The organism is Kitasatospora sp. MBT66 (assembly GCF_000710405.2).
GTDB classification, from domain to species: domain Bacteria; phylum Actinomycetota; class Actinomycetes; order Streptomycetales; family Streptomycetaceae; genus Kitasatospora; species Kitasatospora purpeofusca.
The window spans coordinates 229,216-277,573 of sequence record NZ_JAIY01000016.1; the positions used below are offsets into that span (position 1 = coordinate 229,216).

39 protein-coding genes and 2 pseudogenes are annotated in these 48,358 nt (G+C 73.8%); 15 read left to right on the forward strand and 26 right to left on the reverse strand.

Annotated elements, in window-relative coordinates:
- Positions 1 to 717, reverse strand: a pseudogene (locus BI06_RS54215) (hypothetical protein); the annotation flags it as partial.
- 580 nt (positions 718 to 1,297) lie between these two features.
- On the opposite strand from BI06_RS54215, the gene BI06_RS47250 reads away from it, so the two are divergent.
- The 3 genes from BI06_RS47250 (at position 1,298) to BI06_RS36960 (ending at position 3,380) form a co-directional block, all read left to right on the forward strand.
- Positions 1,298 to 1,882: a sigma-70 family RNA polymerase sigma factor gene (locus BI06_RS47250; RefSeq protein ID WP_233290442.1), complete on the forward strand. Its 585-nt coding sequence runs from the start codon at positions 1,298 to 1,300 to the stop codon at positions 1,880 to 1,882.
- On the forward strand, positions 1,879 to 2,622 hold the full coding sequence (locus BI06_RS36955; RefSeq protein ID WP_030398648.1) for an anti-sigma factor domain-containing protein: 744 nt from the start codon (positions 1,879 to 1,881) through the stop codon (positions 2,620 to 2,622). Before BI06_RS47250 ends, BI06_RS36955 begins: the two co-directional genes overlap by 4 nt.
- A gap of 104 nt (positions 2,623 to 2,726) precedes the next feature.
- The gene (locus BI06_RS36960; protein ID WP_030398649.1) at positions 2,727 to 3,380 is read left to right on the forward strand and encodes a carbonic anhydrase; all 654 of its coding nucleotides are present in this window, start codon (positions 2,727 to 2,729) and stop codon (positions 3,378 to 3,380) included.
- A 78-nt stretch (positions 3,381 to 3,458) separates the two neighbouring features.
- Here BI06_RS36960 and BI06_RS36965 read toward each other — a convergent pair whose 3' ends face one another.
- The 4 genes from BI06_RS36965 to BI06_RS36980 form a co-directional block, all read right to left on the reverse strand.
- Complete coding sequence (locus BI06_RS36965) at positions 3,459 to 4,295, reverse strand: ferritin-like domain-containing protein (protein WP_233290443.1); 837 nt, start codon at positions 4,293 to 4,295, stop codon at positions 3,459 to 3,461.
- A complete protein-coding gene (locus BI06_RS36970) occupies positions 4,292 to 5,098 on the reverse strand; it encodes a ferritin-like domain-containing protein (protein ID WP_030398651.1) in 807 nt (268 codons plus the stop codon). Before BI06_RS36970 ends, BI06_RS36965 begins: the two co-directional genes overlap by 4 nt.
- A gap of 171 nt (positions 5,099 to 5,269) precedes the next feature.
- Positions 5,270 to 6,304 (reverse strand): zinc-binding dehydrogenase, encoded by a 1,035-nt coding sequence (locus BI06_RS36975; RefSeq protein WP_051742715.1) that lies wholly within the window; start codon positions 6,302 to 6,304, stop codon positions 5,270 to 5,272.
- Between the two features lie 84 nt (positions 6,305 to 6,388).
- A complete protein-coding gene (locus BI06_RS36980; RefSeq protein WP_043475662.1) occupies positions 6,389 to 6,973 on the reverse strand; it encodes a TetR/AcrR family transcriptional regulator in 585 nt (194 codons plus the stop codon).
- A gap of 171 nt (positions 6,974 to 7,144) precedes the next feature.
- Between BI06_RS36980 and BI06_RS36985 the strand changes: the two genes are divergently transcribed.
- Positions 7,145 to 7,444, forward strand: a complete 300-nt coding sequence (locus BI06_RS36985; protein ID WP_043476290.1) for a hypothetical protein — start codon at positions 7,145 to 7,147, stop codon at positions 7,442 to 7,444.
- 57 nt (positions 7,445 to 7,501) lie between these two features.
- Here BI06_RS36985 and BI06_RS36990 read toward each other — a convergent pair whose 3' ends face one another.
- The 12 genes from BI06_RS36990 to BI06_RS37045 all read right to left on the reverse strand — a co-directional run bounded on the left by BI06_RS36990 (position 7,502) and on the right by BI06_RS37045 (position 27,206).
- Entirely contained in the window at positions 7,502 to 7,882 is a 381-nt protein-coding gene (locus BI06_RS36990) for a CBS domain-containing protein (protein WP_030398655.1), read from the reverse strand.
- A gap of 91 nt (positions 7,883 to 7,973) precedes the next feature.
- Positions 7,974 to 9,527 carry a DEAD/DEAH box helicase gene (locus BI06_RS36995; RefSeq protein WP_043475665.1) on the reverse strand — a complete coding sequence of 518 codons (1,554 nt, stop codon included), beginning with the start codon at positions 9,525 to 9,527 and terminating at the stop codon, positions 7,974 to 7,976.
- 367 nt (positions 9,528 to 9,894) lie between these two features.
- The gene (locus BI06_RS37000; protein ID WP_030918248.1) at positions 9,895 to 10,098 is read right to left on the reverse strand and encodes a cold-shock protein; all 204 of its coding nucleotides are present in this window, start codon (positions 10,096 to 10,098) and stop codon (positions 9,895 to 9,897) included.
- A 484-nt stretch (positions 10,099 to 10,582) separates the two neighbouring features.
- Entirely contained in the window at positions 10,583 to 10,768 is a 186-nt protein-coding gene (locus BI06_RS37005) for a hypothetical protein (protein ID WP_149030600.1), read from the reverse strand.
- 352 nt (positions 10,769 to 11,120) lie between these two features.
- Complete coding sequence (locus BI06_RS37010; protein ID WP_043475676.1) at positions 11,121 to 11,942, reverse strand: SDR family NAD(P)-dependent oxidoreductase; 822 nt, start codon at positions 11,940 to 11,942, stop codon at positions 11,121 to 11,123.
- Positions 11,943 to 12,496: 554 nt separating this feature from the next.
- Positions 12,497 to 13,153 (reverse strand): hypothetical protein, encoded by a 657-nt coding sequence (locus BI06_RS37015; protein WP_043475681.1) that lies wholly within the window; start codon positions 13,151 to 13,153, stop codon positions 12,497 to 12,499.
- A gap of 224 nt (positions 13,154 to 13,377) precedes the next feature.
- Complete coding sequence (locus BI06_RS37020) at positions 13,378 to 14,031, reverse strand: GAP family protein (protein WP_043475683.1); 654 nt, start codon at positions 14,029 to 14,031, stop codon at positions 13,378 to 13,380.
- Between the two features lie 188 nt (positions 14,032 to 14,219).
- Positions 14,220 to 14,486 (reverse strand): hypothetical protein, encoded by a 267-nt coding sequence (locus BI06_RS37025; protein WP_051742716.1) that lies wholly within the window; start codon positions 14,484 to 14,486, stop codon positions 14,220 to 14,222.
- Between the two features lie 288 nt (positions 14,487 to 14,774).
- Positions 14,775 to 15,188, reverse strand: coding sequence for a VOC family protein (locus BI06_RS37030; protein ID WP_043475686.1), 414 nt, complete (start codon positions 15,186 to 15,188; stop codon positions 14,775 to 14,777).
- A gap of 146 nt (positions 15,189 to 15,334) precedes the next feature.
- Complete coding sequence (locus BI06_RS37035) at positions 15,335 to 21,022, reverse strand: non-ribosomal peptide synthetase/MFS transporter (protein ID WP_051742717.1); 5,688 nt, start codon at positions 21,020 to 21,022, stop codon at positions 15,335 to 15,337.
- Entirely contained in the window at positions 21,019 to 26,364 is a 5,346-nt protein-coding gene (locus tag BI06_RS37040) for a non-ribosomal peptide synthetase (protein ID WP_158516509.1), read from the reverse strand. Before BI06_RS37040 ends, BI06_RS37035 begins: the two co-directional genes overlap by 4 nt.
- Positions 26,365 to 26,723: 359 nt before the next feature.
- Entirely contained in the window at positions 26,724 to 27,206 is a 483-nt protein-coding gene (locus BI06_RS37045) for a MerR family transcriptional regulator (protein WP_043475691.1), read from the reverse strand.
- A gap of 223 nt (positions 27,207 to 27,429) precedes the next feature.
- Between BI06_RS37045 and BI06_RS37050 the strand changes: the two genes are divergently transcribed.
- Positions 27,430 to 28,572, forward strand: a complete 1,143-nt coding sequence (locus BI06_RS37050) for an MFS transporter (protein WP_051742718.1) — start codon at positions 27,430 to 27,432, stop codon at positions 28,570 to 28,572.
- Positions 28,573 to 28,606: 34 nt separating this feature from the next.
- On the opposite strand, the gene BI06_RS37055 is transcribed toward BI06_RS37050, so the two are convergent.
- From BI06_RS37055 to BI06_RS37075, 5 genes are all read right to left on the reverse strand, one after another.
- Positions 28,607 to 30,055 carry an MFS transporter gene (locus BI06_RS37055; protein ID WP_043476297.1) on the reverse strand — a complete coding sequence of 483 codons (1,449 nt, stop codon included), beginning with the start codon at positions 30,053 to 30,055 and terminating at the stop codon, positions 28,607 to 28,609.
- A 26-nt stretch (positions 30,056 to 30,081) separates the two neighbouring features.
- On the reverse strand, positions 30,082 to 30,540 hold the full coding sequence (locus BI06_RS37060; protein ID WP_233290445.1) for a MarR family winged helix-turn-helix transcriptional regulator: 459 nt from the start codon (positions 30,538 to 30,540) through the stop codon (positions 30,082 to 30,084).
- A gap of 181 nt (positions 30,541 to 30,721) precedes the next feature.
- Positions 30,722 to 32,008: a phytase gene (locus tag BI06_RS37065; protein ID WP_043475693.1), complete on the reverse strand. Its 1,287-nt coding sequence runs from the start codon at positions 32,006 to 32,008 to the stop codon at positions 30,722 to 30,724.
- 216 nt (positions 32,009 to 32,224) lie between these two features.
- Positions 32,225 to 32,914, reverse strand: a complete 690-nt coding sequence (locus tag BI06_RS37070) for a response regulator transcription factor (protein WP_043475695.1) — start codon at positions 32,912 to 32,914, stop codon at positions 32,225 to 32,227.
- Positions 32,911 to 34,074 (reverse strand): sensor histidine kinase, encoded by a 1,164-nt coding sequence (locus tag BI06_RS37075; protein ID WP_051742719.1) that lies wholly within the window; start codon positions 34,072 to 34,074, stop codon positions 32,911 to 32,913. Before BI06_RS37075 ends, BI06_RS37070 begins: the two co-directional genes overlap by 4 nt.
- Positions 34,075 to 34,241: 167 nt before the next feature.
- Here BI06_RS37075 and BI06_RS37080 point away from each other — a divergent pair, with 167 nt between their 5' ends.
- The 10 genes from BI06_RS37080 (at position 34,242) to BI06_RS37125 (ending at position 45,602) form a co-directional block, all read left to right on the forward strand.
- Positions 34,242 to 35,432, forward strand: a complete 1,191-nt coding sequence (locus BI06_RS37080; protein ID WP_043475697.1) for a lipase — start codon at positions 34,242 to 34,244, stop codon at positions 35,430 to 35,432.
- Positions 35,433 to 35,665: 233 nt separating this feature from the next.
- Complete coding sequence (locus BI06_RS37085) at positions 35,666 to 37,450, forward strand: ABC transporter ATP-binding protein (RefSeq protein WP_233290446.1); 1,785 nt, start codon at positions 35,666 to 35,668, stop codon at positions 37,448 to 37,450.
- Entirely contained in the window at positions 37,447 to 39,207 is a 1,761-nt protein-coding gene (locus tag BI06_RS37090) for an ABC transporter ATP-binding protein (RefSeq protein ID WP_043475701.1), read from the forward strand. Before BI06_RS37085 ends, BI06_RS37090 begins: the two co-directional genes overlap by 4 nt.
- Positions 39,208 to 39,645: 438 nt before the next feature.
- Positions 39,646 to 40,413, forward strand: coding sequence for a class I SAM-dependent methyltransferase (locus BI06_RS37095; protein ID WP_051742720.1), 768 nt, complete (start codon positions 39,646 to 39,648; stop codon positions 40,411 to 40,413).
- On the forward strand, positions 40,410 to 41,597 hold the full coding sequence (locus BI06_RS37100; protein ID WP_043475703.1) for a hypothetical protein: 1,188 nt from the start codon (positions 40,410 to 40,412) through the stop codon (positions 41,595 to 41,597). The genes BI06_RS37095 and BI06_RS37100 overlap by 4 nt, the downstream gene beginning before the upstream one ends.
- Before the next feature lie 33 nt (positions 41,598 to 41,630).
- Positions 41,631 to 41,990: a hypothetical protein gene (locus BI06_RS37105; RefSeq protein ID WP_043475705.1), complete on the forward strand. Its 360-nt coding sequence runs from the start codon at positions 41,631 to 41,633 to the stop codon at positions 41,988 to 41,990.
- Between the two features lie 5 nt (positions 41,991 to 41,995).
- Positions 41,996 to 42,544: a pyridoxamine 5'-phosphate oxidase family protein gene (locus BI06_RS37110; protein ID WP_051742721.1), complete on the forward strand. Its 549-nt coding sequence runs from the start codon at positions 41,996 to 41,998 to the stop codon at positions 42,542 to 42,544.
- Positions 42,545 to 43,063: 519 nt separating this feature from the next.
- Complete coding sequence (locus BI06_RS37115) at positions 43,064 to 44,098, forward strand: hypothetical protein (protein WP_051742722.1); 1,035 nt, start codon at positions 43,064 to 43,066, stop codon at positions 44,096 to 44,098.
- Positions 44,099 to 44,431: 333 nt separating this feature from the next.
- On the forward strand, positions 44,432 to 44,953 hold the full coding sequence (locus tag BI06_RS37120) for a TerD family protein (protein WP_043475707.1): 522 nt from the start codon (positions 44,432 to 44,434) through the stop codon (positions 44,951 to 44,953).
- 208 nt (positions 44,954 to 45,161) lie between these two features.
- Entirely contained in the window at positions 45,162 to 45,602 is a 441-nt protein-coding gene (locus BI06_RS37125) for a GNAT family N-acetyltransferase (protein ID WP_369826353.1), read from the forward strand.
- Positions 45,603 to 46,223: 621 nt separating this feature from the next.
- Here BI06_RS37125 and BI06_RS37130 read toward each other — a convergent pair.
- From BI06_RS37130 to BI06_RS52980, 4 genes and pseudogenes are all read right to left on the reverse strand, one after another.
- Entirely contained in the window at positions 46,224 to 47,186 is a 963-nt protein-coding gene (locus tag BI06_RS37130) for a pirin family protein (RefSeq protein ID WP_043475708.1), read from the reverse strand.
- Positions 47,179 to 47,664, reverse strand: a complete 486-nt coding sequence (locus BI06_RS37135) for an OsmC family protein (RefSeq protein ID WP_199523417.1) — start codon at positions 47,662 to 47,664, stop codon at positions 47,179 to 47,181. Before BI06_RS37135 ends, BI06_RS37130 begins: the two co-directional genes overlap by 8 nt.
- Positions 47,661 to 47,969, reverse strand: a complete 309-nt coding sequence (locus tag BI06_RS37140) for a GNAT family N-acetyltransferase (protein WP_030392992.1) — start codon at positions 47,967 to 47,969, stop codon at positions 47,661 to 47,663. Before BI06_RS37140 ends, BI06_RS37135 begins: the two co-directional genes overlap by 4 nt.
- Before the next feature lie 122 nt (positions 47,970 to 48,091).
- A pseudogene (locus BI06_RS52980) lies at positions 48,092 to 48,358 on the reverse strand (hypothetical protein); the annotation flags it as partial.

The window sequence follows — 48,358 nt, forward strand, 5'->3', positions numbered from 1 at the left end:
GGTGGCGACGGCGGTGTGGCCGGGGACGGTGGAGATGCTGTTCTGCACGCCCTCACCGGTGTTGAGGGTCCGGACCGCACCGGTGCTGGTGTCGACCGTGCCGATGGTTCCGCCGCCGGTGGCGAACCACACCCGGCCGTTCCAGCCGGGGCTGAGGCCGACGATGTTGTCCCCGGCCGGAACGGCCGCCCCGAGCGGGGTCGACTGGTCGACCGTCAACTTCCAACCGTCGGCGGTGAGGTGGTGGCCTATTCGCAGCAGGTTGTTGCCGCCGTCCACGAGCACCAGGGCGTCGGTGTTGTCGAGGTAGGCGTAGACCCCGCCGAACAGACTGCCCTTGGGCAGCGCCAGCGAGGCGAGGTCGGCGCCGGTCCCGGGGTCGAGCAGGTGCACGGTCGGGGTCTGCCCGAAGATCGTGGTGCAGAGGACCACCGGGCGGCGGTCGCTGCCGATCACCACGGTCGGGCAGGCCGAAGCGAGCGCCGTACGGCTCCAGTTGACGGCGCCGCTGCCGGGACCGGGGTAGGGCGTGGTGTCGCTGGACGCGCTGTCGCCGTGCATCGTCGCGGTACCGTTCGCGGCGGTGGCGGGGTTCGGCGGCGGCAGCGGCCCGAAGGTGCCGTCGGCGGCCCGGGCGGCGGTGGCGGGGGTGCAGAGAACCGCCGCGGCGGCGAGGGTCAGTGCGGTACGGACGGCGCGTTGGGTGCGCGGGCGCATGGAGGATCCCGTTCCTGGGGTCGAGGGGGAAGGGGAACCCGGTGGCCGTGCCGTCCCGCTCGTGCGCGGCACGCGGGCGCACCGCACGCGTACTTACGTATGTGTGCGGGGGTGCGGGTGCGTGCGTGCGTACGGATGGGAACGGGGCCGATCGGCTCGGGTTCCGTGGCGGCCGGCCTCGTGCGGCGTGCGGCGGACGAGGTGTCGGCGGAGTGCGGGCCCGTCAGGCGACGTGGCGACAACCCGTGGTGGTGGCACGACCATGGTCGACATGGCGGCGGCTCACGAGCAGGGTCATGCCAGGGACTGTAACCGAGCCCGCGGCCGGGGACGAGTACCCGGCCACTCTGCGAGACGACTGCTCGGACGTCCGAGTTTTCGGGTCCCGGCTCCCGCGTTCCGGGTTCCGGGTTGCAGGTTCCGGGTTCCGGGGCCAATCCGCCGGCCCGTCGGCCGCGAATGGCGATCGAGCGCTTTCCCACCGGACCCAGGAGGTCTTCATGCACAGCTGCCGACCCGGCGGCAGGCCACGGCAGTCGATCGCGGCCACGGGTGCCGCCGGCGGCGGGGGGACGGGCCGGTGAACGCCGTCGTGTACCTCTCGGGTCCTCGGTACCGGGGCCCGGATCTGAAGGAACTGGTCGCCAGGACGGCGCTCGGCGACCAGGAGGCGTTCTCCCGGCTGTACGACGCGGTGGCCGGACCGATGCTGGGCCTGGTCCGGCGGGTGCTGCGGGATCCGGCGCAGTCCGAGGAGGTCGCCCAGGAGGTCATGTTCGAGCTGTGGCGCACGGCCGCCCGGTACGAGCCCGAGCGCGGTGAGGTGATGGCGTGGGTGCTGACGATGGCCCACCGGCGGGCGGTGGACCGGGTGCGGACGGCGCAGGCGGCCGCCGACCGGGAGCAGAAGGTGGCCGCGCGGTCGCACGCGCCCGCGTTCGACGAGGTCGCCGAGCAGGTCGAGGGCCGGCTGGAGCGCGAGCAGGTCCGCCGGTGCCTCGACTCGCTGACCGGGCTCCAACGCGAGTCGGTCACCCTGGCGTACTACCGGGGGTACACCTACCCCGAGGTCGCCGAGGTGCTGGGCACCCCGCTCGGCACCGTCAAGACCCGGATGCGGGACGGTCTGATCCGCCTGCGCGACTGCTTGGGGGTTGGTTCATGAACGCGGCACCCGACCTGCACACCCTCTCCGGTGCGTACGCCCTGCACGCCCTGCCCCAGGAGGAGCGGGCCGCGTTCGAGCGCCACCTCGCCCGGTGCCCCGCCTGTGCGCAGGAGGTCGCCGAGTTCGAGGTGACCGCGGCCCGGCTCGGGGCGGCCGAGTCGGTGGAGCCGGCTCCCGCGCTCAAGGCACGGGTACTGGCCGGCCTCGGGGAGATCCGCCAGCTCCCGCCCCTGACCGCGCCCGCCGGCCGGTCCCGCCGCGCGTCACGACCGGCGCCGCGATGGCCACTGACGGCGGTGGCCGCCTGCCTGGCGCTGGCGACGGCCCTGGGCGCCCTCGCCGTCCAGCAGCACGACCGGGCCGAGCGGGCCGAGGCCCGGGCGGGCCGCGAGGGCGAGCAGCAGGCGGCCGTCACCGGCCTGCTCACCGCCCCGGACGCGCGCACCTCCACCGCGGCCTCCGGCGCTGCCGTCGGCACGGTGGTCTGGTCGGCCGGTCGGGGGCAGGCGGCGTTCCTCGTCACCGGCATGCCCGTCCTGCCGCCGGGGCGGACGTACCAGCTCTGGTTCAGCGACGGCGGCACGATGCGCCCGGCCGGCCTGCTGCCCGCGGGCGACGGGCAGCTGCTGCTCACCGGCCGCGTGGGCGGCGCCGTCGGGGTCGGTGTGACGGAGGAGCCCTCCGGCGGCTCGGCCAGTCCCACCGGCCTGCCCCTTATGCTGCTGCCGCTGACCTGAGCCGCCCGCCCGACGCCTCGGGGGAACCCGGGCGGCCGGGCGTCCACGACCCGGTGGGCGGTACCGCCCACGCCGCGCGAACGGGGACGTCATAGTCTGCGGCCATGACCGACACACAGGCTCTGACCCCCCGGGAAGCCCTCGAGACGCTGCTGGCCGGCAATCACCGGTTCGTCACGGGCATACCCGAGCACCCGAACCAGGACGCCGCCCGCCGGACCGAGACCGCACCCGCCCAGGCACCCTTCGCGGTGCTGTTCGGCTGCTCCGACTCCCGCCTCGCCGCCGAGATCATCTTCGACCAGGGGCTCGGTGACATGTTCGTGGTGCGCACCGCGGGCCATGTCACGGGGCCGGAGGTGCTCGGCAGCATCGAGTACGGGGTCAGTGTGCTCGGCGCCCCCCTGGTGGTGGTGCTGGGCCACGACTCCTGCGGGGCCGTCGCCGCCACCCGGGCCGCCGTCGCGGACGGCACCACGGCGCCCGGCTACGTGCGGGACGTCGTCGAACGGGTGACCCCGAGCGTGCTGGCCGCCAACGCCGCCGGGCACACCGAGGACGCGGACTTCATCGCCGAGCACGTCCGGCACACCGTCGACCTGCTGCTGGAGCGCTCCCGCTGCCTCTCCGAGGCGGTCGCCGAGGGCAGCACCGCCGTGGTCGGCCTCACCTACCGCCTGGCCGACGGCACCGCGCGCCTGGTCGCGGGCCGCGAGGTGGACGTGGCGGCCGGCGCGGCGGTCGTCGACCCGGAGTGAGACGCGGAGGTGCGGGCCCGGGTGCGAGGGACTCGACATCCCGCACCCGGGCCCGCACCGGTCTTCGGACGACCCTGCTCAGACGGTGAGCAGGCTGGGACTGGCCGCCTTGTCGACGGGCAGGAAGTCGTCGGGGACGGGGTACTGGCCCAGTACGTAGTGGAGGATCGCGGCGTGCATCGCCTCGACGGGGGCGATGGTGGCGGCGGTGGCGATCCCGCCGGGGCTGGTCACGTTGTAGGTCGCGAACAGATAGGTCTGGGCGGCCTGGTCCTCCAGCGACAGCGCGAGCTTCGCGACGGTGGCGACGTCCGTGGCCGCGCCCAGGGCCTGGAGGGTGGCCGGCTGGTTGGACAGCGGCACATCCGTGATGGCGGGCTTGCCGGCGCCGGTCAGGACGGAGTTCCAGGCCTTGGCGTGGTCGGCGTGCTGGCCCATCGCGGTGGTGATGAAGGTCGCGACCGCCGGGGGGACGGTGCCGAGCCGGCCCGCCTTCGCGGCGTCCAGGGCGGCCTGGTAGGCGCCCACGGCCTGGTTCTCCAGCGCGGTGGCCAGCGCGACGACCTTCAGGTCACCGGTGTACTGCCCGGAGGCGGAGGCGGAGCCGGACGGCGAACCGGAGGCCGAGCCGGACGGCGAGCCCGGGGCCGGCTCCGGCGAGCCGCCGGACCCGCTGCTGGAGCAGGCGGCCAGGGTCAGCGCGGCGGCCGCGCCACCGGCGCCGAGCAGGAACCGGCGCCGGCCCGGGTCGCGCGGCCCGCCGGCCGCACGGGCCCGGACCTCCTCCGCCAGGTCCAGGGCCCCGGCCCGCATGGCCGGCAGCGTCTCCTGGTGCGCCTCGTGCATCTCGCGCGTCAGGCCCGCGAGTTCGCGCTCACTGATGGGGAGCGCCCAGCCGCCCTCGGTGGTCGTCACTTCACGGCCCCTTCACTGATCGGGGAAGCGTTGTCGGTGTGGTAGAAGGCGTCGGGGAAGCCGACGCTGCCGGCCGCCGCGGGCAGCTTGGACGGGTCGACCGGGATGGTGACCAGGTCCGCGGCGTTGCCCGCCAGCAGCGCCTGCACCGCCAGCAGGGTGGCACGGTGCTGGGCCTCCACCGGGGCCACCGAGGCGAAGAGCCTGCGCAGGTCGGCGTTGCTCACCTGGGACACGTTCTTGGTGTAGGTCTGCGCCGCCACGTCCTCCAGGGTGATGGCCAGCTTCACCACGTCCGCCGGGCCCTTGATGCTCGGCAGCGCCTGGTCGACCACGGCCTTGTACTTGGGGTCCGGGCCGTTCTGGGGCTGGCCGCCGGCCTGGGTGGCGGCGGCGTTGAACGCCTGGGCGTGGGCCTCGTGCTGCTGGGTGGTCTTCGCGATGAACGCGGCCACCGTCTTGTTGCCGTCCTTGATGAACGGCAGGCCGGCGGCGGTCCGGTAGACGCTCACCGCCAGGTTCTCGATCGAGGCGGCGGTCTGCAGCGCCATGATGTCGTCGGCCGTGGACCCCGACGGCGAGGGGCTGTCGGCGAAGGCCCGGCGCCCGCCGAGGAGCGCGACCGTCCCGACCGCCGCGGCGAGCGCCCCGCCGCGCTCCCACCACCGGCGCCGGACCGGCTCGACCGCCTGTCCGAAGTCGGCCAGAGCGCTCCGCGTGATCCGCGAGGCGTCGCTGTTCAGGTCCTGCGACTGCTCGGTGAGTTCCACCAGCAGCCGGGTGTCGATGTGCTCTGGAGGCATCGTGCTCCTGTCCCGGCCGGGAGCCCGCCGCTCGCGGGCTCGTACGTGAGGCCTTCGGCGTCATCGACGGCCCGGCTTGCCCGCCACCCCGTCATTCACCCGAACGGGTGACGGAGTCGGGCCCGGTGACGGGGCCGGGCCCGTCACCGGGCCGGTCCGGTGCCGCCGGCCCTACGAGCCGCGAACGCCGTCCGCCCCGCGCGCGCCGACGGGTCGGCCGACGGGTCGGTCGAGCGTGACGACCATCTTCCCCAGGGCCCGGCCCGCCTCCATCACCCGGTGGGCCTCGACGATCTCGTCGAAGCCGAAGACCCGGACGGGGCGGGCCTTCAGGACGCCGGCCTCGGCCTGGGCGCAGATCGCGTCCAGCGGAACCTCCGAGAGCGGGAAGGCCCGGCTGCCCAGGACGAAGGCACTGCCGAAGAAGCTGAGCCGGACACCACTGGGCAGGTCGGCTATCGGGTCGAAGTCCGCCACCGGCGCGAATCCGCCGAGGAAGCCGGCCTGGCAGACCCGACCGCGCGGCCCGACCGCGGCGAGCGAGTCGCGCAGCACGGTGTTGCCCACCAGGTCGAGCAGCGCGTCGACGACCAGGCCCCGCCGCTCGACCTCCGCCGCCAGGCGGCCGTCGTCGACCAGGACTCCGGTGGCCCCGAGCCCCTCCAGCAGGGGCGCGTGCGCCGGGTTGCGGGTCGTGGCGAGCACCCTCGCCCCGTGCTGGACACCGAGGTTGACCGCGGCCTGCCCGAGCGCCGAGGTCGCGCCCCGGACCAGCAGGGTCTCCCCGGCCCGGAGGGCGAGGTTCCCGTGCAGGGCGCTGTACGCGGTGGCGTACACCTCGGGCACCGCGGCCAGATCGGCCCAGGGCAGCCGCGTGTCCACGGCCACGACATTCGTCGCCGGGACGGTGACCAGCTCCGCGTAACTGCCGTTGCGGGTCCGCCCCATGCCGCCGAGGATCGCCACCACCCTGGTGCCGGGCGGGAGTTCGCCGGACGGGTCGTCCTCGACCAGGCCGGCGCACTCGATCCCCGGCACGGCGGCCACCTGGCCCCAGGCGCCGCTGCGCATGTACGCCTCGGCGTGGTTGAGGCCGAACGCCCTGACCCTGATGAGGATCTCGCCGGGCGCGGCCACCGGGTCGGGCAGTTCGGTGACGGTGAGCACCTCGGGGCCGCCGTGGGTGGAGATGACAATGGCCTTCATGTCCGAACCTCGTTCTTGAGTAGTCATTCAAGTATTGGGCCGAGAAAAGGGGCCGCCGCGTACGGCAGCCCTTTTGACGGGTCGTCAGGCGAGTGCGAGGAAGGCGTTGTCGACGATCGCCCGCAGGACCGCCTCGTCGGGATCGGCCTTGCCGACGACCATGAGCCCCTGGCAGGTCGCGACCAGCAGCTTGGCACTGCCACCCGCGTCCAGCGAGGCCCGGACCTCGCCCCGGCGGACGGCGTTCTCCAGGGCGTGGGTCATGCACCGCTCCAGGCGCGCCAGGTGGCCGCGCACGACGGCCGCCGCCTCGTCGTCCTCGGCGGCCTTCTCGATCGCCGTGTTGACCAGGAGGCAGCCCTGGCGCCCTTCGGGGCTGAGCAGGTCGCGCACCAGCCCGTCGAAGTAGCCGCGGACCTCCGCCACCGACGCGCCGGGCGAGTCCAGCTCGCCCAGCTTCTGCGGCACGACCAGCTTCGAGTAGCGCTCCAGCGACTTCACGAAGAGCGCGTGCTTGCCCCCCGGGAACGCGCTGTAGATGCTGCCGGGCTTGACGCCCGTGGCCTTCACCAGGTCCTCGATGGAGGTGGCCCGGTACCCGCGCTCCCAGAACCGCCGCATCGCCTGGTCGAGCACGGCGTCGGGGTCGAACTCACGGGGTCTGGGCATGGCAGGAACATACATGAGCGACCATTCAAGAACAAGGCCGCCGCAGGCTCCCAGCCCCGTGTCCCTGCCCCGAACGGGTGACAGTATGCGGTCGGCGACGTTCTGCGGTCTCCTGGAGAGGAGGCGCCTCCGGGCCGCCGGCGGCGCACGCGACGGGAGCGGGTGTTCGCGATGGCCGAGGTCTTGTCGATGCGGTGGGCCGGGGTCACGCCCGAGCAGTACGACGCCACGCGGGTGGCGGTGGGCTGGGAGGAGCGCGCTCCGGAGGGCGCCCTGATGCACGTGGCCTGGTTCGAGCCCGGCGCGCTGCGCGTGGTCGACGTGTGGACCTCGCGCGCCGCCTTCGAGCAGTTCTTCACCGAGCGACTCGCGGCCGCGGTCCGGGAGGCCGGCATCACCGGCGAACCGGAGACCGAGTTCCTGCCGCTCCACCGCCGCTTCATCGCCCCGGGCGTCACCGGCGCCGCCTGACGGCGGCAGGTCGTTCGGATCGCGCCGGGCGGGCCGACGCGATCCGAACGACGTGTTCTAGAGGTCGAACAGACCGACGGCGTGGCCGTCGTGGTCCACCACCGGCCACACGGCGAGGCCCCGGGCGCGCATGGCGGCCGCCGCCGTGGCGGCGGGCTGGTCGGCGGTGGCGAACGGGCCGCGGTCGAAGGCGATGTCGCGGACCGGGATCCGCTCGGAGATCCGGGAGCGGACCTCGAACGGCGCGAGGTGCGCGCGGGACAGCAGCCCCGCGCAGCAGCCGTCGTCGTCGCGGACCAGGACGTGGTCGGCGCCGGAACTGCTCAGGATGTCGATCGCCACGTCGACCATGACGTCGTCGCTGATCTGGAGCTCGGGGCGGCGCATGAGGTCGCCGACCGTGGCGGTGGTCGCGGGGCGTTCGAGGGTGAGCGTCATGGGCGGACTCCAGGGGGTCGGTTCCGGCGGGGCGGTGCACAGGGATCGGGGCAGGGACGGACACCGCGAGCGGCGTACCGGGCCTGCGTCCCTACGCGGACGCGGTGGCGCGCCTGGGCGCCCGGCGGCGGCCCGCGGAACCCGCACCGGTACCGCCGCCGCTACCGGCACCGCCGACGGGGCGGGCGGGGCGGCTACGGCGGTTGCGGCTCGTGGAGGTGCCGCGGCGGGGGCGTTCGACGACGGGGGCCTCGATCACGGTGGGGATGCCGGTGGGCACCCGGGCACCGGTGATCCGGGCCAGCTCCTCGTCACCGGCGCTGACGCGGGTCGTGACCGGGGTGATGGCGGCGGTGGCCATCATCCGGGCCATGCCGCGGCGCTGGCTGGGCAGGACCAGGGTGACGACGGTGCCGGACTGCCCGGCCCGGGCGGTGCGGCCGCCGCGGTGCAGGTAGTCCTTGTGGTCGCTCGGCGGGTCCAGGTTGACGACCAGGTCGAGCCCGTCGACGTGGATGCCGCGGGCGGCGACGTTGGTCGCAATGAGCGCGGTGACCTGGCCGTTGCGGAACTGCTCCAGGGTCCGGTTGCGCTGCGGCTGGGACTTGCCGCCGTGCAGGGCGGCGGCCTTCACGCCGTTGGCGAGCAGGTCGTCCACCAGGCGGTCGGCGCCGTCCTTGGTGTCGATGAACATGATCACCCCGCCGTCGCGGGAGGCGATGTGCGCGATCGTGGCGTTCTTGTCGAAGTTCTGCACCTGCAGCACATGGTGCTCCATCGTGCTGACCGCACCCGCCGACGGGTCCACCGAGTGCGTCACCGGGTCCTTCAGGAACCGCCGCACCAGCCGGTCCACGTTGCGGTCCAGGGTCGCCGAGAACAGCATCGTCTGACAGCCCTCGGCCACCTGCTCCAGCAGCTCGGTGACCTGCGGCAGGAAGCCCATGTCGGCCATCTGGTCGGCCTCGTCGAGCACCGTGATGCCGACCCCGTCCAACTGGCAGTCGCCGCGCCGGATCAGGTCCTTGAGCCGGCCGGGAGTGGCCACCACGACCTCCGCACCCCGGTTCAGCGTCTGCGCCTGCCGGCCGATCGACATCCCGCCGACGACCGTGGCCATCCGCAACCGCAGCGCGTGGGCGAACGGCGTCAGCGCCTCGGTCACCTGCTGCGCCAGCTCCCGGGTGGGCACCAGCACCAGCGCCAGCGGGCGGCGCGGTTCGGCCTTCTGCCCGGCGGTCCTGGCCAGCAGCGCGAGGCCGAACGCGATGGTCTTGCCGGAGCCGGTACGGCCCCGGCCGAGGACGTCCCGGCCGGCCAGCGAGTTCGGCAGCGTGGCGGCCTGGATCGGGAACGGGGCGGTCACGCCCTGGCGGGTCAGCACCGCGAGCAGTGCCTTCGGCATCTCCAGCTCGTCGAACGCCTCGACGGCCGGCAGCGACGGCGTGGTGCTCACCGGCATCGCGAACTCCCCCTGCAGGGAGGAGCCCTGGCGGGAGCGGCCACCGGAGGGCCGGTCGCCGTAGAAGGAACCGCCGCCGGAGCGGGATCCGTAGGAGCCGCCGGAGGAGCCGCCCGAGGAGCGACGGGCGCCCCCGGAACGGGAGTCGGTGTTGCGGTACGGGGAACGAGTGGAACGGTTCATGCGAAACCTTCCTTGGACGGCGCGTCGCAAGGGGGCTCCGCAGCGCAGAGCGCAGGCAGGAGGCCGCGAGGAACGGGCCGAAAGTGTGGAGAGCGGAGCGTGGACGGTGAAACCGTGCGGCACGTCACCTGCAGTCGGCGCCCGCCGCCGGAGGCGGGGCGCGGAACCTCGAACCGTGAGCTGTCACGGCGGGGCGCCGATCCGGACGCGGCGCTGTGCGTCTCGCGTGGGGATGGCAGCCGGTGGCGGAGCCAGGGGCCGGAACGGCCCGTGATGCGCGTCGTGGCGCAATGCCGAGGAGCCCGGACCGGACATGATGTACGCGGTTCGGGCCCCTCGCTACCAGGCGGGTGCCGTGGCAGAAAAACTACAGCGGACGAATGTTCTCGGCCTGCGGGCCCTTCTGGCCCTGCGTGACGTCGAACTCGACCTTCTGGCCCTCGAGCAGCTCGCGGAAGCCGTTGGCGTTGATGTTCGAGTAGTGGGCGAAGACGTCCGGGCCGCCACCCTCCTGCTCGATGAAGCCGAAGCCCTTTTCCGCGTTGAACCACTTCACAGTGCCATTAGCCATAAAGAAATCTCCTTCAAAGGGGACTTTCCGGAACGTGCACAGTGCGCGCTCCGAGTCACCGCGATGAGCACCCACCCGGGGAAGAGCCGGGAAACAAAAATGCGCCTGCCGATCATCAGCAGGCGCACACAAAGTTCATGGGAACCACTACTGCAACTAAGACGACTGTAGCAGGCCCGGGCCCGTCGCGGACGGATATTTCGCCGCGGGTTCGGCGGCACCCCCGCCCGGGGAGCCGTCGGCACACCTGGTGGGCGGCCGGACCAGGGGGTGGGAGCGGTGGTTCCGCCAGTGAAATCGCGACCCGCCCGCGGCACATTTTCCGAAGCCCCGGTCTGAAATTCGGACAGTACGACCCTGTGCTGCCCGGCACCGGGTCGTACGGCGGACGGCATTGTTTTCCACCGGAACCGTCCACCGGTCGAGGTCCGCGACGGGAACGGCGGCCCGGGGGCGGAGAGCGGGGCGGAAGAGCGCACGCCCGTCAGGCGAACTCCCGCAGCCTGCGCCGGACTCCGAGCACGGCGAGGGCGAGCGCGGCCGCCAGGAGCGCACTGCCGACGGCCGCCGCGGTGGCATCCAGGTCGCCGTCGGTGGCCGCCACCGCACGGTCCATCGCGTCCTGGTCGACCGCCTGGCCGTGCGGTCTCCAGTGACGGGGGGCGCGCACCGCGGGTGCCGGACCGGACGGTTCCGGGCCCGCCACCCCCGGCGAACCCGTTTCCACCACAACCGATCCGCCCGACGTGGCCGTTGGCATCGCCGCGCGCCCCCCTCCCCTGTTTTCACTGGCCGCCGAACGGCCCCGGAGGAACCGCCGGGGCTGGGATTCGGCACGGTTCGCCGCCGGAGTCGTGGACTCCGGCGGCGGACCGTTTCCTCGTTGCTGACGCTACGGCCGGCGGATGTGCTCCCGGCCGGTTCTGACGTCCTCTTGACGGCCCGCCCCGCGATCTTGACGCGTTCTTGGCGCCGCGGCCGCGGTCCCGGCGGGGTGCCGGTGGCGTCCTGGAGCGGACGGTTCAGGCGGCCTTGGCGACCAGTTGGTCGGCGAGCTTGGCGAGGCGCTTCTGCGAGCGCTCCTCCTGCACGACGGCCGCCGTCGGGGCGAGCTCGCCGCCGTCGTAGTACTCGCCGTTGACCAGCTCGGTGGAGGGCAGGCAGAGCCGGACCACGGCCGCCGCGCCCTCGGCCGCCGGTGCGCCGACCCGCCCGTACAGCGGGAGCAGCGCGGTGTCGCACAGCCCCGGATTGAGGCTGACGGCGGTGATGCCGGAGCCGGCCGGGGCCATGTCGGCGGTGGCCATGGTCAGGGCGAGCTGGGACTGCGCGTAGGCGGCGACCCGGGAGTACCGCTTCACCCGGTGCGGGTCGGTCCAGTTCATCGAGGCGGTGCGGTGGAGGGAGGAGGAGACGTTGACGATCCGGGCGTCCCCGGCGGCGGAGAGCGGGGCGCGCAGGAGTTCGGCGAGCAGGTGCGCGGCGAGGAAGTTGACCTGGAGCGAGACCTCGTTGCCGTCGTCGGTGAGGGTGCAGCGCTCGGGGGCCATCGCGGCGGCGTTGTTGACCAGCAGGTCCAGTGCCGGGTAGTGCTTCACCACCGTGCCGGCGAGCACGGCGACCTCCGAGAGGCGGGTGAAGTCGGCTGCCAGCTCCACGAGTCGGTCCCGTCGGGCGCCGGCGGCGACCAGCCGCTCCACGGCGTCCTCGGCCTCGGCGGTGGTACGGGCGTGGACCAGCACGGTGGCGCCGAGGCCCGCCAGCAGGCGGGCGCTCTCCCAGCCGATGCCGGAGGAGGCGCCGGTGACGAGAACGGTACGAGCGGACAGAACAGTGTCGGACATGACCCATCCAAGGGTGGCGGGCACCGCCGGGGTGCCGGTCGGCGTGACGGGTCACGCCCCCGGGGGCCGGCGGTGCGGAGAAGGTGGAACGGTGGGAGAACACGTCCGCCTCCCCGCGCACGGCGGCGGGGAGGCGGACGTCCTTGAGCGGCACACGCCGGTGGCCGAGCGGGGAGGCAGGAACCTACCGGACGGTGGCGACCGCGACAGCGACGACGCGCGACCGCGGATGCGGCGGGCGGTCGTGGTGGCGTGTCGAGCGGTTCATGTCCACCATCCAACGCGACCCCGTTGCTCCCCGGCAAGCCCCGCCAGCCGCTCTGACGCGGCCCTGACGGCTCCCTGACGGGTCTTTGACAGCCGGTCGGATCCATGCCGGACCCGCAGCCGGAACCTCAGCCGGGCACGCACGGACCGACGGAGCGTCAGGTGGCCGCGTCGGAGTGGTGCGCTCCGGCGGGCGGCTGCCGGTGGAGACCGGGCCGCCGGTCGGCCGGATCACGGGCGACGGCACCGACGACGCCTCCGCCCGGCCCGGTCGCGGCCCCGCGCGCTCAGTACCGCTGGGCCTGGGCGACCCGGGGCACCAGCGCCTTGTCACGGTCGAGCGGGCTGAAGGCCGTGGGGGTGGCCTTCGCTCCCGGGGCGAGGTCCTTGACCCCCAGGAACGTGGTGTCCACCACCTGGTCGCCGTCCAGGAACTCGACCTTGATCGCGTAGGACGCCGTCGAGGACGTGCTGTTCACCACCGTCACCAGCGCGGCGTTGATGCCCGCGGTCTGCGCCTTGGGCAGACCGGTGATCGTGATGTCCGACAGGGCGTTGCCGGTGCCCTGCGTCCCGGCCAGCACCGACTGCGCCTCGGCCCGGCCGGCGGCCAGCTGGGCCGAGACGGACGCCTCGAACGAGGCGGCCGCCGCCGACCGCGAGACCTCGGCCGCAGAGGCGGCGGCGGACGCCGCGGAGGCGGCAGCCGACGCCGATTCCAGCAGCGAGGACTTGGCGGAGGCCACCGAGGAGGGCAGCTCCCCGGAGAAGGAGCTCGCGTCCGGCGAGAACGGGCGTGAGGACGCCGTGGACGGCGCGGTGGACGACGAGGAAGCGCAGCCGGCGGCGACCAGCACCGCACCGGCGAGCGCGATCGCGGCGAGGCCGACCCGGCGGTTCGGCCCGCCGGACGCCCGCTCCCGCGCATGGAGGAAACGCTGCATGGGGGATCCGCCTCCGGCTCACGGTCGGGCCACCACCGGCCCGATCCTGCTCCCCACCAGCCTCGGCCCGGTGGGGCGCGACCGCCAGCCGGCCTGGTACGTGCAGGTGGCCGGGCCGGGGCCTGGCCCGGTCGCCACGGTCCCGGCGGTCACAGTCCCGGCCGTCACGGTCCCAGCGGTCGCAGGCCTGGTGGTCACAGGCCTGGCGGTCACAGGCCCGGTGGTCACAGGCCCGATGTCCCGTCGAGCACCAGAAGGACGCCGATCACCGCCAGGACCACGGCCGTCACGGCGCTGTTGTGGAGTTCGAGCCACCGCCTCGCCCGGCCCAGCGGGGTGAGGACGCGCTCCCCCGCGACGAGGTGGAGCAGCAGCGGGAGCGCGACGGTCGCGGCCGACACCGCGGTGAACACCGCCACGGCGGCCACGGTCCGCGCGGCCCCGAGTTCGGCGGCGCCGATCGTCAGCCCGGCGGCCGCCGACAGCAGGACCACCTTCGGATTGACCCCCGACAGGAGCGCTCCCAGTCGCAGGGCCTTGGCGGGCGTGGCATCCGTGAGCGTCGTCATCCACCCCGGGGTGCCCTTCGCCGGACCGGAGCGCCACTGCCGCACGGCAACCAGGAGGAGCACCGTGCCGAGACCGGTCTTGGTCCAGGACGCCCAGGTCGGCGTCTCCTCGTGGGCCTCGATGTACACCGCGAGCGCGGCGAGGGCGGACGCGACCGCGAGGATCCCGGCCACCCAGCCGGCCAGGAACATCCCGGCGGCAGCCCGGGGCCGGGGTGTGAAGAGCAGGAAGATCGCCGGGACGACGGGGACCGGTGACAGGGCGATGCCCAGCGCGAGCGGGACGACCTCGGCGATCACGGCGTCCACGGGGCTTCCCTTCTCCCGGCCCCGGCGCCCCGACGATCACGGACGGGCCGGACGAGCCGGACGGGCCGGGACCACCGGACACCTCAGGAGCGCAGGGCATCTCGGGAGCGCACAGGCGTGCCACCCGCGGTGCCGGGTTCCCTGCTACGAACCTACCCGCGCCACCGTCCCGCCGCCGCCCGCGCGGCTCAGTGCTCGGACTCCCAGCGGGCTTCGAGCCGCCGGGTGCCGTCCGGAGCCGCGACCGTCCGCCAGGTCGCGCTCAGCCCGCCGCCCCGGCGAGCGGCACCGGCCGGCCCCGAGGCGGACGCGCCGCCCACGGCCTGGAGGACGCTGCTGTCGAGCGGGCTGTCGGCGAGCCTGCGGACGACCGCCGCCAGGGTCGCCCCCGCGGACTCCCGTGCACGGGTGCCCGAGTGGAGCGGCCGGCGCTGGAAGACGCTGAGAACGGTCACGTGGACCTCACCTCCGGTGGGACATCCTTCGCCTCAACAGCTCGAACATCCCGAGGCTAGACCGGGCCGGACGCCCACCGACCGGCTCCTGACGCTTCCTTGATTCCGCCGGGCCGTTACTGACGGCCCGCTGACGCCGCCGAAGGAAACCGGTAGGACCGGTTCTTGACGCTTCGTCAATCCCCTGATTTCACCCAGCGGTCATCTCGGCGCGGAGTGCCACCGCGCCCGGGACGGTGCGGCGCGCGCCGCACCGTCCCGGGCGAACTGCAGAGCGAGGGACCGCGACTACTCCGCGTAGGGCTGGTCGGCCCCCGGGGCGCTGTAGCCGAGGCTCCAGATGTAGCCGTCCGGGTCGGCGAAGCTGGCGCCGTACCCGCCCCACGGCAGGGCGCCGGCGGGCTTGAGTATCGTGGCGCCGGCCTTCGCGGCCTCCGCGGCGATCTCGTCCACGCGCTCCTGGCTGCGGACGACATAGGTCAGGACCAGACCGCTGAAGCCACTGCCCTCGGCATCCGTGCTCACCTGGTCGGCCAGGCCCTTGCGGTCGTAGAAGCCGACCGGCGAGGCGCCGTCGGACTCGAAGAACACCGAGACGCCGAAGTCGTTCTTGATCTTCCAGCCGAGGCCCTCGACGTAGAACTGCTTGGCCCGGTCCAGGTCCTGGACACCGAGGAGGATCGAGCTGACGTGCGCTTTCATGCCGTGCTCCTTGCGTTCCGAATGTGGACGTGCCGAACAACCGGACCGGAGCCCGGCCTTCCGATCGGCGCGCGATCGGCACTCTAGACGTGTACGAGCCGCTTAACCAGGCCATGGCCATTGTCGGATTCGCACTTGATCACCGGTCAATCCGCACGAAGGGAGCGGCTGGAGGAACCTGACAACCCGTCAGTCGGAGCGCCGCCGGTGAGGGCCAGGTCGGCCGCGGCCTGGAGGGCGTCGAGGTCCTCGGCGATCTCCGCGCCGGCGACGGCGTCCGGCAGCTCGTCCTCCATGTAGCGCAGCGGGCGGTAGGACAGGCCCAGGGCCGCCCAGACGATCAGCAGCGCCCCGCAGGTGACCAGGAGCAGACCGGTGCCCCGGCCGGGCCCGGTACCGAGGACCCGGCCCACGGTTGCGGCCAGTGCTCCTCCCCGGTCCAGCAGGCCGGAGAAGCGTTCGGCGAGGGGCGGGGCGGTGAGGAAGGCCAGCGGGGTCATGGCGACGGCGAGCATCTGGTTGGTGGCGAGCACCCGGCCCTGGAGCTCCGGGCCGACCTTGAGCTGGATGATCGCCAGCCAGTGCGCGTTGAGGATGCTCATGGACGCCCACCAGACCAGTGCGCCGACGGCCGCCAGCGTCACCGACGGGCGCAGGCCGACCAGGACGACGCCCAGACCGACGCCGCCCACGAACCCCACCATGCCGGTCGCCCGCCGCGCGGTGCCGCCCCAGAGCGCCACGAGCAGGCTGCCCGCCACGGCCCCCGCGCCGCCGACGGCGGTGACCACGCCCACCGCGGTGGTGCCGCTGAAGGAAAGCACGCTCGGGACCGTCAGCGTCACCGCGAGCGTGCCCAGGTAGTTCTCCACCATGAAGAACACGATCATGACCAGCAGCGGACGGCGCCGGGCCAGGAACCGCCAGCCGCCGACGACGGTCCGGGCGAAGGACTCCTCCCGCCGGCGGAACAGCCGGTCGGGGAAGCGCACCCGCAGCAGCGCGGCCAGGCCGACCAGGAACGACGCGACGTCCACGGCCACCACCCAGGGCAGGCCGACCAGCCCGATCAGCGCGCCGCCGGCCAGCGGGGCGATCAGCGTCCCCAGACCGGCGCCGAGGTTGGCCAGCCCGTTGGCCTGCACCAGGTACGGCTTGGGCACGAGCTGGGCGACGGCCGCCAGGTAGGCCGGTCGCCGGAACGCCGTCACCAGCGACATGACGCCCACGATCAGACCGACCTGCCAGAGCGCCAGGCTGTCGCTCCACAGCGCGGCGACCAGGGACACGGTGGCGGTCGCGGAGACGGCGTCGCAGGCGAGCATCACCCGGCGGCGGTCGATCCGGTCCGCCACCGCGCCGCCCAGCGGCCCGGCGACGATCGCCGGAAGCATCGCGAGCATGCTGATCAGCGCGTAGTCGAGGACCCGGCCGCTGCGCTGGTAGGCCCAGACGCCGAGGGCGAACGAGGTCAGCGCGCTGCCGATCAGGGAGACCGTCTGGCCCGCGGCGACGAGGTAGAAGTCCCTGAGGTCCCGCCGCGCCCTCCCGCCGACGACCGTGACGTCCGCGATCGGCTCCGGCAGCAGGCCGCCGGCCCAGGCTCCGAGCCGCTCGCCGACCAGCGCGGCGAGCTGGGCGGCCTGGTGCTTGAGGAAGTAGTGGCCCGCTCGGGGGAGGGTGGCCAGCTCCACCCGGTCGGCGAAGGCCCCCCACTCCTCGAACCGCTCCTCGTAGAGCTCCGTGGACCGGTCGCGTTCGCCGATCAGGCAGAGCACCGGGGCCCGCAGCCGGCGGGCGTCGGGCCTGGTCAGCTCGCCGGTGAACCAGCCCTGGGCCTGGTCCACGTCGTGGCGCAGCGCGCGCAGCATGGTGCGCTGCGCCGCGTCGGCGGCTTCGCCGTGAGCCGCGCTGTTGCCGTTGCCGTCGCCGGTCCCGTCGCCGTCGTCGTCGATGCCGCCGAGGGTGCGCAGGAAGTCCCGGTAGGCCCGGTCCGACGTCCAGCGGGTGGCCGGGAACTTGCCGCGCAGCCAGGTCGACAGCCGCCCCGGCAGCCGCGCGCCGGGGAAGCTGCCGCCGACCAGCAGGCCCGTCACCGGGACGCCCTCGGCCTCCAGGCGCAGCGCCAGTTCGGTGGCCGCGGCCGAGCCGACGCAGTGGCCGTACACCACCACCGGGCCGGGGCCTGCTGCCGAGGCCGGTCCGGCCGGACCGGCCGGACCGGTCAGCTCGGTCAGCTCGGCGACCACCCGGTCGACCAGTACGGTCAGCGGGAGCAGCGGCTCGTCCGGGCGTGCCGGATCGTGTCCCGGCAGTTCCACGGCCAGCACGGCCGCGCCGGGCATCGCCGTCGCCAGGTCCGTGGCGAGCGGGCCGTAGGCGGCCGCCGAGCCGCCGCCGTAGGGGACGCAGACCACGGTGACGGTCGGCACCCGGCCGGGCGGCGGACCCGCCAGCCGGTGCAGCAGGCGGCGCTCGCCGTCGGGCCCGCCCGCCTCGGCCGCGTCGAGGAACGCGGCCAGCTCGCGGACCGTCGGCCGGGTGAACAGGTCGATCACCCGCAGCGTCGGGTCGATGGCCCGGACCGCGCGCACCGCCCGGAAGGAGTCGCCGCCCAGGGCGAAGAAGTCGTCGTCGACACCGATGCCGACACCGGTGCCGACACCGGCGCCGGGACTGTCGGCCGCGCCCGGTTCGAGGACCTGTGCCCAGGCCCGGGCGACGCGCAGTTCGGTCGGCGTGCTCGGGGCGACGCACTCGGCACTCGCCGCCGGCTCGGGTGCGGGCAGGGCCGACCTGTCCACCTTCCCGTTGGGGTTGAGCGGCAGCGCGGGGAGCACGACGATCGCCGACGGCACCATGTAGTCGGGCAGCCGCCCGCGCAGGGCCGTGCGCACGCGGGCGACGTCCACGGCGGACTCCGGCACCGCAGGGGTCACCCAGGCCGCGAGCCGTCCGGCGTGGGCCTCGCCGACCGGCAGCACCACCGCCTCCGCGAGCTCCGGCAGGTCCCGCAGCGCCGTGGCCACCTCGCCCGGCTCCACCCGGAAGCCGCGGATCTTGACCTGGTCGTCGACCCGCCCGAGGAACTCGAACAGTCCGGCCTCGGTCAGCCGGACCCGGTCCCCGGAGCGGTAGCACCGCGCGCTGCCGGTCACCGGATCGGGGACGAAGCGCTCGTCGGTCAGATCGGGGCGGCCGAAGTAGCCGCGCGCCACGCTCGGCCCGCCGATCCACAGCTCACCGGGCACCCCGGCGGGCAGCGGCCGGCCGTCGGGGTCGACCACCCAGCAGTCCACGTCCGCCAGCGGCCGACCGATCGGGACCGTTCCCGAACGCCGGCCCGGCGGGGTCTCCTCCACGGCGCAGCCGAGCACGGACACCGTGGTCTCGGTGGGGCCGTAGTGCACCTGGACGGCCAGCTCGGGCCGCGCGGTCCGGATTCTGGCCACCAGGTCCCACGAGCAGGCCTCGCCCGCGAGGACGAGCAGCTTGCGCGGCAGCACACGGCCGAGGTCACCGTGGGCGGCGAGCAGTTCCAGATGGCTCGGCACCATTTTCACCGCGTCCACCGGGTGCGACTCCAGGTACTCCCCGTACGCCTCCGGGTCGGTCGCCACCTCTCGGTCCACCAGGTGCACCGTGCCGCCGGTGGCCAGCGCCCCGAACAGGTTGGTCAGGCCGAGGTCCGCCGCGTGGGTCGACACCAGGGCGAACGAGCCTCCCGCGACGTCGCACCCGGCCAGTCGCTCCGCCACCGCGTGCAGGTAGTGGGTGATCTGCCGGTGCTCGACCGTGACGCCCTTGGGGCGGCCGGTCGAGCCCGAGGTGAAGATCAGGTAGGCCGGTGCGGCCGGATCGACGGGCGCACCGGGTGCTCCGTCGGGTTGTTCCGCGGCTCCCTCCGGAGCGGACGGATCGTCGATGACCAGCAGCTCCGGAGCGGCTCCGGCCAGGTCCGAGCCGCCGCGCCCCGCGAACTCCCGCTCCGCCAGGACGATCCGTGCGCCCGCCGTCGTCAGGATGTCGGCCAGCCGGTCGTCCGGGTAGGCCGGGTCGAGCGGCAGGTAGGTGGCACCGGCCTTGAGGGTGGCGAGCAGGGCGACCACGAGCGGGGTCCGGCGATCGGCCAGGACGGCGACCGGGTCGTGCGGTCGGACTCCGGCCGCGAGCAGCCGGTACGCGAGCCGGTCGGCCCGCCGGTCCAGCTGTCCGTAGCTGAGTTCGCCGTCGGGGCCCACGACCGCCGTCGCGTCGGGCCGCTCGGCCGCCCAGCGTTCGACCAGGCCGTGCAGCGGCCGGGTGAGGTCGAACTCCCGGCGCGGCCCGGACAGCAGCGGTCCGTCCACCGGTTCCAGGGCCACCTCGCGCACGGGGCGGTCCAGATCGGCGAGCACGCCGTCCAGCAGGACCGCGTACCACTCGGTGATCCGCCGCGCGGTGTGCCGGTCGAAGAGGTCGGTGCGGTAGATCAGCGACCCCTCGTAGGTGTCGCCGGTGGCGTGGGTGCGGCCCGGGGTGTCGGCGTCGCCCGGTCCGTCCGGCGAGGTGGCCGTGAACGCCAGGTTCAGGTCGAACTTGGCCGTTGTCGCCGGCGGTGCGAAGACCCTCGCCGCCAGGCCCGGGAAGCGCGGCGCCACCGCCGGGGTGTCGATCACATTGAGGAGGACCTGGAAGATCGGCGTGGTGGAGAGGTCGCGGGCCGGACGCAGCCGGTCCACGATCCGCTCGAACGGGACCTCGGTGCGGGCGAAGGCCTCCAGCGCCACGTCGCGCACCCGGTGCAGCAGCTCCCGGCCGCTCGGCCCGCCCGAGAGGTCGGTCCGCACGGTCAGTGTGTTGACGAAGAAGCCGATCGTGCGCTCGGTGTCGGGATGCCGTCGTCCCGCCTCGGGCACGCCGACCGGTACGTCGTCGACGCCCGAGAGCCGGGCCAGCAGTTCCTGCCAGACCGCGAGCAGCACCATGAACGGCGTGCAGCCGACCTCGGCGGCCCGCCCGCGCACCTTGGCGGTCAGGGCGGGGGGCAGGACCACCGGCAGTTCCGCGCCCGTCCGGTCCGCGACCGCCGGGCGGGGCCGGTCGGTGGGCAGGTCGAGGACCGGCTCCAGACCGGACAGCGTACGGACCCACCAGCTCAGGTCGGCCTCGGCGCGCTCCCCTTCCTCCGGGCGCCGGGAGAGCCAGTGCGCGTAGTCCGCGTACTGGACCGGCGGCGGCGCGGGAGGCTCGGCCAGCCCGAGCCGGGCCGAGTAGAGCGCCGCCAGTTCCGCCACCGCCACCGTCCTCGACCAGGCGTCGAAGGCGATGTGGTGGACGATCAGGGCCAGCACGTGTTCCTCGGTGCCGAGCCGGAGCAGCGTCGCCCGCACGGGCGGTTCCACGGCCAGGTCGAACGGCCTGCGCAGGTCCTCCCGGAGGCGGCGGTCGAGCGACTCCCGCCCGCCCGGCCCGGTCAGATCGGCCTCGGCCAGCGGCACCGCGTCCGCCGGGCCGACCACGGTCGTCGGTTCGCCGTCGGTCTCGACGACCAGGCTCCGCAGGACCTGGTGCCGTTCGGCGAGGTCCCGCACCGCCCCCAGCAGCGCGGCGCGGTCCAGCGGTCCGTGCAGGTGCAGTGCGACCGGGATCTGGTAGGCGGTGCTCCCCGGGTCCAGCTGGGTGAGGAACCACAGCCGTGCCTGTGCGGCGGACAGCGGTGCCGGGGCGTCCCCGTCCGGCCGGGCGGGTATCGCCGGGGTGCTGCGGGCGGCGGTGCGGCGGGCCGAGGCCAGCCGGGCGCGCAGGGCGTCGGCGAGCTGGGGGTCCCGCCGCTCGGCGGACACCTCGGTCATGCGGCACCGCCGGCGGGGTGGGAGGCCGCGTGGGAGGCGGGGGTGGCGAGGTCGGGCGAGTCGGCAGGATCCGGCGATGCGGCGGGACCGGGCGATGCGACGAGGTCGGCCAGCAGCAGCGCCTCCAGCCCGGCGGCGAAGTCGGCCAGGACCGGGTGCTCGAACAGCAGCCGCACCGGCACGGCCAGGTCCAGCGCCGCGATCAGCCGGCCCACGACCCGGGTGGCCGCCAGCGAGTGCCCGCCGAGCGCGAAGAAGTCGTCGTGGGCGCCGACCTCGGCGACACCGAGCACGGCCTCCCACACCTCGGCCGCCAGCAGTTCGGCGTCGGTGCGCGGGGCGATCCGGTCGCGGCCGGACGCGCGACCGGACTCACCACCGTTGGATTCACGGCCGGGCGCGGGGAGGGCGCCCCGGTCGACCTTGCCCGAGGCCGTCAGGGGCAGGGCGTCGAGCACGACCCACCGCCGGGGCACCATGTGGTCCGGGACGCGGGCGCGCAGGCGCTCCTCGACCCCGGTCGCACTGACGGCGGTCGCCGCCGAGGGGCCCACCGCGAGATAGCCGACCAGGTGGGCGTCCGATCCGTCGCCGCGGACCACGACGGCCGCGTCCACCACCGCCGGGTCGGTGCGCAGGGCGGTCTCGATCTCGCCGAGTTCGACCCGGTGGCCGCGCAGCTTCACCTGCTGGTCGCGGCGGCCCCGGAATTCGAGGGTGCCTCCCCCGGCCTCCGGCCAGGGGGACGCCGACGGCCGCCAGCGGGCCAGATCGCCGGTCCGGTAGCGCCTGCCGCCGGGTGCGAGCGGATCCGTGGCGAACGGATCCGCGGCGAACGGATCCGGCCGGAACGACGCCTCGGTCGCGTCGGGCCGGTTGCGGTAGCCCCTGGCGACGCCCGCACCGCCGATCCACAGCTCCCCGGTCACTCCCGGCGGCACCAACCGGCCCATGGCGTCCAGCACATAGGCCGTCTCCCCGGCCAGCGGGCGGCCGATCGGCACCGCCCCGCCGACGGGGGGCCGCACCCGTGCCACGGTCGAGTAGACCGTGCTCTCGGTGGGCCCGTAGGCGTTCCACAACTCGCCTGTCCGTGCCAGGAGTTCACCGGCCAGCTCGGGGTCCAGCAGCTCGCCGATGCTGACCACGCGCACCCCCGGTGCCGACCACTGGGCGGCGACCAGCATCCGGAGCGTCGTCGGCGTGGCGGTCATCAGCGTCACCCCGGCCCGCTCGACGAACCGCGCGACGGCGTACCCGTCCACCGCGGCCTCGCGGTCCAGCATCACCAGCCGGAGCCCGCAGGCCAGGCCGACCCAGAGTTCGAACCCGAACACGTCGAAGGCCGGTGAGGTGAGCCCCAGCATCACGTCCTCGGGCCGGACGCCCGGCGTGATCCGCATCGCGGCCACGAAGGCCGCCAGGTTCGCGTGGGTGACCTCCACGCCCTTGGGCAGGCCGGTCGAACCGGAGGTGTACAGCACGTAGGCCAGCCCCTCGGGGGCAAGCTCGGGCAGCGCCAGCGGCCCCGCGGGTGCACTTTGCAAAGTGCCCAGCGCACTTTGCAAAGTGTTCGGGGACTTTGCAAAGTGCACCCACACCGGCCCGGGGCCGCCCGGGCCGCCCAGATCGAGGAGGCCGGCACCGACCGCCTCGGCCAGTTCGCCGGCGAGCGCGAGGGTGTCCCCGGCGGCGACGACCACGGTCGCCCCGGAGTCGGCGAGTTGGGCGCGCAGCCGTTCGACGGGCTGGTCCGGCTCCAGGGGGACGTACGCCGCACCGGCGCGCAGGACGCCGAGCAGGGCCGCGGGGAGGTAGCGGTCGCGGGGAAGGCAGACCCCGACGGTGAACGACCCCACCGGTTCCGCCCCGGGCTCGAACGCCGTTGCCGTCGCGGGCGCGGGCGCCGTCGCAGGCGCGGTCACCGTCGCGGTTGCCGTCGCGGTTGCCGTCGATGCCGCGAGCAGGGCCTCGGCCACCCGCCGGGACCGTTCGGCCAGTTCCCCGTAACCGAGTTCGCCGGCCGAGTCGGAGACGGCCACGGCGGTCGGCCGCCGGGCGGCCTGTTCGAGCACGGCCGCCACCACGGTCCGCGGACCGTCGGCCGGCAGCGGCACTCCGGTGCCCGCGGCGAGCAGTTCGGCCCGCTCCGCCGCGCTCACCAACTCCAGGGCCGACAGCGGAAGGTCCGGATCGGCTGCCGCTGCGCCCAGGATCCGGAGCAGCCGGTCGGCGAACGCCTCGGCGTCGGCCGGGCCGAACCGGTCCGCGTCGTACGCGATCCGCAGTTCGGGCCCCTGCACCGTCTCGTTGACGAACACGGTCAGCGGTGCCTGGGTCCCGCCGCCGGTCGCCTCGCCGAGCAGTTCCAGCCGGACGCCGTCGTGCTCCACCGCCACCGGGAGGCCGGCCGGCTGGAGCGAGAGCACCACCGGGGTGCCTATCGTCCCCCGGGGGTGCTCGATGCCGGCGGCCTCGAAGGCCTCCTGCACGGTGAACCCCGAGTGGTCCATGACACGGGCGGTGGTGGCGGCGGCGCGGCCGACGGTGCTCCGGAAGGACTCCCCCTCCGCCAGCCGCAGCCTGACCGGGCTGATCCCGACCAGTGGCCCGACGACCGCCTCCAGTTCGGGGTGCGCCCGGTGCGCCACGGCCGCGCCGAGCACGACGTCGGACCGGCCGGTCAGGCCGGCGACCAGTACGCCGAGCGCGGTCAGGAAGGTGGCGAACGGGGTGGATCCGCAGTCGGCCGCGAGCTTGCGCAGCGCGGCCGCCGTCCCCGCGTCGAGGGGACGGGCCAGCCGTTCGCCGCCGGGCCTGCCGGGGCCCGCAGACTCGGCAGGGAGAAGGTCGTGCGGCGGGACGGCGTCCGCCAACTCCCGTGCCCAGAAGGCCCGCAGCTCCTCGACCCGCTCGGGTCCGGCGGCGAGCGCGCGTTCGTGCAGCGCGAGGTCGCCGACCTGGACGGGCGGCGGCGCGAGCTCCGAACCGTCGTCCGAGCCGTCCTCCGAGCGGTCGTCCGCCCTTCCGGCCAGGCCGGCTGCCAGCTCCGACATCAGCACGCCGATCGACCAGCCGTCGAACGCCACATGGTCGGTCACGACGACCAGTTCGGCGTCGTCCTCGTCGAGCCGGAGCAGCGCGGCCCGCAGCAGCGGTGTCTCGGTGGCGAGGTCGAAGACGTGGCTCGCGGCCGCGCGCGTCAGCTCGGCGGCCTGCTTCACCTGCTCCGCCCCGGACACACCCCTGAGATCGTGCTCCTCGAACGGCACCGGGGCCGGCGGCCGGACCGAGGCGACCGGCTCCTCGTCCACCGCCCGACCGGAGGCATCCCTCCCGGCACCGACCGCCCCCGCACCGTCCGCCCCGGCACCGGCCACCGCAGCACCGGGCAGCACGACGCTGCGCAGCACCTCGTGCCGCTCGACCACCGCGTCCAACGCGGCCCGCAGCCGCGCCGTGCCCGGCAGTCCGCGCAGGCGCAGCCGGAAGGCGATGGTGGTGGCACGCTCGCCGGAACCGATCTGCCGCAGCAGCCACATCCCCTGCTGCGCGGCCGTCAGCGGGTAGCTGTCCCGCCCGGGGTGACGGACCAGCGCGGGCGCGTTGCCCGAGCCGTCGGCCGACCCGTCCCGCAGCAGCGTGGCGAGGCCGGCGACGGTGGGCGCGGCGAGGAAGTCCGTCAGCGACACGGCCGTGCCGAAGTCGCGGCCCAGCACGGCGCAGACCCGGGCGGCCGCCAGCGAGTGCCCGCCGAGCGCCCCGAATTCGTCGTGGATGCCGACCTCGGCCGGACCGAGACCGAGGACACCGGCGACGGTCTCCGCGATCCGCTGCTCGGTGCCGGTGCGCGGGGCGGTGTACTCGGTGTCGACCGCGCGGCCGAACTCCAGCGCCGCCAGCGCGGCACGGTCGGTCTTGCCGGTCGGTCCGGCGGGCAGCCGGTCGAGGACTGCGATCCGGGAGGGGACCAGGTGCTCCGGCAGCCTGTCCCGCAGCCAGTCCCGGAGTCGGGCCTCGGTGAGGGTCCGGTCGGCCGACTCCGCGTAGGCCAGGAGCAGTCGGGTGCCGTCCCCGTCGGCCGGCGCCAGCGCCACGGCGTGCCGGACGGCCGGGTGCCCGGCGAGTGTCGCCTCGACCTCGCCCAGCTCGATCCGGAAGCCGCGGACCTTCACCTGGTCGTCGATCCGCCCGGCGAAGTGGTGGAGCCCGTCGACCCGCCGCACCAGGTCGCCGGTCCGGTAGTGCCGGACTCCGGCGGCGTCCGTGACGAACCGTTCGGCCGTCAGCTCCGGCCTGCCCAGATAGCCGCGGCCGACCAGCGGGCCGGACACCCAGAGTTCCCCGGTCTCGCCGTCGCCCAGCGGGTTCCCGGCGGCGTCGCGGACCGACAGCCCGCTGCCCGCGTAGGGCGATCCGATCGGCGGTTCCGCCCGCCCGGTCGCGGGCACCTCGTGGGTCGCGCAGCTCACGGTGCACTCGGTCGGGCCGTAGCTCTGGACGACCCGTCGCACACCGGCGTTGGCGTGGATCCGGTCCGCCAGGGCCCGGGTGAGCGGTTCGCCGCCCGCCCGGACGGTGCGCACGCCCGGCGGCAGCGGCTCGCGTACGAGGGCGGCCAGCGCGGACGGCGTCCCGTAGACCGTGGTGACCAGGTCGCGTGCGGGGAGGGCGGACAGGGCGAGCAGGTTCTCGGCCAGGATCACCGTCCCGCCGCGGAGCAGCGGGAGGAACAGCTGCGTCACCGAGGGGTCGAAGCAGACCGAGGTCGCGGCCAGCATGCCGCGGAGTTCGTCGGCCGAGTACACGGACGACTCCCATTGCAGCAGGGCCGCGACGTTGCGGTGCTCGACCACCACTCCCTTGGGCTGTCCGGTCGTGCCGGAGGTGTACATCACGTACGCGGCGTCCGTCGGCGCGCCGTCGGCGGCAAGGTCGAGGTCGAGGTCGGCCCGCTGATCCGCACCCCGGCCCACCGTCCCGACGTCCAACACCTCGACGCCGGTGGCCCGGAGGACGTCGCCGCGGCGCCGGAGGACGGCCGCCGAGGAGACCAGGCACTCGATCCCGGCGTCCGCGGCGATGAACTCCGACCGGCTCGCCGGGTACGCCGGATCCAGCGGCACATACGCCGCACCGGCCTTCCAGACCCCCAGCAGCGCGGGGACCAGCCACTCGTCCCGCTCCAGGCACACACCCACCAGCGAACCCCGCCCGACCCCCAGCCGGCGCAGCTCGCGGGCCACCGCACCGGCCCGCCGGTGGAGTTCCGCGTACGTGAGCCGGACCGCCCCCGCGATCACGGCGATCCCGTCCGGAACCCGTCCTGCCGTCTCCTCCATCGCCCGATGAACCAGGCCGATCCCGAACGTGCCCGCCGACGCCATTGTCGATCCCCCTCTGAACCTGCCATGACACCGGAACAGGCCCTGTCGGGCGTCCCGGTGCAATCGAAACGGCGAGCGCTGGTCAGCTCTCGCCGTCGCTGCTGCGCGCACGGTCGAGCACCCCGAGAAGGCTCAGCCCGGAGCCGTTCAGGGGCGGGCTCCCAGCGGCGCGCCCACCGTACTGGCCCGCCTCCGGCGGGGTCCAGGGTTGTGATCGTCAGGAACATGCCGTGGGTACGACGGCCTGTGGGAGCGGCACAGGCGGAGCCCTCCCCCGGCCGGGCGTCGGCCTGATTTCCCGTTGGCTTCCCTCCTCACCGGCGGCCGGCCGCCGGGCGTGGCTGCGGCTCGTCGGCGTGCCCGGGCAGGAAGTCGTCGGTGAACTCCGTGCCGGTGAGGGCGGCGTCGACCCGGGCGCGGATGTAGGCGCCGGTCATCGGGCAGTCCAGTGGGCGGTCGGTGCGGCAGTCCAGCATGTGCTCCAGCACGGCGGCGGCCCGGGTGAGTCTGCGGATGCGTGCCAGCATCTCGTCCCGCTGCCCGGCGATCAGGGCGCGCCGGTCCTCGACGCGCTCGCTCTCCATCACGGCGGCGGTGTCGGCGATCGGCATCATGCCGTCGTCGTGCCAGAGTTGGGCGTACGCGAGCTGCTGCAGACCGGCGTGGTCGTAGTAGCGCACCCGCCCGCGCCGGGCGGCGGGGCGGACCAGGCCGCGCTCCTCGTAGTAGCGCAGGGCGGGCACGGAGAGGCCGAACGCCTCGGCCACCGCACTGATCGAGAACAGCTGCTGCTCCATCGTCCCTCCGCACCGGGTCCGGGGATTTGCACGGGACTTGCGCTCAAGCGCGCTTGAGCGTGAAAGGTAAGGGCATCCTAACGTCCACCTCGAAGGGCAGGACAGTCCCGTGCCGGTCTCCTCCTCCGCCGGAACCCCTACCGGAACAACCACCGGAACGCCCCCCGGAACAACGGCCAGGACACCCGCCTGGACACCCGCGCCGCCCGCCCCCGCGGCGGGCGTGCTGCTCGTCGTCGGCTTCGTGCTGCTGAGCCTGAACACCCGGGTCGCGTTCGGGCAGATCGGGCCGCTCGCCCCGGTCGCCCACTTCGGCTCCGCCGCGGTGACCGTACTGGGCCTGCTGCCGCCGCTGTGCATGGGCCTGTTCGCGCCGCTCGCCCCGCTGGTGCGGCGCCGGCTCGGCGAGGAGCGCGGCCTGCTGTGGGCCAGCGTCGTCCTGGTCGCCGGCGCGGTCCTGCGCATGCTCGGGATGCCGGGCCTGTACGCCGGCACCGTCGTCGTCAGCCTCGCCACCGCGGTGATCAACGTGCTGGTGCCGGTCTTCGTCCGGACCCGCTTCTCCCACCGGCACGTCGGCACCATGATGGGCGTCTACGCGCTGTCCATGGGCGTCGGCTCGGCGATCGTCGCGGCCCTGGTCGCACCCGTCGCCCAGGCGTCCGGCGGCTCCTGGCAGCTCGCGATCGGCATCGCCGTCGTGCCGGCCGTGCTCGCGGCGGCGGGAATCGCACCGCAGGCCCGGGTCCACCGGCCCCGGCCCGCGCCCCCGACGGCCGCCGCTGCGGCCGTACCGCGTCCGCACGTGGCCCGCACCGGGCTGGCGTGGAGCCTGACGGCCTTCTTCGGCATCCAGACCCTCGCGTTCTACACGGCGCTCGCCTGGCTCCCCTCCGTACTCATCGCCTCCGGCACCGGCCGGACCGCCGCCGGAACCTGCCAGGCGGTGCTCATCCTGGGCGTGGCCGTGGGCGGTTTCCTCGCCCCCGTCCTCGCCGCGCCCCGCGCCGACCAGCGCCCGCACATCCTGGGCACCGTCCTGGTCTGCGCCGCCGGGTTCACCGGACTCATGCTCGCGCCGAGCGGACTCCCGGCGCTGTGGGCGGCCGTGCTCGGCATCGGCCTGGGCGCCGGCCAGGCCCTCCCGGGCGTGCTCTACGCCCGCCGGGGCGCCGACCACGACCACGTCGCCGCCCTGTCGACCATGGCCCAGACCTGCGGCTACCTCATCGCCGCCACCGGCCCCGCTCTCGCCGCCGCCCTCCACGGCGCGACCGGCTCCTGGACCGTCCCGCTCGCGGCGGTCACCGCAACCCTGCTGCTCGGCGCCGCACTGAGCAGCAGGGCGGGCCACGACCCCCGCTGACGGCGGGGCACGGGCGGTCGGCCGGCTTCGGTCCTCAGCCTCCGGTTCGGCTCGACCGGCCCGGGCCCCGCACACCGACCGCACCGGTCCCGGGCCCGGGTGGGCGTCGACGGGCGAGGGCGAGGGCGACCGCCGTCGTGATCGCCATCGCGGCGACGCCGACCAGCGCCGCGGTCGTATAGGCGTCGTCGTCCGGGAAGAGGCGGCCGGTGGCGGTGCCGACGGCCAGGACGAGACCTCCGACGGCGCTGCCCAGGGAGTACCCGACGCTGCGGACGACGTAGTTGAAGCTCATGGCGCTCGACGTCTCACTCCTGGGGGTGACGGCCAGGATGACGCCGGGCACGGCGGCCGAGAAGCAGCCGACGCCGAAGCCCAGCACGCCCATGGCCGTGAGCAGTTCGGCCAGGTCGGACCGGGCGGTGGCGAACAGGACGAACCCGCAGCCGACCACGGCGGCGCTGCCGGCCAGCAGCAGGGGGCCGTCGACCCGTTCCCGGACCCGCGGCGTGAGCCTGCCGGCGACGAACCCCAGCACGGAGAACGGGACGAGGACCAGCCCCGCCACGAAGGTGGTCAGTCCGAAGCCGTAGCCGGCGCTGCTCGGCGTCTGCGCGTAGCGGGTGATGAGCGTGAGCAGGAGGTACATGCCGCACCCGCCGACGAACATGGCGAGGTTCGCCCCGGCGACCGCCGGATGCCGTACCGCGCGGACGTCGACCAGGGGCGTCCCGGTCCGCAGTTCGGAGACGGTCCAGGCGCGGAGCAGGAGTACGGCGGCGACGGCCAGGGCCACCGCCACGGCGAGGTGCCGGCTCCACAGGCTCCGCTCGCCGGCCAGGAACAGGACCAGCAGCAGTCCGCCCGCCAGGAGGAGCGCACCGGCCACGTTGACGTGGGCGGAGCGGCCCTCGGGAGTCGCCGGCACGGAGCGCCACGTGGTCACGAGGGCGACGGCCGTGACGAACAGGCCGAGGCCGTAGGCGGCCCGCAGTCCGCCGAACTCGGCGAGCAGCGCGGCCAGCGGGTAGCCGACGCCGGCTCCGACGATGGAGACCACCGAGATCAGGGCGATCGTGGCCGCGCTGCGCTCCTCGGGGAGGTGGTCGCGGGCCACGCCCATCATCAGCGCCGTGAGGCCGAGTCCGACGCCTTGGGCCGCCCTGCCCACGAGCAGCCAGGCGAACGGCAGCGGCAGCACGGTGAGCGCGCTGCCGGCGACGACGATCGCCAGCGTGGTGAGAATCGTGGCCCGCCGGTGCGGACCGGCCCCGAGCCGGCCGAGGACGGGTGTGGCGACGGCGCCGCTGAGCAGGGCGATGGTGAGCGTCCACTGGGCGCTGTCGAGGGAGACGTGGAACGTGGTCGCCACGCTGGTGATGAGCGGCGTGCCGAGGCTGCCGACCGCCGCCACGACCAGGGCGATGAACACCAGGGCGGGGACCAGCAGACGTGTCCCGGAACGTATCGGGGCAGCGCTCACGGGCCGGCCGTGGGCCCGGGCGGCGGTCACCGGTCCGACTCCTCTCGGGCGTGGCCTTCGAGCTCCGCCAGGTGCAGCAGCGCCGGAAGGGCCGCCGTCAGGGCCTCGACCTCGTCGCCGGTGAGTTCGTCGACCAACCGCGCGTACGCGTCGACCCCCGCCCGGCGTCGTGTCCGGACGTACGAGGCGCCGGCCTCGGTCAGGCACACCAGCGTGACCCGTTTGTCGGACGGATCGCCCTTCCGCTCGACCAGCCCGGATTCCTCCATCACCCGGACCAGGACGGTCATCGCGGGCTGGGTGACGCCCTCGGCCGCCGCCAGATCGGTGATCCGCCGCGGGCCGGTCCTGTCCAGGGTGGCCAGGGTGGCGGCGGACGTCAGGCTCATGTCGCGGGGAAGGCGTCTCACGGCCCTGGTGGCCAGACCGTAGAGGGCTGACCCGATGGCATCGGAAGCGCTGTGCGCGGCGTCTCGGCGACTCATGCCCAAAGCATAGCGAGTTTATATGAATCCTTTATGCATCTCCCGATCGGGGCTGCTGTGAACGTCCTGCCTCGGCGCAGCCGGCGCACGGCGAGGCACCGTGCGCCGGCCTCGGACATCGGTCGCCGGTCAGCCGATCCCGTCAGTCGACGGCCTCAGTCGACGGCGTCACTCAACGGCCTCAGTCGATGGCGTCGAGGACCTTGCCCAGGTCGACGAACTTGAAGCCGGTCGCCTCGCGGTCGCCGTCGCCGGGGGTCTCCTTGCCGTCCTGGACGACCAGCAGGCCATGGGGGTAGCGCGAGCCGAGGGGGGCGTTGAGGGCGGCGGCCCCGTCGCAGACCTCGGAGCCGTCGAGGGCGGTGGAGGCCGCCGTGATGCGGAAGGCGCCCTCGAACTCGTTGTCGTCGTCCCGCTCGCGGTCGTAGGCGACGAAGGTGTTGTCGCCCTGACTGGAGGCGAGGAGGTAACCGTCGCCGTCCGGCTCGGTGACCAGGGTGAGGCCCTCGACGTCGGCCGTCAGGCGCTTGCCGCCATAGCCCGGGTCGGCGCCCGGAGTGCACTCCTCGGTCTGCGCGTCGTAGGTGCCGGGCACGCCGTACTCGCGCACCTTGTCGATCAGTTCCGGCGTGCCGGTGAGGCCCGCGTCGATGCGCCAGATGCCGACGTCCTCCTGCCCCGCGTACAGGGTGCCGTCCGCGGGGTCGACGACCATGCCCTCGACCTGGGGCAGCTCGCCCGGCTCGGCACAGGGCGTCCAGGAGGTGCCGTTCGGCAGCCGGAAGGAGGACGGCAGGTCGATCGCGCGGACCTGGCGGTAGTCCACCGTGCCGTTCGGGGTGGCGATCAGCTCCAGCAGGGCGAGGCTGGTGCGGTTGCGCCGGCTGACCACCGCGTAGGAGCGGCCGGTGCTGCGGTCGGTCCAGGTGGCCAGGCCGTAGGCGGTCTTCTGCTCGTTGATCTCGGCCTGGTCGGCGGAGAAGACCGGCCGCACACCGGGGTCGGTGATGTCGGTGAGCGGGCCGCCGGGCTTGTCCCGGTCGATGCGGTAGATCCGCAGACGGTCGTTGCCGCGGTCGCTGACCACCGCGACGTCGGCGCGGCCGCCGCCCAGCGGCAGGCCCTGCACCAGGTCGACGTTGTTGAAGCGGCCGGGCTTGTCGTCGGCGCCGGGACCGGCGGGGGCGGGGATCGACTGCACCTGGCGGGCGTCCAGGTCGTAGACCCGCAGGCCACCCTGCTTGGCGGTGGCGACGACCAGGCTGCGGCCCGGGTCGGCGGCGTTGCGCCAGATCGCCGGGTCGTCCGCGTTGGCATTGCCGCCGGCCTCGTCGTCGAACAGCGGCGCGGTCTCGGCCTTGGGACGGATGCCGCTGATCGAGGAGGCCTGGGCCGGGAGGACGACGGAGGCCGCGAGGGCCGTGCAGAGCACAAGCGTCGAAGCACGAGCGATCGCACGTATCGTCATGTTTCTTCCTTCATGAGGGGTTTGCCCTGACAAGGAAGAAGTTCGCGGACGCATCTGCCGTACCCGCAGCCAAATGGTATCCGATAGCTGAACGCGTCGCGAAGGGTTCGTGGCACCGGCATGCCCGGACGGGCGCTGCTGCCGACCCGACCCGCCCGACCGATCGTCACCCCCACCCCGCCCCTGTTCAGTTCCACCGTCCCGGCCGGTGAGGCGTCAGCCTGTGGGTGGGAGGTTCCCGCCCGCGGTGACCGTGCCGGTCTCGTAGGCGATGACGACCAGCTGGGCCCGGTCGTGGGCGTGGAGCTTGGCCAGCAGTCGCCGGACATGGGTCTTGACGGTCGCGACGCTCAGCCCCAGGTGCTCGGCGATCGCGTGGTTGGGCAGTCCCCGGGCCACCAGTCGGAGCACTTCCCGTTCCCGCGGGGTCACGCCGGCCAGCTCCCGGGCGAGTCGTGGGCGCGGCTCGTGGCGTCCGGCGAACTCCTGGATCAGACGGCGGGTGACCGCGGGCGCGAGCAGGGCGTCGCCGGCGGCGACCACCCGCAGGGCTGTCAGCAGGTCGGCGGGGAGGATGTCCTTCAAGAGGAATCCGCTGGCTCCGCCGCGCAGTGCCGCGTACACGTACTCGTCCAGGTCGAACGTGGTGAGGACCAGCACCCGGGTGCCGACGGCATCCGGGTCCGCGCAGATGCGCCGGGTGGCCTCCAGGCCGTCCGTGCCCGGCATCCGGATGTCCATCAGCACGACGTCGGGCCGCAGCCGCAGGGCGAGTTCGACGGCCTGCTCGCCGCTGACGGCCTCGCCTGCGACGGTGAGGTCCGGCGCGTTCTCGATGAGCAGGCGGAAGCCCGTCCGCAACAGGGCCTGGTCGTCGGCGATGAGGACCCGGACCGGCCGGTTCACCGTGCTGCCTCCGAGCCGCAGGGCAGCCGCGCGTGCACCCGGAATCCCCCGGTCGCCAGGGGGCCGGCGGAGAGGGTCCCGCCGCACATGGCCGCCCGCTCCCGCATCCCGACGAGTCCGTGCCCGCCGCCGGCACGCCAGGGCGGGAGCTGCGACGGCAGCCCGGGCGGGAGCCAGGACGCGAGCCGGGGCGGCGCGTCGTTGACGACCTCGATCTCGACCGCCCCGGGGCCCGGCCGGGACAGGCTCACCCGGCAGTCCGCCGATCCCGCGTGCCTGACGACATTGGTGAGGGCTTCCTGAACGATCCGGTAGACCGCCAGTTCCACCCCCGCGGGGAGCGGTGGATGCGGGTCGACGGACAGCTCCACGCGCGGGCCCGCGCCGTCCGCGAGCGCGGGCAGGTCCGCCAGACCGGGGGCGGACCCCCGCTCGGCTCCGTCGCCGGGTGACCGCAGCACGCCGAGCATGCGGCGCATCTCGGCGAGCGCCGTCCGGCCCGCCGTCCCGACCACTGCGAGGGTCCGCCCGGCCTCCTGCGGGTCGGCGGAGGCCACCGCACGGGCCACCTCGGCCCGTACCGTGATGACCGTCAGATGGTGGGCCACCACGTCGTGGAGCTCGCGGGCGATCCGCAGGCGCTCGTCCGTCACGGCCTGCCGGGCGGCGAGTTCCGCGTACGACCGCTGCTCTCCCACCGCAGTGCCCACCAGCCAGGGCAGGGTCGTCATCGAGGACGCGAAGACGATGCCCGACGCGACCCCGGCGGCCGGGACCGGTCGCGGTACGAGGGCCATGGCCGCCGCGACGGCGCCCAGCGAGCAGCCGAGCGCCGTCGCGGACCGGCGCCGCGGTTCCCGCGCCGCCACCGTGTACAGGACGGCCCCGACGGGGAGCCAGGACTCCTCCCATCCGGTGAACGCCATCGCGAGGACCGCTCCGGTCAGGACCGTGTACAGCACCCGGACGGGCCGTCTGCGCCGTACCGCGACCGGGAGCCAGACCACCGCCGCCGCGGCCCCCGCGCCCCAGCCGCCGCCCAGCGTCTCGCTCGCGCCGAACGCCAGGGCGAGGAGCACGGCCGCGACCGTGTCCACGCCGAGCCACTGTCCGTCCCGCAGACGTCCGGCCAGCAGCGGCCGTGACTCCCCGTCGCCCATGCCGGCCACGCTATCCAAGCGGGGGCCCGGGGCCTGTCAGCCCGGAGGACGTCATCCCGCGGGCCGAGTCATCCGCGCGGCCGATGCCCGTCGTACCCTCCTGGGCTGACACCGGGTTCCTCCCCGGGCGCGAAGCCGCCGGGCCCGTCGGACGGAACAGTGGAGCCATGAACCGGAGAACACTGCTGTCCTCGTCCGCCGCATTGGCCGCCGCGCTGATCACGGGTCCGTTCGCGCCGGCGGCCGTCGCACGACCGGGGCAGGAGGAGCCCGTGCGGTTCCGACTGCCCGCCCCGAACGGACCGTACCCGCTGGGCACGGTCGCGCTGCACCTGGCCGACACCGCGCGGCCGGACCCCTGGGTGCCCTCCCGCCCCTGCCGTGAGCTGATGGTCAGCATCTGGTACCCCGCCCGCGGCGGCGCGGCCCGCCCCACTGTTCCCTGGATGCCTCCGGCGGCGGCCGACCGGTACCTGGGCCTCCTCGGCCTGCCTCCCGGCCGGGTACGGCTGGGAGGCACCCACGGCCACGAGGGCGCTCCCGTCGGCGGCCCACCGGGCCCCCTGCCCGTCGTGCTCTACTCCCCCGGCGCCGACGCGTCACGGTCGTTCGGCACCGGCATCGTGGAGGATCTCGCCAGTCACGGTTTCGTGGTGGTCACCGTCGACCACACCTACGACGCGGCGGCGGTAGCCTTCCCCGGTGGACGCGTCGAGACGAATCCGCTGGGCGGGATCAGCGACTACGCCAAGGCCCTCGCGGTCCGTACCGCCGACATCCGCTTCGTCCTGGACCGGCTCGCCGTCCTCCGCTCGGGCGGCCACCCCGGCGTCTGCCGCACCCCGCTGCCCGCAGGCCTGCGCGGGGCGCTCGACCTGCGGCGGGTCGGGATGCTCGGCCACTCCCTGGGCGGCGCCACCACCGCCGCGACGATGTTCGCCGACGGGCGGATCACGGCGGGAGCGAGCCTGGACGGGGGCGCAGCGGGGCCGGTGGTGGACGCCGGGCTCGACCGTCCGTTCCTGGTGGTGGACACCCCGGGCAAGGGCGGCATGGAGAACAACCCCGCCCTGCGCGCGTTCTGGTCGCGGCTGCGCGGCTGGCGGCTGCATCTGACCGTACGGGGAGCCGCGCACCAGTCGTTCGGCGACGATGTGCTGATCCTGCCGCTGATCGCCCCCCTCCTGGGCCGGTCGGCGCCCGATCTGGAGGAAGACGTCGGGACGATTCCCGGGCACCGGGCACAGGCGTTCCAACGCGCCTACCCGCGAGCCTTCTTCGACCTCCACCTCCGCGACCGGGGGCGGCTGCTCGACGGTCCCTCCCCCGACTTCCCCGAGGTCGACCACGCGCGGTGAACGCCTGGGCGCCGGTCCCGCCCGTCCGGACGCCGAGGAGGGACCGGCCGACCCGGTGGCCTCCTCCACGAGTGTCTTCCGTCCACGAGTGCCAACATCCGCCCTGAGCAGGGCAGATGGGATTCTCGGCGGAATCGCCTCCGGCCCTGTGGCATGTTCTTGCCTACGGCGCATGCGGTGCCGCAGCCGGATCGTTCGCCGACGCCCCTCGATCCCACGCAAGGACGGCCGAGATGATACGTGGAGCAGACCTGCCGAAAGGCGCGCGCCGGGTTCCCTACGAGTCCCCGGGCCTGCCGGACCACCGGAGTCCGCTGCGGTTCCTGTGGTGGCTGACGACGAGTCAGTACCGGCGGGTGCTGCTCGGCACCTTGTGGGGCATCACGTGGATGTGTGCGCTCATGCTTCCGCCGTACCTGTTGTCGAGGACGATCGACGAGGGGCTGGAGGCGCGGGACACCGGGATGCTGCTCCTGTGGACCGGAGCCGTGGTCGTCACCGGGGCCGGGACGGCGGTCCTCGGCATCCTGCGGCACCGCACCATGACGCGCATCCGGGCGGACGCGGCCTACCGGACGGTCCAGGTCGTCACGCGCCACGTCACCCGGCTGGGGTCGGCGCTGCCGCGACAGGTGTCCGCGGGTGAGCTCACACACCTCCACGTCGGCGACATCAGCAGGATCGCCCAGACCCTGACCGTCACCGGACCCGGCGTCGGCGCGGTCGTCGCCTATGCCGCGACCGCCGTCCTGCTGGTCCGGATCTCGGCCGTCATCGCCGTGGTGGTCCTGCTCGGAGTCCCGGCCCTGGCCCTGACCGTCGGCCCGCTGCTGGGCAGGCTGCACGGCGCCGAAGGCCGCTACCGCGAGGACCAGGGTGCTCTGACCTCTCTCGCCGGCGACATGGTGGCCGGCCTGGGCGTCCTCAACGGGATCGGCGGCAAGGCCCTGTTCGCCGCGCGGTACCGGGAACGCTCCCGGGCGCTGGTCCCCCTCGGGTACCGCGTCGCCGCCATCACCAGCTGGGTCCAGGCACTCACCGCGTGCCTGCCCACGGTCTTCCTTGCCGTGGTGACGTGGATCAGCGCGCGGATGGCGGCCAGTGGGGCCATCACCGTAGGTGAACTGGTGGCGGTCTACGGATACGTCGCCGCTCTGCTGGTGCCCGTCTCGTCCTTGATCGAAGGGGCCGACGACCTGCCGCGCGGGCTCGTCTCCGCACGGCGGGTGGTCGACATCCTGGCGCTCGCGCCGGCTCCCGGGGGGCACCGGACCCGGCTCGACCCCCCGGCCGCTCCCGGCCCGCTGCGCGACCCCGCGTCGGGCCTGGTGGTGGCCCCGGGGAAGGTGACGGCCCTGGTCGGCGCCCGTCCCGACGAGCCGCGCGCCGTGGTGGACCGGCTGGCCGGCTACACGGACTCCGAGGCCTCCTGGGGTGACTTCGAGCTGTCCGACTGGGACCGCACGGCTCTCAGGCGGCACATTCTGCTCGCGGACAACGATGCCTATGTGTTCCCGGGCTACCTGCGTTCCGTCGTCTCCGGCAGCACCGACCGCTCCGACGAGGACATCCGGCGGGCGCTGCACGCCGCCGCAGCGGAGGACATCGTCGACGCGCTCCCCGACGGGCTCGACACCCGCCTGGAGAACCAGGCCCGCAACGTCTCGGGAGGTCAGCGCCAGCGGCTGCGGCTGACCCGGGCCCTGCTCGCGGATCCGGCCGTGCTCCTGCTCGTGGAACCGACGTCGGCGCTGGACGCGCACACGGAGGCGACCGTCGCCGCCCGGGTGGCGGCGCACCGGCGCGGGCGGACAACCCTCGTCGTCAGCACCTCGCCGCTCGTGCTCGGCCGGGCCGACGAAGTCGCCTACCTCGTCGACGGAAAGGTGCGGGCGGCCGGTACGCACCGGGAGCTCCTCGCCGACCAGCCGGGATACGCGGCACTGGTGTTCCGCGGCAGCACCGGGATCCCCGGCGAGGCCGCCGTGGCACAGCCCGTGGAAGGACAGTCCCGATGAGCGGCCCCAGCAGGACGCCCCGCCTGCCGATCGCCGATGCCAGGACGGTTCGCCGGGCCGGCCGGCAGCTGTTGCGGGACGACTCGGGCGCCGTCTGCGCGATGCTGCTGCTGACATGCCTCGCCGCGCTCGCCGGCGCGGCCGGTCCCTGGCTCCTCGGCCGCATCGTGACCGGGGCCGAGTCCGGTGACCTGTCCGCCTCCGCCGTCGACGGACTGGCCGCGGCGGTGCTGGGCTGCTCGGCGGCCCGACTGGTGCTGTCGCGCTACGCGCGAGGCCTCTCCCACCGCTTCGGCGAGCGCGCGCTCGCCGGGCTCCGCGAGGAGGTCGTCGAGCGCACCCTCGCGCTGCCGGGGCGGGTCGCGGACGAGGTGGGCACCGGTGATCTGGTCACCCGGACCACCCTGGACGTCTCGACCGTCGCGACCACGCTGCGCACCGCGGCTCCGGACATGTTCGTCTCCGGCGTCCAGGTCGTGTTCGTCCTCGCCGCGGTCTTCCTCCTGGACCCGCTGCTCGGTCTCTGCTCGGTCGTGGGACTGCCGATCGTGTGGGGCGTGAGCCGCTGGTACCTCGCGCGCTCCCGCGACGCCTACCTCGCGGAGGGAGCGGCCGCCGGCGAGGTCTCCGAGATCCTCGACTCCACCGCGCACGGCGCCCGCACCGTCGAGGCCTACGGGCTGCGCGAACTGCGGAACAGCGCCCTCGACCAGGCCGTCGACACCGCCTACCGCGCCGGCCTGCGCACCCTCGCCCTGCGGACGGTGCTGTTCCCGGTCACCGAGTTCGCGCACACGCTGCCCATGGCGCTCATCCTGCTCGTGGGCGGGTTCGGCCACCTCAACGGCGCGATCCCCCTGGGAGCCGTGGTGGCGGGCAGTCTGTACATGTGGCAGTTGGTCGACCCGCTCAACCAGCTGCTCGTCCAGGTCGAACAACTGCAGCGCAGCGGCGCCTCGTTCGCCCGCATCAAGGGTGTCGGGCTGGTGTCGCACACAGCCGGCGCCGCTGTGCCGGACCCGGTGGACGACGTCATCGAGGTCAAGGGCGTGGGGTATTCCTACGTCCCCGGGCAGGAGATCCTCAAGGACGTGGAGCTGCTGGTCCGTCCCGGTGAACGGCTGGCGGTGGTCGGCCGGTCGGGAGCCGGCAAGTCCACCCTCGGCAAGCTGCTGTCCGGTGCGGACGTCCCTGACACGGGCCACGTGCTGGTCGGCGGCGTGCCCGTCGCCGACCAAGCCGCGGCGGGCGGACTGGGCAACCGCATCGTCCTCCTCACGCAACAGCACCACGTGTTCATGGGCACCCTGCGCGACAACATGACCATGGCCGCGCCCGAGGCCGACGACGAGGCCGTGCTCGCGGCCCTGAGGTCGGTGGAAGCGGACTGGGTGGCCGAACTGCCGGCGGGCCTGGACACCCCGCTGGGCTCGGGCGGAGTCGAACTGGAGCCCGCCCAGGCACAGCAGCTCACCCTGGCCAGGGTGCATCTGGCGGACCCGCACACCCTGATCCTGGACGAGGCCACCTCGCTGCTCGACCCGACGACGGCCCGGCAGGCGGAGCGGGCCGTGGCCGCCGTCCGGTCGGGCCGCACCGTCATCGCCATCGCCCACCGGCTGCAGACCGCGCACGACGCCGATCGCATCGCCGTCATGGAGTCCGGCCGCATCGTCGAGCTGGGCACCCACGACGAGTTGGTCGGCGCGGGCGGACCGTACGCGGAGCTGTGGCGGTCGTGGAACGGCGAGAGCTGAGTCCCGCCGGGGTTCCCCCGTCCGCCATTGCCGCCGGTGAGGGTGGTCCGCGTGATCCGGTCGGCCGCGTCGTGCGGAGGGCAGCCGTCCCCGGTTCCGGGGAAACGGTCGGGACGGGACAGCACCGGTGTGGCCGGAGTTCCGGAAGTGACCTCATGGGACATTCCATGCTTATTGTATGAATGATAAATACCCGGGTTTCAGGTCTGGCGATTTTCGCCAGTGCGGGAATACCCTCTACCGCGAGAGTCGCACCAGCCCGGCGGTGACGGATCGAGCCCCGCCCACGGACTCTCCTCGACAGATCTTTCCAGTGCCGTCATTTCGTGGCGGCCCCCATGCGTTCGGCCCGGCCCGGGCCAGGGACAACAGCTGTCCACCGGCCCCCGCCGCGGCATGCCCGACCAACAGCACGGACCAAGAAACAAATGAGGCGACATGAGCAGTCAATTCGACGGCCTGGCGCAGATGTACGAGGACATGTTCGCCCTGCCGTGGCGGAAGGACCTCGAATCCCACAGCGTACTGGCGGCCCTGGGGCGCGTCCGGGGCGAACGCGTCCTGGACCTCGGATGCGGTACCGGCCTCTACTCGCGCCTGCTGAAGGCGCAGGGGGCCGAACTGGTGGTGGGGCAGGACGTCTCGGAGGGCATGCTCTCCTACGCGAGGGCGCAGGAGCCCGCCGGCCACCGGGGCATCGAGTACGTCCACACCCTGCCCCCAGCCCTGGAGGGGACCTTCGACGCCGTGCTCGGCGTCTACGTCCTCCCCTACGCCGAGCAGTACGCGGAACTCGTGGAACTGTGCGGGCTGGCGGCGCGGGCGCTGAGGCCCGGCGGCAGGTTCGTCACCCTGCCGGTCAACCCCGACTACGACGGCAGGCGCGAGTACTACGAGCGCTACGGGCTGCGGCTGTTCGACGCCGAGCCGCGGTTCGACGCCTCGAAGGTGACCCTGGAGTTGGAGTTCGGCCCGTACCAGGAGACGATCACGGCCCGGTACTGGAGCCGGGAGGCGTTGGAGGGCGCGCTGGCCGAGGCGGGCTTCACCGACATCGGCTGGCCCCCGTTCCAGGTCTCGGAGCAGGGGATGCGTGAGCACGGCAAGAGCTTCTGGGGGCCGTACCTGCGCTCGCCGCACGCCTCGCTGATCACCTGCGTGAAGGGTGCCGCCGCGCCGGCCGTGAAGGGTGCGGCCGCGCCGTGAACGTGCTCCGCGCGCCGACCGCGGTGGCGATCGGCACCCGTGTCCACCCCGACGCCCACGGCGTCGACTCCGCCGCCTGGGACCGCCTGGTCGGCGCCGACAACTTCTACGGCAGCCACCGCTGGGTGCGCTCCACCCACCTCGCCTCCGGCGGGGACCCGGTCGTCACCGCCTCCGCGTCCGGAGACCTGCTCGGCGTGCTGCCGACCTGGCCGGGCGAGGGCGGCGACGACGAGATGTTCTCGCTGCCCGGCATCCTGCCCGACCTGGCCGCCGACGGTGGCGGCGGCGCTGACAGGCAGCTCTGGCTCGGCACCCGGCGCTCGGTCCGCAACGAGTTGCTGTGCGTCCGGGGACCGCAGCGGCGCCCGGTCCTGAGGGCCCTCCTGGGCCGGGCGCTGGACCTCGCCTCCGACCGGGGCGACGACGGAGTGGTGATGGCCTACCTCGCCGGCCAGGACGCCCTGGAGCTGGCGGCGGCCCACCCCCGGGCCCGCGCGCTGCTGCACTCCGCCGACACCTACCTGCCCGTCCCGCCGGGCGGCGCCGGAGAGCTGTCGGCCCGCACGGACCAGCACAGCCGGACCCGGCGCAGAAGCGAGATGCGCGCCTTCCAGCGCACCGGAACGGTCGTCAAGATCAGCCGGCTCACCGAGGACATCGTCGGCCGCATCGCGTACCTGATCGCCCAGAACCGGGCCCGCCACGGCAGTTCCGGCGGTCCGCAGGCGGTGCTCGACGCCCTGAACGCCCAGCGTGCCACCGGCCTGCTCGACGACGCCGTGGCGTTCCTGGGCCTGCGCGGCCCCGACCTGGTGGCCGCGACCGTCTGCTACGAGCACGGGGACCAGCTGTACGCCCGCTACTTCGGCTACGACTACACCCGTACCGCTCCCACGAACGAGTACTTCCTGCTGACGTACCACGCGCCCCTCGACTACGCCGCCGAGTGCGGCTTCCGGCGCTACCGGACGGCGATCTCCGCGTGGGACGTCAAGGTGCGCCGCGGTGCCCGGCTCACCCCCCTCGCCGCCGTGGTGCTGCCGCTGCGCGGCGCCGTCTGCACACCCGCCCGTCAGCGCGAGCACAACATCACCGCCGCCGGGCGCTGGCGGGAACTGGCTCGGACCCACCCGCTGGCCATGGGGCCGGAGTGGGCCTGCTGGGACTCACCGCTGCCCTGACCCGAGAACCGTGATCCAGGGAAGGAAACGCTCATGCTCCACCTCCACTACCGGCTCGAACTGACCGAGGCCGCAGAAGCGGACCCGGCCGGGTTCTGGACCTGGGCCGCCGAACGCGAGAAGTGGTTCTACGAAGGACTCGACACCGTGCTCGCCACGAGCTGGCACCTGCGGACCGTCGGCACCCACGTCCACGCCCTCGAACACCTCGTCACCTTCGCCGACGAGGCCGCCTGGGGCACCTACCGCCGCCAGGTCTCCGCCCGCAGCAAGGACACCGCCTGGGAGAAGCGCCGTACCGAGCAGACCCACTGGTGGCGCCTCGCCGAGGCCGCCCTGCTCAACGACCCGCCCGTCGCGATGGGCCTCCACCGCGCCCCGCCGCCGAGGTGACCGCCGTGACCACGGGCTCCGGCTCCGGCTCCGAGTACGCCGACCACGTCGCACGCAGCACCCACCTCCTGGACCACGGTCGCTTCACCACCCTCGCCACCTTCGGCGAGGACGGCCCCTGGGCCTCCACCGTGAACTTCGTCGCCCTCCGGGACCCGCTCCGGCTGCTCTACTACTCCCTCCACCGCGCCCGGCACTCCCGCAACATCGAGGCGCGGCCCGGCATCGCCGGTTCGGTCCACCTGCTCGGCACCCCCGGATTCGGCCTGGACGGCGCCCAGTTCACCGGGCACTGCGAGGCCGTGCCGGCGTCCGAGGTCCCGTGGCACCGGCAGGTGTACTACGAGCTGAACCACCCCGATCCGGAGGTCCGCGCGGCCTGGCTCCTCCCGGAGTCGGACTTCACCGGCGACGGGCCGCGCCGCTTCTACGTGGTGCGCGTGCACCGGTGGTGGCTGCTGGACATCGACCGCTGGCTGACCGACAAGCACGACACCCGCGTGGAGGTCGACCTCGCCGAACTCGCCCGCCCGGCCCGCCCGGCCCGGCCGTGACCACGCTGACGAACGCACGCGTCGTCACCCCGCACGAAGTCCTGGAGCCGGGGCGGGTCACCTTCTCCGGCCCACGATCACCGGGGTCGGCACCGGTGAAGCCCCGGCCGCCGCCGACGTCCACGACCTGGGGAAGGCGTACGTCCTACCCGGTTTCGTCGACCCGCACCTGCACGGCGGTGACGCCGCGTCCGTCGGTTCCGGCGATCCCGCCGAGGTGCGCAGGGCCGTCGCCCTCCACCACCGCCACGGCACCACCCCGGATCCTGGCCGGCATCGTCGTCGGCCCCGTTCCGGCGGCGGCCCGGCTGACCACCCACCTGTTCAGCGCCGTGTGACGGGCCCGGTGCACCCGCGGTCGACGGGTGGACCAGGCCGAAGGCGCTGCGGTTCCCGGTTTGTTCGAACACGGAGCGTGGGTAGTCACGGGACGGATCCCCGGAACCGTCGTCCGGGATCCCGGGGCGGACGCGCTCACCCCTCGGCCCCACGGCCTTCGACGAACAGCGAGGACACTGCGTGGACCCGACCGGCCGCCCCCTGCTCCGGCATCCTCGACCACCCGGCGTCGACACCCTGCGCCACACCGCACGGCGCGGCCTCGACGCGATCCCCGATCCGCGCCACCGCGCGATGATCGCGACCGTCCTGGCCTCCGGCCTGGTCGAGCAGATGATCGCCCGCACCGATTCCTTCACCGCGCCGACGGCCGACCTCGCCCGGGCCGCCGCCGACGCCGACCTGCTCACCGCCGAACTGGCGGCCTTCGGCGTCGACCTCCCGGCCGCCACGGTCCGCAACATCACGCAGATGCGCGCCCTGATGGTGCCGATCGCCGACGACGCACTGGCCCTCGCCGTCGACCGCATCTGGGTGTTCTCCACCAACGCCGACGACGTCTGCTGCCACGACCCGGACGAGGCGGCGGCCATGCTGCGCGCCGGCCTGCTGCCCGAGGCGCTCCCGGCCTCGCCGAACACCCGTTACGTCCAACACATGTTCCGCGAGATCGCGCCGTTCTGCGAGCCGACCTTCCTCGCCGTCTTCAAGACCTTCTTCCACAACGCGCTCGTCGGCGTGCTGATGGAGGCGGAGTTCGATCCGGAGGCGTCCGACGACTTGGACAGCGACTACGTCCGCGTCTTCAACGGGTTCTCCCAATTCTGGTTCGCCACACTGCAGTTCACCGACCCCTGCCTGGCCGCCCACCGGGACCGGGCGTTCTGGGCGGCGGCGATGAGCTCGTGCGTCGCGTTCCTCAACGATGTCAACGACGTGCTGTCCTGCTACAAGGAGGCCGTGCACGGCGCGGACTTCGCCGTCAGCCGGGTATACCGGCAGGCGGTGCGCGAGGAGATCCCCTACCTCACCGCCTACCGCCGCACCCTCGACGGCGGCCTGGCCGCCCACCGCCGGATCACAGGCCTCGCCAGCGAGGAGCAACGCCCTTACCTCGAAAGGTACATGACCGGCTACGCCTACTGGCACCTGCACTGCCGCCGCTACCGCTGGCAGGACGTCTACCCCGACCTCCTCCCCCTCGACGGAGCGTGACCCCACCCCCACTGCCTGCCGTACCGGGATGTCGGCGGGGTGCGGCGAGCGCGTGCTGCCGGATCCCGCTGCCGGCCGTACGCCCGGGCCCTCGGGCTCGTGAACCTGTACTCATGGGCGGATTCCACGATCGCGACATGTTTCACCCGGTTTCACCCGAAAGCGTTGGACCGGGCCCGCCGCTGAGGGTGGTGGGGGCGGGCGGGCAGCTTCTTCCGGGCGGACAGATCTGATTTCAGGTCAATAACATGTTAGTGCCCTATCGTTGACCGGCAACGAGTCGGTCCGCGATGACATCATTCCGGGTCGGTACGACGACGGAGGGAGAGTCCGGTGAGCAGTCTCAACAAGGGTCTGGAACGGATCGAAGTGGACCTGTCGTGGGATCCGAGCCCCGCAGGTTCGGCGGGTCACGATCTGGACCTCGTCGCCGCGACGTACGCCACCGACGCCCCGTCCGGCACCCCGGCCTACCTGGTCCACTTCGACAGCCGCGCTCCCGACGGCACGATCACACTCACCAGGGACAGCCGCGACGGCAAGGGCCTCGGCGTCGACGAGCGCCTGGTCCTGGAACTCGACCGCCTGGCAGACCGCTACCCCCGGGTGGTCGTGGGCGTCGCCATCCAGCAGAACGCCGGCCGGCTGGCGTTCGGAGACATAGCGAACCCCGTGGCCAGGATCCGGAACGGGCGCGACGAGTTGGCGTCAGTGGACTTCGTCGGCGTCGACGGGGCTACGGCCGCGAGGGTTGCGGAGTTCGTCCGGAACAGCTCGGGGGTCTGGGCGTTTCGGCCCGGCGTCCACGGCTTCGACGCCGATCCGGCGACCTTCGCGAGGATCATGGGAACCTGACAGGGCTTCGCCCGGTGGCCCGAATCCGAACGACGGCCTGTGTGCCCGTGACACCCCCGGCTCCACCCCCGGCACAGGACCACGGGCAACCGGGCCGACCGGGCCGACCGGGCCGACCGGGCCGACCGGGCCGACCGGCCAGGCGCTCACGCCTCCCCCGCGCCGTGCCTTCCAGCGGTGGTCCGGCATCCCCTCCGGTTCAGTGATCATGAAATCGAAGAACCCGGCGCTCCCGGTGAGTCGCCCGTCCACACCTTCGCGACCCCAAGCGCGCCGTCATCCCCTCCCCCGCCCAGGTCCGGGACATTGGCACCGCCGGCGACAACACCTTCTCGACAACGCCGACCCGACATGCTGGAGGGCTGCCTGGATCGGGCAGGACATGGTCGGCGTCGCCCTCTGCTCCATCCGCCGCCACGACCGCACCGTGGGCGAGGTGGAAGAGCTGAGTGTCCGGACGGACCGGCAACGCCTCGGAATCGGCCGGGCCCTGCTGCTCGACGGGCTGCGGAGCCTTCGCGAGCAGGGCGCAACGACCGCCCGGCTGTTCACGGGCACGGCAAACCCGCACCGGTCCTACGACCTCTACGAGAGCGTGGGATTCGGGCGACAGAACGAGTACGTCCGCTACCGCAAGCCGCTCGCTTGATCCACCGGGCATCGGGCTGTCCGGTCATCCACAGGATTCGACAACAGCTCGCCGCCACCGCCCCCTCCACCCGCACACGCCAGCCCCGACCCACCGCGCACACGAACGGATCCGCACCGCCGAGCGTGAGAGGCGCGCACCGGACCTCTGCTGCCGACAGGGGCGACGCCAGGATGGTGATCGACGTGGCCGGCCCGCATGACATTGCGCGACAAGGACTCTCCGAGCACCGCCCGATCCACGGTGATCCCGCTGCAGCACGCGCCCCTCAGGGCGCTGTGCGTCGCTTCTGCCACAACGACGCAGGCCTTCGAGCAGCAAGATGATCGTGATGCAGTCCGAAACACGGCAACGTCGGCTCGGTCAAGCGGCGACCGACCAGGCCAATCCGCCTCTGACGATCAGTCAGAAAAGTCAGCAAGAAGTCAGCATCAGTACGGGCAGACCTTGCGAAACGCGCGTAGACCTGAGAATCAATGCATTCCGTGCCTGTCTCCCGAGGAGGCAGGCACGGGACGCGGAACTCGCCCTGCGACGGCCCTTCCGATGCCCCTTCCGGCGCCGGAACAGTCCAGTCGACAGTGACCGGAACAGATGCTTCGTTCGAAGCATCTTCGCAGGTCAGCGCACCCGTCCACGCGCCTTCAGAGGGATGTCGGGGAGGGCCGGGGCGTGGAGGCGGGCGCCGTCGTAGCCGTGGACCTCGCCGAACCGGGTGCCGGCTTCCCAGTCGTTGCGGGCCTGGAGGATCTCCTCACCGGATCGGCCGATGAAGTTCCACCACATGACGAGCTTCTCCTCGAAGGGTTCGCCGCCGAGGAGGAGGAGCGTGGCGTCGCTGTCGGCGTGGAGGGGGAGGGTGCGGCGGCCGGTGCCGAGGTAGAGCATGGCGCCGGGGTCGAGGGGGACGCCGTCGACGGTGGTGCGGCCGGACATGGTGAGGACGGCGTACTCGAAGTCGGGGTCCAGCGGGAGGTGGAGGTCGGTGGCGGCGGCGAGGGTGAGGTCGGCGCCGACGATGGGGGTGTGGGTGGTGCCCGGGGAGGTGGCGCCGTCGAGGGTGCCGAGGATGACGGTGGCGTGCAGGCCGGGGGCGGTGACGGTGGGCAGGTCGGCGTGGTGCTCGAAGGCGGGTTCGCGGTGGCGGTGGGCGTCGGGGAGGGCGACCCACAGTTGGGCGCCGTGCAGGAGGGGGGCGTGGGGGCGGGGGGACTCCTCGGAGTGGGAGATCGCCCGGCCGGAGGTCATCAGGCCCAGTTCGCGGGGGCGCACGGTCGTCAGGCTGCCGAGGCTGTCGCGGTGCAGCACCTCGCCCGCGTGCAGCCAGCTCACGGTCTGGAGGCCCATGTGCGGGTGCGGGGGCACCTGCATGCCCGGCTCGTCCGCGATGTCGTCCGGACCGTAGTGGTCGACGAACGCCCAGGCGCCGACCATCCGGCGCCCCAGGTTGGGGAGCAGGCGGCGGACCACGGTGCTGCCGCCGAGGGAGGCCTCGCGCGGGGCGAGGAGTTCGTGGACGGGGCCGCCCGGGGTTTCGGCGCGGCCGCCGCGGACGGAGGGGTCGGGGGTGTCGGCGTCAGGCATGGTGGGCTCCGTTGGCGGCGCGCGGGGCGGCCGGGACGATGGGGGTGCCGGCGGAGACGGCCCGGGTGACGGGGGTCCGGTCGGCGATGTCGAGCAGGCGGGCGCGCTGGGCCTCGTCGAGGTCGCCGATCAGGTCGATCCGGCGGGTGATGCGGACGGCCTTCTCGGGGCCCTTCTCGTAGCCGAGGTGGACGCGCACGGTGGTCAGCGGCCACTGCTTGCGCTGGGCGTACATCCGCAGGGTGATCGCGGTGCAGGAGCCGAGGGCGGAGAGCAGCAGGCCGACCGGGGTGGTGGCGGTGTCGGCGCCGCCGGCCGATTCGGGCTCGTCGGCGGCGAGCCGGTGGCGGCCGGAGCGGATGTCGACGCGGTAGTCGTCGTCGGTGCTGGTCGCGACGGCGGCGGCGGAGCGGACGAAGACGGGTTCGGCGTCCACGGGTTCGGCGTCCGGGGCCGCCCCGGTGGCCTCGGCGGTCACAGGCCGAACCGCTCGTGCTGGGCGGCCGGGACGAGGTCGTGGTAGTCCGGGTGCTTGGTCAGCCAGCCCCGGATGAAGGGGCAGTAGGGCAGGACGGCGAGCTCGCGGGCGCGGGCGTCGTCGAGCACGGCGCGGGCGAGGATGCCGCCGAGGCCCTGGCCGCCGAAGCGCGGGTCGATCTCGGTGTGGATGAAGGCGATCTCGTCGTCGTGGCGGAAGTACTCGGCGAATCCGGCGAGTTCACCGTCGGCGGTGATCTCGTAGCGGGACTTCTCGGGGTTGTCGGCGACGGTGGTCGTCGTCATGGCGTACTCCTCGGGGATCGGGCCCTGGCGTCGGAGTTAATTTAGCATTCAACTATCAGTCGATCAAGGACCGCCGGAGGGGAATCCGGCGGTCGGCGCCCGGGGCAGGCCCGGGGCGGAGCTCAGGAGAGGGTGACCGGCGGGGGCAGCGGGTGGCAGCCGTCCCAGGACGCCACCTGGCCGGGCAGGCAGGAGACCGGGCGCGGCGGCAGGGTCGGGGCCGGGCGGGGCGGCACCGTCCACTGGCCCGGGTCGACCCCGTCGTCGGGGTCGGCGGGCGGCTTGGGAGCCGTCGGAGGCGCCTTGGGGGGTGCGGGCGCGGGCGGCGCAGGTGGGGCAGGGGGCGCGGGTGCGACAGGGGGCGCGGGAACGGCCGGGGCGGCGGGCGC

Coding starts and splice junctions, on each gene's coding strand:
- BI06_RS36955 (WP_030398648.1), top strand. CDS start 1,879: ATGAACGCGGCACCCGACCTGCACACCCTCTCCGGTGCGTACGCCCTG.
- BI06_RS36960 (WP_030398649.1), top strand. CDS start 2,727: ATGACCGACACACAGGCTCTGACCCCCCGGGAAGCCCTCGAGACGCTG.
- BI06_RS36970 (WP_030398651.1), bottom strand. CDS start 5,098: ATGCCTCCAGAGCACATCGACACCCGGCTGCTGGTGGAACTCACCGAG.
- BI06_RS36975 (WP_051742715.1), bottom strand. CDS start 6,304: ATGAAGGCCATTGTCATCTCCACCCACGGCGGCCCCGAGGTGCTCACC.
- BI06_RS36980 (WP_043475662.1), bottom strand. CDS start 6,973: ATGCCCAGACCCCGTGAGTTCGACCCCGACGCCGTGCTCGACCAGGCG.
- BI06_RS36985 (WP_043476290.1), top strand. CDS start 7,145: ATGGCCGAGGTCTTGTCGATGCGGTGGGCCGGGGTCACGCCCGAGCAG.
- BI06_RS36990 (WP_030398655.1), bottom strand. CDS start 7,882: ATGACGCTCACCCTCGAACGCCCCGCGACCACCGCCACGGTCGGCGAC.
- BI06_RS36995 (WP_043475665.1), bottom strand. CDS start 9,527: ATGAACCGTTCCACTCGTTCCCCGTACCGCAACACCGACTCCCGTTCC.
- BI06_RS37000 (WP_030918248.1), bottom strand. CDS start 10,098: ATGGCTAATGGCACTGTGAAGTGGTTCAACGCGGAAAAGGGCTTCGGC.
- BI06_RS37010 (WP_043475676.1), bottom strand. CDS start 11,942: ATGTCCGACACTGTTCTGTCCGCTCGTACCGTTCTCGTCACCGGCGCC.
- BI06_RS37015 (WP_043475681.1), bottom strand. CDS start 13,153: ATGCAGCGTTTCCTCCATGCGCGGGAGCGGGCGTCCGGCGGGCCGAAC.
- BI06_RS37030 (WP_043475686.1), bottom strand. CDS start 15,188: ATGAAAGCGCACGTCAGCTCGATCCTCCTCGGTGTCCAGGACCTGGAC.
- BI06_RS37035 (WP_051742717.1), bottom strand. CDS start 21,022: ATGACCGAGGTGTCCGCCGAGCGGCGGGACCCCCAGCTCGCCGACGCC.
- BI06_RS37040 (WP_158516509.1), bottom strand. CDS start 26,364: ATGGAGGAGACGGCAGGACGGGTTCCGGACGGGATCGCCGTGATCGCG.
- BI06_RS37045 (WP_043475691.1), bottom strand. CDS start 27,206: ATGGAGCAGCAGCTGTTCTCGATCAGTGCGGTGGCCGAGGCGTTCGGC.
- BI06_RS37060 (WP_233290445.1), bottom strand. CDS start 30,540: ATGAGTCGCCGAGACGCCGCGCACAGCGCTTCCGATGCCATCGGGTCA.
- BI06_RS37065 (WP_043475693.1), bottom strand. CDS start 32,008: ATGACGATACGTGCGATCGCTCGTGCTTCGACGCTTGTGCTCTGCACG.
- BI06_RS37075 (WP_051742719.1), bottom strand. CDS start 34,074: ATGGGCGACGGGGAGTCACGGCCGCTGCTGGCCGGACGTCTGCGGGAC.
- BI06_RS37080 (WP_043475697.1), top strand. CDS start 34,242: ATGAACCGGAGAACACTGCTGTCCTCGTCCGCCGCATTGGCCGCCGCG.
- BI06_RS37085 (WP_233290446.1), top strand. CDS start 35,666: ATGATACGTGGAGCAGACCTGCCGAAAGGCGCGCGCCGGGTTCCCTAC.
- BI06_RS37090 (WP_043475701.1), top strand. CDS start 37,447: ATGAGCGGCCCCAGCAGGACGCCCCGCCTGCCGATCGCCGATGCCAGG.
- BI06_RS37095 (WP_051742720.1), top strand. CDS start 39,646: ATGAGCAGTCAATTCGACGGCCTGGCGCAGATGTACGAGGACATGTTC.
- BI06_RS37105 (WP_043475705.1), top strand. CDS start 41,631: ATGCTCCACCTCCACTACCGGCTCGAACTGACCGAGGCCGCAGAAGCG.
- BI06_RS37125 (WP_369826353.1), top strand. CDS start 45,162: ATGAAATCGAAGAACCCGGCGCTCCCGGTGAGTCGCCCGTCCACACCT.
- BI06_RS37130 (WP_043475708.1), bottom strand. CDS start 47,186: ATGCCTGACGCCGACACCCCCGACCCCTCCGTCCGCGGCGGCCGCGCC.
- BI06_RS37140 (WP_030392992.1), bottom strand. CDS start 47,969: ATGACGACGACCACCGTCGCCGACAACCCCGAGAAGTCCCGCTACGAG.